Annotated in this window: 34 protein-coding genes; 13 read left to right on the forward strand and 21 right to left on the reverse strand. The window is 60.3% G+C overall.

The genetic code is table 11. From position 1 onward, the window contains the following. Positions 1 to 39: 39 nt before the first annotated feature. The 4 genes from ligA to CI807_RS29165 all read right to left on the reverse strand — a co-directional run bounded on the left by ligA (position 40) and on the right by CI807_RS29165 (position 7,759). Positions 40 to 2,397 carry an NAD-dependent DNA ligase LigA gene (ligA, locus tag CI807_RS29150; RefSeq protein ID WP_095017226.1) on the reverse strand — a complete coding sequence of 786 codons (2,358 nt, stop codon included), beginning with the start codon at positions 2,395 to 2,397 and terminating at the stop codon, positions 40 to 42. 88 nt (positions 2,398 to 2,485) lie between these two features. Continuing rightward, a complete protein-coding gene (zipA, locus tag CI807_RS29155; RefSeq protein WP_095017227.1) occupies positions 2,486 to 3,349 on the reverse strand; it encodes a cell division protein ZipA in 864 nt (287 codons plus the stop codon). A 259-nt stretch (positions 3,350 to 3,608) separates the two neighbouring features. Next, complete coding sequence (gene smc, locus CI807_RS29160; protein WP_095017228.1) at positions 3,609 to 7,097, reverse strand: chromosome segregation protein SMC; 3,489 nt, start codon at positions 7,095 to 7,097, stop codon at positions 3,609 to 3,611. A 2-nt stretch (positions 7,098 to 7,099) separates the two neighbouring features. Beyond that, on the reverse strand, positions 7,100 to 7,759 hold the full coding sequence (locus CI807_RS29165; RefSeq protein WP_095017229.1) for a GntR family transcriptional regulator: 660 nt from the start codon (positions 7,757 to 7,759) through the stop codon (positions 7,100 to 7,102). Between the two features lie 280 nt (positions 7,760 to 8,039). On the opposite strand from CI807_RS29165, the gene xdhA reads away from it, so the two are divergent. From xdhA to guaD, 4 genes are read left to right on the forward strand one after another with little or no spacing between them, the layout of a single operon-like run. Beyond that, positions 8,040 to 9,488: a xanthine dehydrogenase small subunit gene (gene xdhA / locus CI807_RS29170; protein ID WP_095017230.1), complete on the forward strand. Its 1,449-nt coding sequence runs from the start codon at positions 8,040 to 8,042 to the stop codon at positions 9,486 to 9,488. Then, positions 9,481 to 11,883, forward strand: coding sequence for a xanthine dehydrogenase molybdopterin binding subunit (gene xdhB, locus CI807_RS29175; RefSeq protein ID WP_095017231.1), 2,403 nt, complete (start codon positions 9,481 to 9,483; stop codon positions 11,881 to 11,883). The genes xdhA and xdhB overlap by 8 nt, the downstream gene beginning before the upstream one ends. A gap of 21 nt (positions 11,884 to 11,904) precedes the next feature. After that, positions 11,905 to 12,744, forward strand: coding sequence for a xanthine dehydrogenase accessory protein XdhC (gene xdhC / locus CI807_RS29180; protein WP_095017232.1), 840 nt, complete (start codon positions 11,905 to 11,907; stop codon positions 12,742 to 12,744). Positions 12,745 to 12,756: 12 nt separating this feature from the next. Then, positions 12,757 to 14,061, forward strand: a complete 1,305-nt coding sequence (gene guaD, locus CI807_RS29185; RefSeq protein ID WP_095017233.1) for a guanine deaminase — start codon at positions 12,757 to 12,759, stop codon at positions 14,059 to 14,061. 140 nt (positions 14,062 to 14,201) lie between these two features. Here the strand turns inward: guaD and CI807_RS29190 are convergent, their stop codons facing one another. Next, positions 14,202 to 14,966 (reverse strand): GntR family transcriptional regulator, encoded by a 765-nt coding sequence (locus tag CI807_RS29190; protein ID WP_015885332.1) that lies wholly within the window; start codon positions 14,964 to 14,966, stop codon positions 14,202 to 14,204. Positions 14,967 to 15,301: 335 nt separating this feature from the next. Between CI807_RS29190 and CI807_RS29195 the strand changes: the two genes are divergently transcribed. Then, positions 15,302 to 16,492, forward strand: coding sequence for a benzoate/H(+) symporter BenE family transporter (locus CI807_RS29195; RefSeq protein WP_095017234.1), 1,191 nt, complete (start codon positions 15,302 to 15,304; stop codon positions 16,490 to 16,492). Positions 16,493 to 16,529: 37 nt separating this feature from the next. On the opposite strand, the gene CI807_RS29200 is transcribed toward CI807_RS29195, so the two are convergent. Next, entirely contained in the window at positions 16,530 to 16,874 is a 345-nt protein-coding gene (locus tag CI807_RS29200; protein ID WP_033900540.1) for a YggL family protein, read from the reverse strand. 237 nt (positions 16,875 to 17,111) lie between these two features. Between CI807_RS29200 and dacB the strand changes: the two genes are divergently transcribed. Beyond that, positions 17,112 to 18,572 carry a D-alanyl-D-alanine carboxypeptidase/D-alanyl-D-alanine-endopeptidase gene (dacB, locus tag CI807_RS29205; RefSeq protein WP_016979276.1) on the forward strand — a complete coding sequence of 487 codons (1,461 nt, stop codon included), beginning with the start codon at positions 17,112 to 17,114 and terminating at the stop codon, positions 18,570 to 18,572. Position 18,573: 1 nt separating this feature from the next. On the opposite strand, the gene CI807_RS29210 is transcribed toward dacB, so the two are convergent. Next, positions 18,574 to 21,006: a GGDEF domain-containing protein gene (locus tag CI807_RS29210; protein ID WP_095017235.1), complete on the reverse strand. Its 2,433-nt coding sequence runs from the start codon at positions 21,004 to 21,006 to the stop codon at positions 18,574 to 18,576. A 183-nt stretch (positions 21,007 to 21,189) separates the two neighbouring features. Next, complete coding sequence (gene rlmKL / locus CI807_RS29215) at positions 21,190 to 23,454, reverse strand: bifunctional 23S rRNA (guanine(2069)-N(7))-methyltransferase RlmK/23S rRNA (guanine(2445)-N(2))-methyltransferase RlmL (protein ID WP_016979274.1); 2,265 nt, start codon at positions 23,452 to 23,454, stop codon at positions 21,190 to 21,192. A 532-nt stretch (positions 23,455 to 23,986) separates the two neighbouring features. Between rlmKL and rmf the strand changes: the two genes are divergently transcribed. Then, positions 23,987 to 24,202 (forward strand): ribosome modulation factor, encoded by a 216-nt coding sequence (gene rmf, locus CI807_RS29220; RefSeq protein ID WP_002553055.1) that lies wholly within the window; start codon positions 23,987 to 23,989, stop codon positions 24,200 to 24,202. Positions 24,203 to 24,400: 198 nt separating this feature from the next. Here the strand turns inward: rmf and CI807_RS29225 are convergent, their stop codons facing one another. The 5 genes from CI807_RS29225 to sctC form a co-directional block, all read right to left on the reverse strand. Continuing rightward, positions 24,401 to 25,426 carry a quinone-dependent dihydroorotate dehydrogenase gene (locus CI807_RS29225; RefSeq protein ID WP_095017236.1) on the reverse strand — a complete coding sequence of 342 codons (1,026 nt, stop codon included), beginning with the start codon at positions 25,424 to 25,426 and terminating at the stop codon, positions 24,401 to 24,403. 85 nt (positions 25,427 to 25,511) lie between these two features. Then, on the reverse strand, positions 25,512 to 25,973 hold the full coding sequence (locus CI807_RS29230; RefSeq protein ID WP_095017237.1) for a transglycosylase SLT domain-containing protein: 462 nt from the start codon (positions 25,971 to 25,973) through the stop codon (positions 25,512 to 25,514). After that, the gene (locus CI807_RS29235; RefSeq protein ID WP_095017639.1) at positions 25,966 to 26,382 is read right to left on the reverse strand and encodes a winged helix-turn-helix domain-containing protein; all 417 of its coding nucleotides are present in this window, start codon (positions 26,380 to 26,382) and stop codon (positions 25,966 to 25,968) included. Before CI807_RS29235 ends, CI807_RS29230 begins: the two co-directional genes overlap by 8 nt. Before the next feature lie 127 nt (positions 26,383 to 26,509). Continuing rightward, a complete protein-coding gene (locus CI807_RS29240) occupies positions 26,510 to 26,731 on the reverse strand; it encodes a FliM/FliN family flagellar motor switch protein (RefSeq protein ID WP_095017238.1) in 222 nt (73 codons plus the stop codon). 15 nt (positions 26,732 to 26,746) lie between these two features. Beyond that, a complete protein-coding gene (sctC, locus tag CI807_RS29245; protein ID WP_095017239.1) occupies positions 26,747 to 28,114 on the reverse strand; it encodes a type III secretion system outer membrane ring subunit SctC in 1,368 nt (455 codons plus the stop codon). Positions 28,115 to 28,449: 335 nt separating this feature from the next. On the opposite strand from sctC, the gene CI807_RS29250 reads away from it, so the two are divergent. The 5 genes from CI807_RS29250 (at position 28,450) to cobA (ending at position 34,074) form a co-directional block, all read left to right on the forward strand. Beyond that, positions 28,450 to 29,676 carry a CmpA/NrtA family ABC transporter substrate-binding protein gene (locus tag CI807_RS29250; protein ID WP_095017240.1) on the forward strand — a complete coding sequence of 409 codons (1,227 nt, stop codon included), beginning with the start codon at positions 28,450 to 28,452 and terminating at the stop codon, positions 29,674 to 29,676. A gap of 13 nt (positions 29,677 to 29,689) precedes the next feature. Beyond that, positions 29,690 to 30,265: an ANTAR domain-containing response regulator gene (locus CI807_RS29255; protein WP_010208501.1), complete on the forward strand. Its 576-nt coding sequence runs from the start codon at positions 29,690 to 29,692 to the stop codon at positions 30,263 to 30,265. Between the two features lie 157 nt (positions 30,266 to 30,422). Beyond that, complete coding sequence (locus CI807_RS29260; protein ID WP_016979267.1) at positions 30,423 to 31,634, forward strand: NarK/NasA family nitrate transporter; 1,212 nt, start codon at positions 30,423 to 30,425, stop codon at positions 31,632 to 31,634. Further along, positions 31,634 to 33,304, forward strand: a complete 1,671-nt coding sequence (locus CI807_RS29265; RefSeq protein WP_095017241.1) for a bifunctional protein-serine/threonine kinase/phosphatase — start codon at positions 31,634 to 31,636, stop codon at positions 33,302 to 33,304. The genes CI807_RS29260 and CI807_RS29265 overlap by 1 nt, the downstream gene beginning before the upstream one ends. 26 nt (positions 33,305 to 33,330) lie before the next feature. Then, complete coding sequence (gene cobA / locus CI807_RS29270; protein WP_095017242.1) at positions 33,331 to 34,074, forward strand: uroporphyrinogen-III C-methyltransferase; 744 nt, start codon at positions 33,331 to 33,333, stop codon at positions 34,072 to 34,074. Between the two features lie 60 nt (positions 34,075 to 34,134). On the opposite strand, the gene CI807_RS29275 is transcribed toward cobA, so the two are convergent. The 8 genes from CI807_RS29275 to ppsA form a co-directional block, all read right to left on the reverse strand. After that, positions 34,135 to 35,115, reverse strand: a complete 981-nt coding sequence (locus CI807_RS29275) for an OmpA family protein (RefSeq protein WP_010208496.1) — start codon at positions 35,113 to 35,115, stop codon at positions 34,135 to 34,137. Positions 35,116 to 35,222: 107 nt separating this feature from the next. Continuing rightward, on the reverse strand, positions 35,223 to 35,813 hold the full coding sequence (sigX, locus tag CI807_RS29280) for an RNA polymerase sigma factor SigX (RefSeq protein ID WP_010208495.1): 591 nt from the start codon (positions 35,811 to 35,813) through the stop codon (positions 35,223 to 35,225). Between the two features lie 87 nt (positions 35,814 to 35,900). Next, entirely contained in the window at positions 35,901 to 36,725 is an 825-nt protein-coding gene (locus tag CI807_RS29285; RefSeq protein ID WP_003175519.1) for a mechanosensitive ion channel domain-containing protein, read from the reverse strand. Between the two features lie 2 nt (positions 36,726 to 36,727). Then, positions 36,728 to 36,973, reverse strand: coding sequence for a hypothetical protein (locus CI807_RS29290; RefSeq protein ID WP_005790375.1), 246 nt, complete (start codon positions 36,971 to 36,973; stop codon positions 36,728 to 36,730). Between the two features lie 86 nt (positions 36,974 to 37,059). Further along, a complete protein-coding gene (locus CI807_RS29295; protein ID WP_033901206.1) occupies positions 37,060 to 38,055 on the reverse strand; it encodes a zinc transporter ZntB in 996 nt (331 codons plus the stop codon). Positions 38,056 to 38,068: 13 nt separating this feature from the next. After that, on the reverse strand, positions 38,069 to 38,560 hold the full coding sequence (rraA, locus tag CI807_RS29300) for a ribonuclease E activity regulator RraA (RefSeq protein ID WP_010208490.1): 492 nt from the start codon (positions 38,558 to 38,560) through the stop codon (positions 38,069 to 38,071). A gap of 188 nt (positions 38,561 to 38,748) precedes the next feature. Next, entirely contained in the window at positions 38,749 to 39,738 is a 990-nt protein-coding gene (locus tag CI807_RS29305) for an alpha/beta fold hydrolase (RefSeq protein ID WP_095017243.1), read from the reverse strand. A gap of 105 nt (positions 39,739 to 39,843) precedes the next feature. After that, positions 39,844 to 42,219, reverse strand: coding sequence for a phosphoenolpyruvate synthase (gene ppsA, locus CI807_RS29310; RefSeq protein WP_028617515.1), 2,376 nt, complete (start codon positions 42,217 to 42,219; stop codon positions 39,844 to 39,846). A gap of 178 nt (positions 42,220 to 42,397) precedes the next feature. Between ppsA and CI807_RS29315 the strand changes: the two genes are divergently transcribed. Continuing rightward, on the forward strand, positions 42,398 to 43,216 hold the full coding sequence (locus tag CI807_RS29315; RefSeq protein ID WP_003193298.1) for a pyruvate, water dikinase regulatory protein: 819 nt from the start codon (positions 42,398 to 42,400) through the stop codon (positions 43,214 to 43,216). Positions 43,217 to 43,270: the final 54 nt, after the last annotated feature.

The raw sequence follows: 43,270 nt of genomic DNA on the forward strand, positions 1-43,270 counted from the left end.
GTTTTTCGCGAGCAAGCTCGCTCCTACAGTGGGATCGGTTCAGACGGTGATGTTGTGCTTGGCGAGGAAGGCGACGAAAGCCTCTTCGTCCAATACCTTCAGGCCCAGCTCGCTGGCCTTGGCCAGCTTGGAACCCGCACCCGGCCCCGCCACCACGCAGTGGGTTTTCGCCGACACGGAACCCGCCACCTTGGCGCCGAGGCTTTCGAGTTTTTCCTTGGCCACGTCGCGGCTCATCAGCTCCAGGGAGCCAGTGAGCACCCAAGTATGCCCCGCCTCCGGCAAGCCTTCGACGACTTTCTTCTCGCTGTTCCAATGCATGCCGAAGTCTTTGAGCTGCTGCTCAATGGCCAGGGCGCGGCTGGCGTTGTCGGCGTTATCGAAGAACTCGCGCACAGCCTTGGCTTGTTTCTCGGGCAGGGCCTGGCGCATGTCCAGCCAGTCGGCCTTGATCACGCCTTCGAGGGTGACGAACTTGTCTGCCAGCTTCTGCGCAGCGCCCGGGCCGACGCTCGGTACGTGCAGCTTGTCGAGCAACCCGCCCAGGGTGGTGCTGGCGGCGAATTCAGCACTCAGGTCGCCCTGATCCTGCAGTTGCAGGCCGCACTCCTGCGGCGACAGCAGCGCGCCGATCACGTCCTGGTTATGGCTGTCTTCAAAGAAACTATGAATCTCATGCGCCACTTCCAGGCCCACGTCCGGCAAGTACGTCAACACTTCCGGCAAGGCCTTCTGCACGCGCTCCAGGGAGGCCAGGGAGCGCGCCAGCACCTTGGCGGTCTCCTCGCCGACGTCGGGAATGCCAAGGGCGTAGATAAAGCGCGCCAGGGTCGGGGATTTGCTGTTTTCGATGGCGGTGATCAGCTTCTTGCTGGAAATGTCGGCAAAGCCTTCCAGGTCGATGATCTGTTCGTACTTGAGCTTGTAGAGGTCGGCCGGTGAGCCGATGAGCTTTTCATCGACCAATTGCTCAATGGTCTTGTCACCCAGGCCATCAATGTCCATGGCGCGGCGCGAGACGAAATGGATGATCGCCTGCTTGAGCTGCGCGCCACAAGCCAGACGCCCGACGCACCGGTACACCGCGCCTTCGCTGACGGTTTCCTTGCCCTTGCTGCGCTTGACCAGTTGCGTGCGCTCCACGTGGGAACCACACACCGGGCAGCTCTCGGGGATCGGCACCGCACGGGCATTTTCCGGGCGGCGCTCAAGCACCACCGAAACTACTTGTGGGATCACATCCCCAGCGCGGCGGATAATCACGGTATCGCCGATCATCACGCCCAGGCGCGCCACTTCATCCATGTTGTGCAAGGTGGCGTTGGACACGGTGACACCCGCGACCTTGACCGGTTTAAGGCGCGCCACCGGCGTGACGGCGCCGGTACGGCCGACTTGGAACTCCACGTCGAGCAATTCAGTCAGCTCTTCCAAGGCAGGGAATTTGTGGGCGATGGCCCAGCGTGGTTCGCGGGCACGGAAACCCAGTTCACGCTGCGAGGCGATGCTGTTGACCTTGAACACCACGCCGTCGATCTCATACGGCAGGCTGTTACGGCGCTCGCCAATATCGCGGTAGTAGTCCAGGCAATCCTGGATGCCCTTGGCCAGCTTCAGCTCATGGCTGATGGGCATGCCCCATTTCTGCAACTGTTGCAGGTTGCCGATGTGGGTGTCGCTGATATCAGTGGTCACGCCGTAGCAGCAGAATTCCAAGGGTCGGCTGGCGGTGATCTTCGAATCCAACTGACGCAGGCTGCCAGCAGCGGCGTTGCGCGGGTTGGCGAAAGTCTTGCCGCCCACTTCCAGTTGCGAGGCGTTGAGCCGCTCGAAACCGGCCTTGGACATGAACACTTCGCCACGCACTTCCAGGGTCGCCGGCCAGCCGCTGCCGTGCAGTTTCAACGGGATATTGCGCACGGTGCGCACGTTGACGCTGATGTCTTCACCGGTGGTGCCGTCGCCACGGGTGGCGCCGCGTACCAGCTCACCGTCCTGATACAGCAGGCTGACCGCCAGGCCATCCAGCTTCGGTTCGCAGCTGTATTCCACCACCGCGCCACCGCCAAACAGATCGCCGGCCGGCAGGTCGAGGCCTTCGGTGACCCGACGATCGAATTCCAGCATGGTGGTTTCGTCAAAGGCGTTGCCGAGGCTGAGCATGGGGATCTCATGCTTGACCTGGGAGAACGCCGACAACGCCGCACTGCCGACCCGCTGCGTCGGGGAGTCGCGCGTGACCAGGTCTGGGTGCTCGGCTTCCAGTGCCTTGAGCTCATGGAACAGCCGGTCGTACTCGGCATCCGGAATGCTCGGCTCATCGAGGACGTGGTAGCGGTAATTGTGCTGATCCAGTTCAGCGCGCAGTTCGAGGATGCGGGTGTGGGCGGCGGTCATGGGTGTTCTCTCAGAAAGCAAAAGAGCAGCCGAAGCTGCTCAATATGTTAGTGCGCTTATTCTATCCGACAACGCCGAGGAGCAATCCTCAGCGTTTTTGTGTCAGGGCGCGACGCTCGAACTCGACGATGCGCTGACGGTAATGCTCGATGGTCTGGGCGGTCAGGACGCTACGTTGGTCGTCCTTGAGTTCACCGTTCAGTTCCTGGGACAGCTTGCGCGCTGCGGCGACCATCACGTCGAACGCCTGTTTCGGGTGACGCGGGCCTGGCAGGCCAAGGAAGAAGCTCACCGCCGGGGTGCTGAACAGGTCGATATCGTCCAGATCGAAGGTGCCCGGCTTGACCGCGTTGGCCATGGAGAACAGCACTTCGCCGTTACCGGCCATGCTTTCATGGCGGTGGAAGATATCCATCTCGCCAAAACGCAGGCCGCTTTCCAGAATATTTTGCAACAAAGCCGGGCCCTTGAAGCCGGCGGCATCGCGGCAGATCACGCTGATCACCAGCACTTCTTCGGCGGCAGGCTGGTCGTTCACGGATTGACGCGGGGCATTCTTACCAGCGTTTTCATCCGGGAAATCATCGTCGCGGCTGCTGAAGCTCGGGCCGTCATCAACGTCCAGGTCCAGGTCGGCCTGGCGCGGCTCGGCCACCACCGGCGCGGCGCGCTTGCCACGCTTGGAAGACGGCTCGCGGGCTTCACGCACCGGCGCGCTCATCGACGGCAAGTCGTGCTCGTCCAGTTGCGGTTCTTTATGGGTATCCAGCACACGGGGCGGCCCCAGCAGCTCGGTGGCGCCGTCGTCGTCAGGCAAGTTGGACAGGTTGCGGTCCAGACGGAATTTAAGCTTGCCCTTGCCACCGCGCATGCGGCGCCAGCCATCAAAAAGAATACCGGCAATGACAATAATGCCGATGACGATCAGCCACTCGCGCAGACCGATTTCCATGTAATCCCGTGCCTCTAATAAAAAATGCTGAAAAATAAGGGGTTTAGCAACGTGCAAACCGCTTTAAAACGTGGCGCCAACTCTATGTTCTGACTGACGTTTTGCCCACGCATACGAAAATTTGACATTAAACTAGCACGACCAAAGATAACTTTACACCGTCTGTCAAAATGCCTTGAACAAATATGTCCATTTGCCACTTCCGCCAGACCGGTAAAGCGTCTTACCGCGCGCTATAAAAATTCTGTCCCGGCATGGATCAAGACTCCACCATCGCCATCGCTTCTTCCACATCCACCGCGACCAAACGCGAACAGCCCGGTTCGTGCATCGTCACACCCATCAATTGATCCGCCATCTCCATGGCGATCTTGTTGTGGGTGATATAGATGAACTGCACGGTCTGGGACATCTCTTTAACCAACCGTGCGTACCGTCCAACGTTAGCGTCATCCAGCGGGGCGTCAACTTCGTCGAGCATGCAGAACGGCGCTGGGTTCAACTTGAAGATGGCAAATACCAGGGCCAATGCGGTCAGGGCTTTTTCGCCGCCGGACAACAAATGGATGGTGCTGTTCTTCTTGCCCGGAGGCCGCGCCATGATCGTCACCCCTGTATCGAGTAGATCTTCGCCCGTCAGTTCCAAGTAAGCGCTGCCACCGCCGAAAACTTTTGGGAATAAGGCCTGTAAACCGCCATTAATCTGATCAAAGGTATCTTTGAAGCGGTTACGGGTTTCCTTGTCGATCTTGCGGATCACGTTTTCCAGGGTGTCCAGGGCTTCGACCAGGTCGGCGTCCTGGGCATCCAGATAACGTTTACGCTCGGACTGTTGCTGATACTCGTCAATGGCCGCCAAGTTGATCGCGCCGAGGCGTTGAATACGCGCAGCAATCCGCTCAAGTTCTTCTTCGGCTTCTTTCTCGTTGGCCTGGGCGGTCAGGGTATTGAGCACGCCGTGCAAGTCGTAGCCGTCTTCCAGCAACTGGTCTTGCAGGGTTTTGCGGCGCACGGTCAGGGCTTGCCATTCCATGCGCTGTTGTTCGAGCTGGCCACGGATCAGCTGGGATTGCTGCTCGGCCTGGGTCCGACGTTTTTCGGCGTCGCGCAGTTCGCGGTCGGCGTCTTCCAGGGCGATCTGCGCGGTCTTGAGCTCTTCGTCGACGGTCATGCGCTTGTCGAGCAATTCTTCAAGCTTGAGGCGCAGCTCTTCCAGCGGGGCTTCGCCCTCTTCCAGGTTGAGGCTCAGTTGTTCGCGCTTTTCGGTGAGGCGCTCGGACTGCATCTCCAGGCGTTCAAGGGCCTGGGCCGTGGACGCGTGCTGGGCCTTGAGCGAACCCAGGCGCACCGCCAATTGGTGGGCATGGTCCTTGTGCTGACGAGCCTCCTGGCGCACGCGATCGAGGCGCTCGCGCAGGCTGTCGCGCTGGGCCAGCAGCAATTCGCGCTGCTCGGTGTCCAGCGCCATGCTGTCGAGGGCTTCCTGCAATTGCAGGCGTGCTTCGCCGATCTGTTCGTGTTCCAGGGCGCGTTGCTCGCCCATCTCGGCGACTTCTTCGTCGAGGCGGGTGCGGCGCAGGGTCAGTTGCTCGACCTTGGCTTTGCTGGCGGAAAGCTGGGCTTTCAGTTCGCCTTGCTGGCGCGCTTCGTCCTGCAGCAGGCGGCGCAGGTGTTCGCGGCCGGTCTCTTGCTGGCGCTGGGTGGCGCGCAGGGTTTGCAGTTCGGTTTCCAGGCTTTCCAGGGTGGCTTCGCGCTCTTCGCGTTCGGTGATCAGGTTGACGATTTCCTGGCCACGGGCCAATACGCCACTTTCGGCTTCACTGGCGCGTCGTACGCGCAGGAAATGGCGGCCGACCCAGTAGCCGTCGCGGCTGATCAGGCTTTCACCGGCGCCGAGCTGGCCGCGCTGGGCCAACGCCTGCTCCAATGATTCGACCGGTTTGACCTGGCCCAACCAGGGCGATAGATCAATCGCGGCCTCTACTTTATCCAGCAGGCTGCCCGGCACCCGCGTGCCGTCGGCGGCCGGGCTGAGCAGACGCAAATCGCCTTGGGCAAAACCGGCCAGATCGAAACCGCCAAAATCATCCACCAGCACGGCTTGAAGGTCGGCACCGAGGACCGTTTCAACCGCCAACTCCCAACCTGCCTCTACCTTCAAGCCTTCGGCCAATCGTGGGCGTTCGGCCAGATGCTGATTACGCAGCCATTCCGCCGTACCGGTGCCCGGATCCAACGCGGCTTGTTGCAAAGCTTCCAGGGAAGCAAGCCGACCATTGAGCCGCTGCAAATCACCCTGGGCCTGCTGCTGCGCTTGGGTCGCCTGTTGCAGCTGCTGACGCAATTGCTCCAGGCGCTCCACTTGTTGTTCTTCACTGGCTTCCAGCTCCTCCAGCGTCATTTCGCTTTCGGCCAGTTGCTCGCTCAGCTCCATGATCGCCGCGTCTTCCGGGTCGGCGGACAGCAATGCGCGCTCTTCCTGCATCCGGCGCTGGCGCTCGGCCAAACGCTCCATGCTGGTTTCAAGCTGCTGGATGCGCGATTGCTGCACCTCGGCCTGGCGGCGTGGCTCGGCGGATTGCAGGTTGAAGGTGTCCCACTGCTCCTGCCAGCCGTGCATGGTGGTTTCAGATTCTTCCAGGGCCGCGGCGGCTTCTTCAGCGGCGGCGCTGGTGATTTCCTGCTCGGGGGTGAGCATGTCCAGCTCTTCGCCGAGGGTCAGCAGCAAGGTGCGGTCGTGGCCCAGGTGGGATTCGGTTTCCAGGCGCGCGCGTTCGGCTTCCTTTAAATCGTCCTGCAATTGGCGCAGGCGCTGCTGGCCGTGCTGGATGCTCTGCTCGACGCGGGCAATGTCGCCTCCCACCGAGTAGAACCGGCCCTGCACCAGATTGAAGCGTTCGGACAGGTCATGGTGACCGTCACGCAGGCGTTCGATGCTGGCGTCGGCGTTGCGCTGCTCGGCCACCAGGGCTTCAAAGCTGATTTCCTGGGTGCCGATGATCGCTTCACGCTGGCCGACCTGATCATTCAGCGCCTGCCAGCGCAGGGCCGAGAGTTGCGCCTTGAGCTGGCGTTCTTCGCCCTTGTATTCCTGATACTTCTCAGCGGCCTGGGCCTGGCGGTGCAGGCGTTCAAGTTGACGCTCGAGCTCTTCGCGCAGGTCAGTCAAGCGGGCGAGGTTTTCATGGGTGCGGCGAATACGGTTTTCAGTCTCGCGGCGGCGCTCCTTGTACTTGGAGATGCCGGCCGCTTCCTCGATGAAGTTACGCAAGTCTTCAGGCTTGGCTTCGATCAGCTTGGAGATCATGCCCTGCTCGATGATCGAGTAGCTGCGCGGGCCCAGGCCTGTGCCGAGGAAGATATCGGTGATGTCCCGACGGCGACACTTGGTGCCGTTGAGGAAATAGCTGTTCTGGCTGTCGCGGGTCACTTTGCGGCGAATGGAGATTTCGGCATAGGCCGCGTACTCGCCAATCAACGTGCCGTCGGAGTTATCGAACACCAGTTCGATGCTGGCCTGGCTCACCGGCTTGCGGCTGGTGGAGCCGTTGAAGATGACGTCGGTCATCGACTCGCCACGCAGGTTCTTTGCCGAGCTCTCGCCCATCACCCAACGGACGGCGTCGATGATGTTCGACTTGCCGCAACCATTGGGCCCGACCACCGCCGCCATATTACTGGGGAAGTTCACCGTGGTCGGGTCGACGAAGGATTTGAACCCCGCCAGTTTGATGCACTTGAGCCGCACGTTTAGGCGTCCGCCAACGCAGCGATGACCAGCGAGCAACTGCGCTCGCCGTAGGCCGACAGCACTTGGCGGATCTGCAGCAGGTCACGGGCCAGTACGGCGGCGAGCAGTTGCTCGAACAGCGCCAGGTACTCGCTCATGGACGCCTTGCGTTGATCCAGCGCCAGGTAGTAGGCGCGGTTCATCGCTGGTTGCAGGTTCTCGACGGTTTCCTGCAGGTACGGGTTGTTGGCGAAGGGATAGGCGGCGCGCATCACATTGAAGCTTTCTTCGACAAAGGCGCGGATGTCCTGACGCTCGAAATTGGTGACCAGACGCTGCTGGATCTGCACGAACGGCGCCATGTCGGCCTGGGTCTGCCAGCCTTGGGCAACCGCGTTGCCGAGCAGGATATACAGCTCGCCCATCAAGGTGCACAGGCTCTGCACCTTGTGCGCCGTGAGTTCGGTGACGTGGGCGCCACGGCGCGGCAGGATCGCGATCAAGTGACGGCGTTCGAGGATCAGCAAGGCTTCGCGCACGGAACCACGGCTGACATTGAGTGCCAGCGTGACCTTTTGCTCCTGGATCCGCTCCCCAGGCTTGAGATCGCCGCGGATGATGCGTTCGGCGAGGTGGTGAGCAATTTGCTCGGCGAGACTGTCCGGCGCCTTGAACGTCATGTTTTCCCTTCAAAATCTTCTATCGGTACAAGCGCGGCAGTGTAGCGCATTGGCTGGCTGATGGCGCTACGCCCACCTTTCAGAATTTGGCACGGAATAAGCAATGATGAACACCCACAAGCCCCCAAAAACGCCGGTTCCAGAAGACTGGACCATAATTGAAAGTGTTGCGACTGCATTTTCTTGACCTTCTGGTCAGAAAATCGTTGACCGAAAAGTCAGACATGACTAGATTCGGCGCAAAGCGGTTAACAACAATAATGAGTCTGCGAGGCCTTCCGTGATCCAGTTTTTACTTAACCAGGAACTCCGTAGCGAGCACGCCCTGGACCCCAACCTGACGGTGCTCAACTATCTGCGTGAGCATCTGGGCAAATCCGGTACCAAGGAAGGCTGCGCCAGCGGCGATTGCGGTGCGTGCACCGTGGTGGTCGGCGAACTGCACACCGATGATCTGGGCGCCGAGCAGATTCGCTATCGCAGTCTCAATTCGTGCCTGACCTTTGTGTCGTCGTTGCACGGCAAACAACTGATCAGCGTCGAAGACCTCAAGCACCAGGGCCAACTGCACAGCGTCCAGCAAGCCATGGTCGAATGCCACGGCTCGCAATGCGGCTTTTGCACCCCAGGCTTCGTGATGTCGTTGTTCGCCCTGCAAAAGAACAGTGACGCGCCCGACAGCCAAAAAGCCCACGAAGCCCTGGCCGGCAACCTGTGCCGCTGCACCGGTTATCGCCCGATCCTTGCGGCCGCCGAACAGGCCTGCTGCAACAAACCCCAGGATCAGTTCGACAGCCGGCAGGCCGGGACCATTGCCCGCCTCAAAGCCATTGCGCCGACGCAAACCGGTGAACTCAACAGCGGCGACAAACGCTGCCTCGTGCCGCTGACCGTCGCCGACCTGGCCGACCTTTATGACGCCTACCCGCAAGCCCGCTTGTTGGCCGGCGGCACCGACCTGGCGTTGGAAGTCACCCAGTTCCACCGCACGCTGCCGGTGATGATCTACGTCGGCAACATTGAAGAAATGAAGCGCATCGACGACTTCGACGACCGCCTGGAAATCGGCGCCGCCACCGCCCTCTCCGACTGCTACACCGCGCTGCACCACGAATACCCGGATTTCGGCGAACTGCTGCACCGCTTTGCTTCCCTACAGATCCGCAACCAAGGCACCCTGGGCGGCAACATCGGCAACGCCTCGCCAATCGGTGATTCGCCGCCACTGCTGATCGCCTTGGGCGCGCAGATCGTTTTGTGCAAAGGCGAAACCCGCCGCACCTTGGCGCTGGAAGATTACTTCATCGACTACCGCGTCACCGCGCGCCAGGACAGCGAGTTCATCGAGAAGATCATCGTACCCAAAGGCCACGCGCTGTTCCGCGCCTACAAAGTTTCCAAGCGCCTGGACGATGATATTTCCGCCGTCTGCGCCGCGTTCAACCTGAAGATCGAAAACGGGGTGATCAACGAGGCCCGCGTCGCGTTCGGCGGCATGGCCGCCACGCCAAAACGCGCCAAGAGCTGCGAAGCCGCGTTGGTTGGCGCCACCTGGAATTCCGCTACTGTCGAGAAAGCCTGCGCCGCCCTGGCCGAGGATTTCACGCCCCTGTCGGACTTCCGCGCCAGCAAGGAATACCGCCTGCTCAGCGCGCAGAACCTGCTGCGCAAATACTTCATTGAGCTGCAAACGCCGCACATCGAGACTCGGGTGACCGCTTATGTCTAACCATCACGCCGTCGTTAAAACCCAGGCTGAACTGGCCGAACTGTTCGCCCAGGACCTGACCTCCGGGGTTGGTCGCAGCGTCAAGCATGACAGCGCCGCAAAGCACGTTTCCGGTGAAGCGCAGTACATCGATGACCGCCTGGAATTCCCTAACCAGCTGCATCTGTATGCGCGCATGTCCGACCGTGCCCACGCCCGCATCATCAGCATCGACACCGCGCCCTGCTATGCCTTTGAAGGCGTGCGCATTGTCATCACCCACGAAGACGTGCCGGGGCTGAAAGACATCGGCCCCTTGATGCCAGGCGATCCATTGCTGGCGATCGACACCGTGCAGTTCGTCGGTCAGGTCGTGCTGGCCGTCGCAGCCCGCGACCTGGAAACCGCACGCAAAGCCGCGATGGCCGCCGTGATCGAATATGAAGACCTGGAACCGGTGCTGGATGTGGTTGAGGCCTTTCGCAAGAAACACTTTGTGCTCGACAGCCACACCCACCAGCGCGGCGATTCGGCCAGCGCCTTGGCCACGGCGAAAAACCGTATACAGGGCACGCTGCATATCGGCGGCCAGGAACACTTCTACCTGGAAACCCAGATTTCCTCGGTAATGCCCACCGAAGACGGGGGCATGATCGTCTACTGCTCCACGCAGAACCCCACCGAAGTGCAGAAACTGGTGGCCGAAGTGCTGGACGTGTCGATGAACAAGATCGTCGTGGACATGCGCCGCATGGGCGGCGGTTTCGGCGGCAAGGAAACCCAGGCCGCAAGCCCCGCATGCCTGTGCGCGGTGGTTGCACGCCTCACCGGCCAGCCGACCAAGATGCGCCTGCCGCGCGTCGAAGACATGTTGATGACCGGCAAGCGCCACCCCTTCTATATCGAATATGACGTGGGCTTCGACGACACGGGGCGCCTGCACGGGATCAACCTGGAGTTGGCGGGTAACTGCGGCTGCTCGCCGGACCTGTCCAACTCGATTGTCGACCGCGCCATGTTCCACTCCGACAACTCGTATTACCTGGGCGACGCCACCGTCAACGGCCATCGCTGCAAGACCAACACCGCGTCCAACACCGCTTATCGCGGTTTCGGCGGGCCACAAGGCATGGTCGCCATCGAGGAAGTGATGGACGCCATCGCCCGCCACCTGGCCCTCGATCCGCTGGCGGTGCGCAAGGTCAATTACTACGGCAAGACCGAGCGCAACGTCACCCACTACTACCAGACCGTCGAGCACAACATGCTCGAAGAGATGACTGCCGAACTAGAAGCCAGCAGCCAATACGCCGAGCGCCGCGAGGCGATCCGCCTGTACAACGCCCACAGCCCGATCCTGAAAAAAGGCCTGGCATTGACCCCTGTGAAATTTGGCATTTCGTTTACCGCCAGCTTCCTCAACCAGGCCGGTGCGCTGATCCATATCTACACCGATGGCAGCATCCACCTGAACCACGGCGGCACCGAGATGGGCCAAGGCTTGAACACCAAGGTCGCGCAGGTGGTGGCCGAAGTGTTCCAGGTGGAAATCGACCGCGTACAGATCACCGCCACCAACACTGACAAGGTGCCCAACACCTCGCCGACCGCCGCTTCCAGCGGTGCCGACTTGAACGGCAAGGCCGCGCAAAACGCCGCCGAAACCATCAAGCAACGCCTGGTGGAATTCGCCGCACGCAAATACGACGTGAGCGAAGCGGACGTGGAATTCCACAACGGCCATGTGCGCGTGCGTGACCAGATCCTCACCTTCGAGGCGCTGATCCAACAGGCGTATTTCGCCCAGGTTTCGCTCTCCAGCACCGGCTTCTACAAGACCCCGAAAATCTTCTATGACCGCAGCCAGTCGCGCGGTCGGCCGTTCTACTACTTCGCGTTCGGTGCGGCCTGTTGCGAAGTGATCGTCGACACCCTGACCGGCGAATATAAGATGCTACGCACCGACATCCTCCACGACGTCGGCGCCTCGCTTAACCCGGCCATCGACATTGGCCAGGTCGAAGGCGGGTTTATCCAGGGCATGGGCTGGCTGACCATGGAGGAGCTGGTGTGGAACAACAAGGGCAAGCTGATGACCAACGGCCCGGCCAGCTACAAGATCCCGGCCGTGGCGGACATGCCGCTGGACCTGCGGGTGAAGCTGGTGGAAAACCGCAAGAACCCGGAAGACACGGTGTTCCACTCCAAGGCCGTGGGCGAACCGCCGTTCATGCTCGGGATTGCTTCGTGGTGCGCGATCAAGGACGCGGTGGCGAGTTTGGGTGATTACCGCCATCAGCCCAAGATCGATGCGCCGGCGACACCGGAGCGGGTGTTGTGGGGCTGCGAACAAATGCGGCAGTTGCAAACAACCCCACCCCCTGTAGGAGCTGGCTTGCCAGCGATGACGGCCTGACAGACACCACAAGAGGTGACTATGAACAACTGGATCAGCGCCCTCGCCGACCTGCAAAACCGGGGTGAACCCTGCGTGCTGGTGACTATCATCGAAGAGCTCGGCTCCACGCCGCGCAACGCCGGTTCGAAGATGGTGATCAGCGCCGCTCAGACCTTCGACACCATCGGCGGCGGGCACCTGGAATACAAGGCGATGCAGATCGCCCGCGACATGCTCGTACACGGTCAGCAGAACACCCATCTGGAGCGCTTCAGCCTGGGCGCCAGCCTGGGCCAGTGCTGCGGTGGCGTGACCGTGCTGCTGTTCGAACCCATGGGCCAGGTGCAGGCGCAGATCGCGGTGTTTGGCGCCGGCCACGTCGGCCGTGCGCTGGTGCCGTTGCTGGCTAGCTTGCCGTGCCGGGTGCGCTGGATCGATTCGCGGGATCAGGAGTTTCCAGAACATATCCCACAGGGCGTGCGTAAAATCGTCAGCGAAGAGCCAGTCGACGAAATTGCCGACCTGCCGACGGGCAGTTACTGCATCGTCATGACCCATAATCACGCGCTGGACCTGGAACTCACCGCCGCCCTGCTCAAGCGTAATGACTTCGCCTACTTCGGCCTGATCGGCTCGAAGACCAAACGGGTCAAGTTCGAACACCGCCTGCGTGATCGCGGTTTCGATACCGCGCAGTTGCAACGCATGCGCTGCCCCATGGGCCTCACCGAGGTGAAGGGCAAGTTGCCGGTGGAAATCGCCATCTCCATCGCCGGCGAAATCATCGCCACCTATAACGCCAATTTCGGCCAGCACACCGCCAGCGCCGAACCTATTGCCAAACTGCTGCCGGCTTCACGTCGCAGCCAAGCCCTTTGAATTGAGATCACCATGCCTTTGACTCGCAAAGCCTACCGTGCCGCCCTTCTGCACAGCATCGCCGACCCTGCTGAAGTGGGGATCGAAGCCTCCTACGAATATTTCGAAGACGGCCTGCTGGTGATCGAAAACGGTCAGATCAGTGCTGTTGGTCATGCCAGCGATTTGCTGCCAACCCTGCCTGCCGACATCGAAATCACCCATTACCAGGACGCGCTGATCACGCCCGGCCTGATCGACACCCACATCCACCTGCCGCAAACCGGCATGGTCGGCGCCTATGGCGAGCAGTTGCTGGACTGGCTCAACACTTACACCTTCCCGTGCGAGAGCCAGTTCGCCGACAAGGCCCACGCCGAAGAAGTCGCGGATATTTTCATCAAGGAACTGCTGCGCAACGGCACCACCACCGCGCTGGTGTTTGGCAGCGTACATCCGCAATCGGTGAATGCGTTCTTCGAGGCCGCCGAGAAACTCGACCTGCGCATGATCGCCGGCAAGGTGATGATGGACCGCAATGCGCCAGACTACCTGACCGACACCGCTGAATCCGGCTACCAGGAAAGCAAGGCGCTGATCGAACGCTGGCACGGCAAGGGCCGCCTGCACTACGCGGTCACCCCCCGTTTTGCACCGACCAGCACGCCCGAGCAACTGGCGCTGGCTGGGCAACTGTTGGGGGAATACCCGGACCTGTACATGCAGACTCACATCAGTGAGAACAAGCAGGAAGTCGAGTGGGTGAAGGAACTGTTCCCGGAGCGCAAAGGCTATCTGGATGTGTACGACCACTACAAACTACTGGGCGAGCGCTCGGTGTTTGCCCATGGCGTGCACCTGTGTGATGACGAGTGTGCACGTTTGGCGCAGACCGGTTCGGCGGTCGCGTTTTGCCCGACCTCGAACCTCTTCCTCGGCAGCGGTTTGTTCAACCTGCCGATGGCTGAGAAGCACAAACTGAATGTGGGCTTGGGCACGGACGTGGGCGGCGGCACCAGTTTCTCGCTGCTGCAAACCCTGAACGAAGCCTACAAGGTCATGCAATTGCAGGGCGCGCGGTTGAGCCCGTTCAAATCGCTTTACCTGGCAACGCTGGGCGGCGCGCGTGCATTGCGCTTGGAAGACAAGATCGGCACGTTGCAACCGGGCACCGATGCGGACTTCCTGGTACTGGACTACAACGCGACGCCGCTGCTGAGCTATCGCCTGAAGCAGGCGAAGAACATTGCCGAGACGTTGTTTGTGCTGATGACGCTGGGGGATGACCGGACGGTGTTGCAGACCTATGCGGCCGGGCAGCTGGTGCACCAGCGCTAATTTCAGCCACACAACAAAACCAAATGTGGGAGCGGGCTTGCTCGCGAATGCGCAGTGTCAGTCAACCGATGTATTGACTGATCCACCGCATTCGCGAGCAAGCCCGCTCCCACATTTTTGTCCCCGGTGAATCAGGGAAATTACAGCTTTATTGAGGAACGACCCGGCTTCTTGGTCTGCAACAAATGCGAGAACACCGCATGCAGATCATCCGACGCGCTCTCTTCATCGAGGTTGAGCTTGCTGTCGATGTGGTCCATGTGATGCATCATCAGGTTCACCGCCAACGCCGCGTCCCGCGCTTCGATCGCATCGATCAATTGGGTGTGCTCGTCGTAGGAACAGTGCGAGCGGTTGCCGCTTTCGTACTGGGCGATGATCAATGAGGTCTGGGACACCAGGCTGCGCTGGAAGCTGATCAGCGGCGCGTTCTTCGCCGCTTCGGCCAGCTTGAGGTGGAATTCGCCGGAGAGGCGGATACCGGCGCCACGATCGCCACGGGAGAAGCTGTCGCGCTCGTCGTTGACCATCTGGCGCAGCTCGGCCAGTTGTTCGGCCGTGGCGTGTTGCACGGCCAACTCGGTAATCGCCCGCTCCACCAGACGCCGTGCGAGGAACACCTGGCGGGCTTCTTCGACGCTCGGGCTGGCCACTACCGCACCACGATTGGGCCGCAGCAGTACCACGCCTTCATGGGCCAGGCGCGACAGGGCGCGGCGAATGATGGTGCGGCTCACGCCGAAGATTTCGCCCAGTGCCTCTTCACTCAATTTGGTGCCGGGTGCCAGGCGTTGTTCGAGGATCGCCTCGAAGATATGCGCGTAGACGATATCGTCCTGGGTTCCGCTGCGACCGGCCTTGCCGGCTCGCGGTTGTTTTTTGAGAGGTTGCAACTGTTCGTTCATGGGCACTCGGGTTTGGAGAACGGCGGCGAATTAACGGTAATACGGCAACAGCGGGTCGCTGGCAAGTATCACCTAAAAACAGGGCACATTGTACACAACCGGATGCGCCAACACACTGTACGGCTGTTTGCGGCGTCGGCTGTATTGCAATGAGTCGTTACGTTTGAGTTTAGGCTTGAATCCAAGATTTCCCATGAACGACATCCCACTGTAAGAGCGAGCTTGCTCGCGAAGAACCTGCGAGCGCCACGACCATCCCGTATGCCCGCGTCAACATTGACGTTTTTCGCGAGCAAGCTCGCTCCTACAGTAGTCTAGCCAAGGAACACCTCTTGATGACTGACGCCGCCCAAGCGCCTCTGCGCCCATTGGCCGACACCTCTCCCTCGGCGATTGTCGCCGGTTTCATCGCCATGATGACCGGCTACACCAGCTCCCTGGTCCTGATGTTCCAGGCCGGGCAAGCCGCCGGTTTGACCACGGCGCAGATTTCTTCATGGATCTGGGCGATTTCCATCGGCATGGCGGTGTGCAGCATCGGCCTGTCGCTGCGCTATCGCACGCCGATCACCATTGCCTGGTCGACGCCGGGCGCCGCACTGCTGATCACCAGCCTGGGCGGTGTGAGTTATGGCGAGGCCATCGGTGCCTACATCACCTGCGCCGTCCTTGTGACGATTTGCGGGTTGACCGGCAGCTTTGAAAAACTGGTCAAGCGCATCCCGGCCTCGCTGGCGGCCGCTTTGCTGGCAGGGATTCTGTTCAAGATCGGCAGCGAGATCTTCGTCGCCGCGCAACATCGCACCGGGCTGGTACTGGGGATGTTCTTCACTTACCTGGTGATCAAGCGCCTGTCGCCGCGTTATGCGGTGCTGGCGGCATTGGTGATCGGCACCGTATTGTCCGGATTGATGGGGTTGCTGGACTTCAGTGGTTTTCACCTGGAAGTGGCGACGCCGGTGTGGACCACGCCGCACTTCTCGCTGGCGGCGACCATCAGCATCGGCATCCCGCTGTTTGTGGTGGCGATGACGTCGCAGAACATGCCCGGCGTCGCCGTGCTCAGGGCCGACGGTTACAACGTGCCCGCCTCGCCGCTGATCACCGCCACCGGCCTGGCCTCACTGGTGCTGTCGCCCTTCGGCTCCCACGGCATCAACCTGGCAGCGATCAGCGCGGCCATCTGCACCGGGCCCCATGCTCATGAAGACCGTAACAAACGCTACACCGCCGCCGTGTGGTGCGGAGTGTTCTACGGGATTGCCGGGGTGTTCGGCGCGACCTTGGCGGCGTTGTTCGCAGCCTTGCCCAAGGAACTGGTGCTGTCGATTGCGGCGTTGGCGCTATTTGGCTCGATCATCAATGGCTTGAGCATCGCCATGAATGAACCGAAGGAACGGGAAGCGGCACTGATCACCTTTATGGTTACCGCGTCTGGCTTGACGCTGTTTTCCATCGGGTCGGCGTTCTGGGGGATTGTGGCGGGAGTGTTGACGTTGCTGATTCTGAATTGGCGCAAGGCATAAAAAAACGGCGACCCTGAGGTCGCCGTTTTTTTCAGTATCACTTAGCCGCGTTGATCGGCTTTTCCGGATACCACACGTCCAGCAGTGGGCTGACTTCAGCGCTTTTCAGTTCGCTGCGGCCTTTGAGCCAGCTTTCAACCGCTACGCGCTGTTCTTCGTTGACCGAGCCACGCTTCTGCAGGCAAACCAGACCGAAGTCATCGCCGCCAACATAGCCCAGACCATTGGCTTCCATGGCTTCTTTGATGAATGCTTCGAGGAAAGCGTCGGTAGCTTCTTCACTCAGGTCTTCTTTGAAGTCCAGGTTCAGTTCGAAACCCAGCTCTTGAAATTCATCAACGCACAGTTTTTTGCGCAGACGCTGGGAACGGTTAGTCGCCATTGGAACAATCCTCATAAGTAATAACGGGCGGCACTTTAGCAGTTTAAGGCGGCGATTGCCCGACTCTCTGGGACAGGCGGCACTTTGCGTGTAAAAAAACGCCGAATTCCAGCTATCGTTCAGCTACAAGTGGATCCACCTTGGGGCATAATGCCGACACTTTCATGACCATTGAGGGATTTTTCTTATTTACCCCTCGCCTTTTTCACCCTCCTCAGCAGTAGGGTTTTACTTCTTATGATCAAATCTTTGCGTTCAGTGTTTTTCGCCGGTCTTATTCTGCCACTGGCCTTTTCCGTCTCCGCCGCCCCCGTCAACAACACCCTGCCGCCGAATGTTCAACAGGCGCTGGCCAAAGCCAAGCTGCAAAACACTGCGTTGTCCTTGGTAATGATCCCCCTGAACGGTCCGGGCACGCCGACTGTCTTCAACGCCGACGTCTCCGTAAACCCGGCCTCGACCATGAAGCTAGTCACCACATATGCAGCCCTGGAAATGCTCGGCCCCAACCACCAGTGGAAAACCGAGTTCTACACCGACGGCACCCTCAGCGGTGGCGTGTTGCACGGCAACCTGTACCTCAAGGGCGGCGGCGATCCCAAGCTGAACATGGAAAAACTCTGGCTGCTGATGCGCGACCTGCGCGCCAACGGCGTGCAGCAAGTCACCGGCGACCTGGTGCTGGACCGTGGTTTCTTCAATCAGCCGCTGTTGCCGGAATTCAATGACGACGGCAACGACGAGAACAAACCGTTCCTGGTCAAGCCGGACGCGCTGCTGGTCAACCTCAAGGCCCTGCGTTTTGTGACGCGCAATGACTCCGGCCGCGTGCTGGTGTCGGTCGAACCGCCAATTGCGAGCATTCGCATCGACAACCAGGTCAAGGTCTCCAACGCCAAGCAGTGCACCGGTGATGTGCGCTACAACCCGGTCACCGCCGCCGATGGCAGCGTGACGGTCACGGTCAGCGGCCAATTGGCCGATGGCTGCAGCTCGCAGACTTACCTGTCGTTGCTCGACCACGCCACCTACACCGCCGGCGCCGTGCGCGCGATCTGGCAGGAACTGGGCGGCACTATCCAGGGCCGTGATATCCAGGCGCCAGTGCCCAAGGATGCCAAGGTACTCGCCCGGGCCTTCTCGCCGGACCTGGCGGAAATCATTCGCGACATCAACAAATACAGTAACAACACCATGGCCCAGCAGTTGTTCCTGAGCCTGGGCGCGCAGTTCCGCAACGACGCCGACGGCGACGATGCCAAGGCAGCCCAACGTGTGGTGCGCCAGTGGCTGGCGAAGAAAGGCATCACCGCGCCGCACCTGGTGATGGAGAACGGCTCTGGCCTGTCGCGTGCCGAACGGGTCAGCGCCCGCGAAATGGCGGCCATGCTGCAAGCCGCGTGGAAAAGCCCTTACGCCGCAGAATATATCAGCTCGATGCCGATTGCCGGCACCGACGGCACCATGCGCAAACGCCTGAAGACCACTGCCATGCGCGGCGAAGCCCACGTCAAGACCGGTACTTTGAACACCGTACGTGCCATCGCCGGGTTCAGCCGCGACAACAACGGCAATACCTGGGCCGTGGTGGCGATCCTCAACGATCCGAAGCCATGGGGCGCTTCGTCGGTGCTGGATCAGGTGTTGCTGGATTTGTATCGTCAGCCGAAGGCAGTGGCGGCCGCTCCGGTACTCTGATTTATTGAACGGGACCGCTGCGCGCTCCAGCGGGAGCAAGCTCCCTCGCCACGACTTCCACCCGATCCCTGCCCGCCTGCTTGGCCACATACACGGCCGAGTCGGCGCGTAGCAGCAACCCGTCAATGCCTTCATCCACCCGCCAGCTGGCCACGCCAAAGCTGGCGGTGACGATGCCCACCGGTTCCATCGGCGCACTGCGCAGCGACGTCCACAATTCCATCGCCAGGCTGTAGGCCTGTTCGCCATCGGTGTGCGGGCACAGCACCATGAATTCCTCGCCGCCCAGGCGACAGAACACATCGGTGCGGCGCAGGCGCTGGCTGATGCGTTTGCACAGTTCCTGCAGCACCCCATCGCCCACGGCGTGCCCGTGCTGGTCGTTGATGCGTTTGAAGTGATCGATATCCAGCATGATCACCGACAAGTTACCCGAGGTGCGATTGAGCCTCACCATTTCGGCCTTGAGGCGATCCTGGAAATAGCGGCGGTTATGAATCCCGGTCAAAGAGTCGGTGATGGACAGCGCACGCAGTTCTTCTTCCACCCGTTTCAGATCGGAAATATCCGACACGTAGCCATGCCACAGCGTACCACCTGCGGGTAACTCTTCCGGGGTCGCCTCGCCACGAATCCAACGCAGGCCGCGTTGCGGCAACAGCACGCGGTATTCCTCGCGCCAATGGCTCAACTGCAATGCTGACAAGCGAATCGAAGCGCGCACCCGTTCCGCATCCAACGGGTGGATGCGCTCGAACACTCGATTCGCATCCTGCTGCAACACCTTGGGTTCGATTTCATAGATGTCGCGCATGCCGTCGCTGGCGTAGATGAATTTCCAGTTGTCCTGGGGCTCCAGGGTGAACTGGAAGATCCCGCCGGGCACATGGGCGCTGAGTTTCTTGAGCAGGCGGTCGCGGGCTGCCAAGGCCTCGTAGGCACGTTTCTGTTCGGTGATGTCTAGGTAAATCGCCAAGTGGCCGATCCACAAACCATGGTCGTCCAGCAACACCGTGGCCAGCATGTTCACGGTCAATTGAGTGCCGTTTTCGCGGATCAAGCTCCATTCGCGGGCTTCGTGCAGGGTGTCCGGGCTTTCCACCAGCATCGCCTGGCTGGCGGGAATACGCTTGCCCAACGCCACACTCAGGCTGGCCGCGCGCGCCTCCAGCTCAGGCGCCAGGTGCAGGCTTTCCAAGGTGTGCGTACCCACTACGTGATCGGCCTTGAAGCCCAACATCTGCTCGGCGCCGGCGTTGAAGGTATTGATCACACCGCGCAGGTCAGTGGCAATGATCGCCACTTGGGTCGCGGCATTCAGCACGCTGCGCAATTGGCCATGGGCACCGCGCAATTCCTGTTCACGCAGACGCAACTGGGCCGTGCGCTGCTCCACCAGCTTCACGGCGCGCTGACGCTGGCTTACCAGCACATAGAGCAAGGCACTGAGCAGCAGGCTGAGCAGGCCGCCCATGGTCAGGATGGTGGTCAGCGAGGAATGGTTGGCCTGGTCGAACACCTGGCTGGGGCGCAGTTTCAGGGCGTACACATGGTCACCCAGCGTGAGGCGGCGCGCGCCGACCAAGTCGCTGCTGCCTACCTCATTGCTGGACTCGAAGAGCACGCGTTTCTGCAGATCGGACGTGTCGATGATCTGCATCACCAAGTTGTCCCGGTCCGGCTTGGGCAAGCCGTCGGCTACCAGCTGGCGCATGCTGATTACGGCCATTACATAGCCGTAGGGCTCGTTCTGGGATTGATCAGAGGTGGGCAAATGGCTGACCGGCGCGACCAGTAAAACCCCGGTGGCATAGGCCGGCTCCACCCCCACCAATTGCATGGGCTGGGACACCGCCAGCTTGCCGGTCTTTTGCGCACGTTCAAGGGTTGAACGGCGCAGGGGCTGGGCCAGAAGGTCAAAACCGAGGGGGGCGCCCAGCAAGCTTTGGGTCTGGCTGTACAGCACCGGCACGTATTCGTCACGCTCGGGCGCCGGGGCCAGTTCGCCAGCCGAATTCAATTCACGGATGAAAAAGGGTGCACCGCGTTGGCTGGACACCTCTTGTTCGAACTGGCTGCGCTGTTCGCGATACACCCGTGGCGCCCAGGAGTAAGCGCGAGCGCGCAATAACAAGGGCTGGGCAAAACCGTCGAATTCTTCGCGAGAGACATCATCGGAGTTGACGAAGAAGCGCCGCAGGCTGTTCAGCCGTTGCTCCTGGTCTTCGAAACGCTCCTGCAGGCGGGTGTAGCGCTCATTGACCAGCAACTGAAAGCGCTGGCGCACCTGTTGCTGATAGAGGTCGGCAGCCGCCCAGGCGACAATCGCCGTCAAGGCAAACCCAGCCAACAACACCACCAATGCCACCAGCCAAGCCGACGCCTGCTCACTGATAAAGCCTAGGATTTTCGGGCGAACGGCTTGCAACGGCATAGGCAACACTCACAACGCCAGCGTGCGGGGGGTGTCACTTTGGCTAGGCCTTAAGTTATAGCCATCGACCCGGTATTTGACCAGCCAAAAGAACTGTAGGAGCGAGCTTGCTCGCGAAGAACGTCAACGATAACGCAGCGCTCTCAAGTTTTTCGCGAGCAAGCTCGCTCCTACAAGGGGCGATCAGCGTGCGGTGATTTTCCACGCCCGATGGATCTTCGCGTTGCGCGCAAAATCCGGGTCGATAGTCTTGTCGCTGATTTCCTCGACCGCATAACGTTCGCTGAGGTTGTCCTCCAGCGCGAACTTGCGGAAGTTGTTCGAGAAGTACAGCACGCCGCCCGGTGCCAGGCGCGCCATGGCCAGGTCGAGCAACTGCACGTGGTCGCGCTGTACGTCGAAGATGCCTTCCATGCGCTTGGAGTTGGAGAAGGTTGGCGGGTCGATGAAGATCAGGTCGAACTCATCGCGGCTGGCCTCCAGCCACGCCATCACGTCACCCTGCTCCAGACGGTTCTTGTCGGAGAAACCGTTGAGGGAGAAGTTGCGACGCGCCCAGTCCAGGTAAGTCTTCGACAAATCAACGCTGGTAGTGCTGCGCGCGCCGCCCTTGGCTGCATGCACGCTCGCGGTGGCGGTGTAGCAATACAGGTTCAGGAAGCGCTTGCCGGCGGCTTCTTTCTGGATGCGCATACGCATCGGACGGTGATCGAGGAACAGGCCGGTGTCCAGGTAGTCGGTGAGGTTGACCAGCAGCTTCACGCCGCCTTCGCTGACTTCGGTGAACTTGCCCTGGGCGCTCTGACGCTCGTACTGCTTGGTGCCGCTCTGACGCTCGCGACGCTTGACCACCACGCGGCTCTTGTCGATGTTCAGCGCCTGGGGAATCGCCGCCAGCGCATCGAACATGCGTGCGGAGGCTTTTTCCGGGTCGATGGATTTCGGCGCGGCGTACTCCTGCACGTGGACCCAGTCGTGGTACAGGTCGATGGCCATGGAGTATTCCGGCATGTCGGCATCGTACACGCGGTAGCAATCCACGCCTTCGCGCTTGGCCCACTTGCCCAGCAGCTTGAGGTTCTTCTGCAGGCGGTTGGCGAACATCTGCCCGCCTTCGCTCAGGCGCGCCTGCTCGACTACCGGGGCCGGAGCAGGTTTGATCGGGTTGCCGTTCTTGTTGTACTGGCGCTCTTGCGGCTCGGCCGGGGCTTGATCGTAAGCGGCTTGCTCACGCTCAGCCTGGCGCTGTTCCGGGGTGCGACGCTCGCCGGTGACGAACTGGTCTGGATTGACCTTGATCAGCAGCAGCTTGCACGGCAACGCGCCGTTCCAGAACGAATACTGTTTGTGGCTGCGGATGCCCATGCGCTTGCCCAGGTCCGGCGCGCCGGTGAACACCGCCGCTTCCCAGCCCATGCAGGCCTGGCGCAGACGCTCGCCGAGGTTCTGGTAGAGGTACAACAGGCTGGCTTCGTCACCCAGACGCTCGCCGTAGGGCGGATTGCAGATGACCAGGCCTTTCTGGTTCTGGTCCGGACGCGGCTCGAAGGTGCCGACTTCGCCCTGGTACACCTTGATCCAGTGGCTCAGGCCTGCGCGTTCGATGTTGTTGCGCGCGGGTTGGATCAACCGTGGGTCGGCTTCGTAGCCTCGGATCCACAGTGGCGGCTTGTTCATGCCGATGGCGGCACGTTCAGCAGCTTCTGCGTGCAGCTTCTTCCACAGCGCCGGGACGTGACCCAGCCAGGTGGTGAAGCCCCACAGTTCACGATTCAGGTTGGGCGCCATGTCGGCGGCGATCATCGCGCCTTCCACCAGGAAGGTGCCCACGCCGCACATCGGGTCGCTCAGCGCGCCGCCTTCAGCGGCAATGCGTGGCCAGCCGGCACGGATCAGGATCGCGGCGGCCAGGTTTTCCTTCAACGGTGCCGCGCCTTGCTGCAAGCGGTAACCGCGCTGGTGCAGGCTGTGGCCCGACAAGTCGAGGGACAGGATGGCTTCGCCACGGTCCAGGCGCAGGTGGATGCGCAGGTCCGGGTTGATCTTGTCGATGGATGGGCGTTCGCCGGTCGGCGTGCGCAGCTTGTCGACGATCGCATCCTTGACCTTCAGCGCGCCGAAGTGGGTGTTGTCGATGCCCGAGCCGTGACCGCTGAACTCAACGGCCAGGGTGCCGTCCGGCACCATGTGGTCGGCCCACTCGATGTCCAGCACGCCGTGGTAGAGGTCTTCGGCGTCCTTCATCGGGAAGCGCTTGAGCACCAGCAGCACGCGGTTGGCCAGGCGCGACCAGAGGCAGAGGCGGTAGGCGGTTTCCATGTCGGCCATGCCGCGCACGGCCGAGGTGTGCTCGCGGGCTTCCTCAAGGCCAAGCCCGACGGCTTCCTCGATCAGCAGGCCTTCGAGGCCCTTGGGGCAGGTGAGGAAGAGTTCAAAACGGTCCGACATGGGGCATTCCAGGCTTTTCAGCAATAAATGAACGGGCGACGCATCGCCGGCTCGGTTTTCAATCAAGCACTTTTCTTGAAGAGTGCTCGCGTGGCACGAATGTGCCGTCCCACCCCGTCCGACAGGCGCTTGGGCCTTTATTGACGGGGCAGATAAACAATTAGCTGTAACAAAAAGAAATATTCCGACCCTTCGTCGAATAATAACCGACTGCAACGGGCGGGCATTCTCACTAAAGGATTAAACCCATCCTCTTTGCAGGGTGCATCATAGCTGGGTTTGCCATACAAATGGGGCGAAAAGCCATCCCAGCTTATGGCTATAGCATCGTTATCGTTACGTGCTTATGACAAAACGATCATTGAATCCATGTGACCTATTGGTTAGAACTCAACACAGGTTGGCGCCGTAACGACGCCGACACATAGGCTCGCCACGCCGGCAGCGAGCCCACCAACGGCAGAAAAACTCTGCCCGGCCTCGGACGAGGCCGAAGGATATCAAGACAGTCAACAAGTGAGGGAAACACCCTATGAGAAGACTTAAGCGTGATCCGTTGGAAAGAGCATTTTTACGCGGATATCAATATGGCGTTCATGGCAAATCCCGTGAGCTTTGCCCATTTACTCTACCGTCGGTACGCCAAGCCTGGATCAACGGCTGGCGAGAAGGACGCGGCGACAACTGGGACGGTATGACTGGCACTGCGGGCATCCACAGACTCAACGAACTTCACGCCGTCGGCTAATCAAGGGCAACTTATTCCGACACCACCTTTGAATATGTAACGACTTACCATGCACGCCCCATCCGGGCGGCGGGCTTCGGCCCAGGGGGCTCCTTAATGGAGCCCTTTTTAATGGGCCTGTAGGAGTCGGCTTGCCGGCGATGAGGCCTTCGGAATCGGCGTTGATCTTGGATACGCCATCGTCGGCAAGCCAGATTCCTACTGTTTTGGTAATGCTGCGATAGCGTCCACCGACTGGCGGATCAGCGCCGGGCCCTTATAGATAAAGCCGGAGTACAACTGGACCAGGCTGGCACCCGCGGCGATCTTCTCGGCTGCGTGCTTGCCTTCTGTGATGCCACCGGCGGCGATGATCGGCAAGCGTCCAGCCAGTTCGGCGGCCAGCACCTTGACGATATGGGTGCTCTGCTCACGCACCGGCGCGCCCGACAGGCCACCCGCCTCGTCACCATAGGCCAAGCCTTCGACACCTACGCGGCTGAGGGTGGTGTTGGTCGCGATCACCGCGTCCATGCCAGCGTCCACCAGGGCTTGGGCGACCAATACGGTTTCTTCGTCACTCATGTCCGGGGCAATCTTGATCGCCAGCGGCACGCGCTTGCCGTGACGCACGGCCAGATCTTCCTGGCGCTGGCGCAGCGCTTCAAGCAGTTGCTTGAGGGAGTCACCGAACTGCAGGCTGCGCAGGCCCGGGGTGTTGGGCGAGCTGACGTTGACCGTCACGTAGCTGGCGTGGGCGTAGACCTTGTCCAGGCAGATCAGGTAATCGTCGACGGCACGCTCGACCGGCGTATCGAAGTTCTTGCCGATATTGATACCAAGGATGCCCTTGTACTTCGCCGCCTGAACCCGCGACAGCAGATGATCAACGCCCAGGTTGTTGAAGCCCATGCGGTTAATGATCGCCTCGGCTTCCGGCAGGCGGAAGATGCGCGGCTTGGGGTTGCCCGGCTGTGGTCGTGGGGTCACGGTGCCGATTTCGACGAAACCGAAACCCAGCTGTGCAAAGCCATCGATGGCCGCACCGTTTTTATCCAGGCCAGCCGCCAACCCGACCGGATTGGGGAAGTCGAGCCCCATTACCGACACCGGCATTTTTGCCGGAGCCTTGCATACCAGGCCATTGAGCCCCAGGCGTCCACCGGCACCGATCAGGTCCAGGGACAGATCGTGGGAAGTTTCCGGGGAAAGTTTGAACAACAACTGGCGGGCCAGGGTATACATGGGCGGGCTAGACTCGGTGGCGGCGAAAGGTGGCGGCGATTATAGCCGGGGTGACGGGGCACGCGCGAGGCGTGAACCTCAATCGTCAGTACCGGTGCGCGACCAACTGCTGGTAATACGCCCAGATTTTCTGTGCATATTGCAGGCGCAACGCCTCACGCTCGGGCCCGGAGCCTGTCCCTACGTTGTAGGAACCCACTGCCGTCCAGTTGTAGCCAAAGCGCTGGATGAACTCGGCCAGGATCGACGCTCCCACCTCAATTGACAGACAGGGCTCATTGATCAAGCGATCCTCGGTAATACCCTGCTTGAGCAAGCGTGGCAGGTGAATGCTGTTGATCTGCATCAGGCCGATGTCCCGCGTGCCATTACGGTTGGCGCGATTTATCGCTTGCGCACGATTACCCGACTCCACGACGGCGATCGCCTGCAGCAACTCCGGCTCGATGCTGTATTGACTCGCAGCCTCCTCCCAGCAGTAGGCCAATGCTTGATTGCTGACCATCAAGGCACCCAGCAGCCAACCCTTGCTCCAGAACCTAGCCACGTTTCAACACCCCCTGGCTGACTCGGCCGCAGGCGGAACACACCTGCTCTGCACGACCCGACACGGCACTCACCGGACAGGTGAAACGATACCCCCGACCGTAGATCGTCTTGATAAACCCCTTATCGGCACCAAGGTACTTGCGCAGCGAGTAAATGCAGCGGGTCAAGGACTCCTCGGCCACTTCCTCTTGGGGCCAGGCCAGTTCCAACAAGCGATCCTTGGTCATCAACGCACCACCGGAGACCAGCAACAGCCGTAACACCCGCCATTCCTTAGGCGGCAACTGGACGTCCGAACCCTCCCCCGTCAGGCGACCATGGTCATGCAAAGTCCAATGCGCAAAAAGCAGGGAAGTCGTCGTCCCTCCATCATCCATGACGCTACCCCGACCTGCGACTACTGACATTGACGTCCTCATTTCAATCACTGGCTCATGTGCCCACGTCATGACTATAAAAACCTGCCTCACTGCTCGCCCGAGGAAAAAACCCATACATCAGGCGCTTTTTTACATCGCGACGTAGGACATTTCGCTACCCTCCTCCAGGCAACCACGTCTGATACACCTCATGCAGCTCAACCCCTAGCCGGTCTTCCAATTGCACCAACTCGCCCAACGCCAACAATTGCCCATTTACCCGGACCTCCACGCAATGGATGATCTCCGGCATCAATGGCAACACCTTCCCGGGCGCAAAGGCAGCCAGCCGCCTGCGGCTGATCAGTTGTTCCTGTAGAAGAATTTCCAGATGCATGGGTTAACACCTTGGTTACGGTGAGACATCGCGCTGCGGTCTTACAAACGCACGCTGAACATGTTGGTACTGCGCAGGCGTCAAGGGAGGCGGCTGGCCCGTCTCTTCAAGCCCCTTCGATTCGCTGCCCACCGGCCTGGCCTGGATGACAAACAAGCGCACTTGGGCCGAGCGACCAGCGCCCCGCCCTTCCGACTCCCGTTGAAACGTGCCCAACCATAGGCGCCTACCCGGCGGCAAACGCACCACACTGTTGACGCCGACTCGCCCAACCGCTGTGTTTTTCCCGCGCGGCTCCGCCACACTCATTCGGCGGTCTTCTTCGACATCAAGGCGCATCTCGATCTGGTTAGCCTCGGCAAAACGCGGCAGCACACTCACCTGTGTGCCATAACGCACCGGTTTCCAGTCAGCGCGGTCATCTGTGCGGGCTGGCAGATAGAACGTATGGCTGTCCTGGAACACCGCAGGCAGGTTCTCCTGGGTGAGTATCACCGGCAAGGTGGTTACCTTCGCTCGTCGACGGCGTTCCAATGCACCGATTTTTGCCATGAGGCGGCTGTCGTCTAAAGGGGCCAAGACACGCGAGGCCGACGCCTGGGTTTCCCCATCCCAGTCCAGACCCAGCTTTTTCAGTTCGTCGCGCTCAACATCCACCAGCCACAGCGAAACCTCGATCTCTCGCTTGGGGATGTCGAGTTCCGCCACCAGTTTCTGGATGAAGTTCACCTGGGCCGGCTTGCCCTTGATCAACAGGCTGTTGCTATCCGGATAAGCGATCACGCCAAGGCTCTTGTCCGAGAGCGCCCCCTTGTACTCACTGGCCAGCAGGGTTTCGATCATCGACGCCATCCCCGGCACGGTGACCGGCTTGCCACCCGTGCCGTACTGTCGGTCCACCACATCGGCGTTAAGCACCTGGACGACTGCAAAGGACTGCGCGCCCACTCGCAGATCCCCCCTTTGCCGGTCCATCAACTGGGCCAGGCGCAGCACATGGTCGACGTAATTCGGTGGGCCGGATACATAGAACGTGCGCGTTCCACTTTCACGCAGGGGATGGCGTGACTCATCAAGGCCCGATCGGCGCATCAGGCTACGCAGCCTGTCGACGGAAATATGCCGCAAGGTGACCGCAGAGCTTTTTGCCTCGCCAGCGTCATAGACATACAACGCCTGTCCATCGCTGTACCAGATCAACCCTTGTTCACATGCAAGCGCCTCCAGGGCCTGCTGTGGCGTTTCGAAATCCAGGCTGGCACTGAGGCGTTTACGGGCGACCTCGCGACTGACGACAATGGGTAGCCCAAGTGGCTCCGACAGGGCGGTGAGCACGGTATACAGGCTTTCGTCCTTTGCCTGATAAAGCGTCCCCCAGGCCATTGCACTTACCAGCAACAGCGCAGAAAACAACAACCCACGGCAGTACCGGCGGCAGGAAGTCGTTGCGAGAAAGTCGGCGTGCACCGTGGAGAGTTCCTGGACGATTGGGCATTGAAGGTGCGGCCATACTGAGAGCCCGTCCGCTTTCAATCATGATGGAAAGTTGATGACCCTCCAGACCCACCCAGCCGTGGCATGTGCCTTGCTATGAACTCTGTATCAGAGCACGCGCCAGCGGCGGCGCGAGCTTACGGACAAAGGCGTCGTTACCCGCGTTGGCTTACATCGCCATCTGAGGGAACGACGTTTTTTTTTGAAAGAAAAGGTAGGTGTTGATGAACGATTCGGTTGGCAACAGCCCGACGAACGACCCGCTGGCCTGGGTCAACGGCAGTGATGCACCGGAAAAAAGCAGCCTCGACCTGGGCTTCATGGCCTTGAGCGATTGCGCCTCGATGGTGGTGGCGGCCACCCAGGGCTTCGCTCAACCTTATGGCCTGACCTTGAACCTCAAGCGTCAATCGTCCTGGGCCAACCTGCGCGACAAACTGGTCAGTGGTGAACTGGACGCCGCCCATAGCCTGTACGGCCTGATCTACGCCGTGCACCTAGGCATCGGCGGTGTTGCACCCACCGATATGGCGGTGCTGATGGGGCTCAACCAGAACGGCCAGAGCATCAACCTGTCCCACGGTTTGCAACAACTGGGGGTGATCACTCCTGAGGCACTCGATCGCCACGTGCACCAAAGCCGAACAAAACTGACCTTCGCCCAGACTTTTCCCACAGGCACCCATGCGATGTGGCTGTATTACTGGCTGGCAAGCCAGGGCATTCATCCATTACAGGATGTGGACAGCGTAGTGGTGCCCCCCCCGCAAATGGTTGCGCACCTGCAAGCCGGGCGTATCGACGGGTTTTGCGTGGGCGAGCCCTGGTGCGCCAGCGCGGTCAAACAGAACCAAGGGTTTACCCTGGCGACGACCCAGGCGATCTGGCCGGATCATCCGGAAAAGGTGCTCGGCTGCACCCAGGCGTTCGTGGATCAAAACCCGAACACGGCACGCGTGCTGGTGAGGGCAATCCTGGAAGCCAGTCGGTTTATCGAAGAAAGCCGCGAAAACCGCCGCTCCACCGCGCAATTGCTCAGTGGCGGCGACTACCTCGATGCCCCGCTCGACTGCATCGAGCCGCGCCTGCTGGGGACCTATGAAGACGGCCTGGGCAATCAGTGGCAGGATCCCCACGCTCTGCGCTTCTTCGCCGGTGGCGAAGTAAACCTGCCGTACCTCTCCGATGGCATGTGGTTCATGACCCAGTTCCGGCGCTGGGGCCTGCTGCGCGAAGACCCCGACTACCTCGGCGTTGCGCGTCAGGTGCAGCAACTGGCGCTGTATCGCCAGGCAGCCGATGGACTGGGGATCGCCACGAACGACCAGGACATGCGCAGCAGCCAACTGATCGACGGCAAAGTCTGGGACGGTTCCGACCCCGCCGGTTATGCCCGCAGCTTCCGGCTGCATGCGCTGGCCGATCCGACCCACCGCCAAGCCTCGCGCTGACAGGAGGACCTCCATGCTGCGAATCCTGCTGATCAACGACACCCCACGCAAGGTAGGCCGACTCAGGACTGCGCTGATCGAAGCCGGTTTTGACGTGATCGACGAGTCCGGCCTGACCATTGACCTGCCCGCACGCGTCGAAACGGTGCGCCCGGATGTGATCCTGATCGATACCGAGTCACCGGGGCGCGATGTGATGGAGCAAGTGGTGCTGGTCAGCCGTGACCAACCCCGGCCCATCGTGATGTTCACTGACGAACACGACCCGAACGTGATGCGCCAGGCGATCAAGTCCGGCGTCAGCGCCTACATCGTCGAAGGCATCCAGGCCCAGCGGCTGCAGCCGATCCTTGATGTGGCCATGGCCCGCTTCGAAAGCGACCAGGCCTTGCGCGCGCAGCTCCAGGCGCGGGACCAGCAACTGGCCGAGCGCAAGCGCATCGAGTTGGCCAAGGGCATGTTGATGAAAATGAAGGACTGCAACGAGGAAGAGGCCTACACCCTGATGCGCCGCCAGGCCATGAGCCGCCAGCAGAAGCTGATCCAGGTGGCGGAGCAGATTATCGCCATGAGTGAGCTGCTTGGATGATTTGGCGCAGCTCTTGCTAAGCATTCATCACAGGTAGCCAACGGCGGTTGCCCCACCCCGACAAAGACGTCGCACACCCGGTTTGCCCTCGCGAACCCGGTGGCGGCGTTTTTTCGTTTTGGCCTTCTTGCAAGACTCCCAACCGTTGAGGTGCGTGATGAAATCAAGCTTCTGGAAATCCGGGCACACCCCGACCCTGTTTGCCGCGTTCCTGTATTTCGACCTGAGCTTTATGGTCTGGTACCTGTTGGGCCCCTTGGCGATACAGATTGCCGCCGACCTGCACCTGACTACTCAGCAGCGTGGCCTGATGGTCGCAACACCGATCCTCGCCGGTGCGATTTTGCGCTTTTTGATGGGCATGCTGGCGGACAAACTGTCGCCCAAGACTGCCGGCCTGATTGGCCAGGTGATTGTGATTTGCGCCCTGTTCGGCGCCTGGAAACTCGGGATTCATAGCTACGAACAAGCGCTGTTGCTGGGCGTGTTCCTTGGTATGGCCGGCGCCTCGTTTGCCGTTGCACTGCCACTGGCCTCCCAGTGGTACCCGGCGGAACACCAGGGCAAGGCCATGGGCATCGCCGGTGCGGGGAACTCCGGCACCGTGTTCGCCGCGTTGCTGGCACCGGTTTTGGCGGCCGCCTTTGGCTGGAGCAACGTGTTCGGCTTCGCGCTGATCCCCCTGGTGCTGACCCTGATCGTCTTTGCCTGGCTGGCACGCAATGCCCCGGAACGCCCGAAGGCCAAGTCCATGGCCGACTACTTCAAGGCCCTGGGTGACCGGGACAGCTGGTGGTTCATGTTTTTCTACAGCGTGACCTTCGGCGGCTTTATCGGCCTGGCAAGCGCCCTGCCCGGCTATTTCAATGACCAATACGGCCTGAGTCCGGTGACAGCCGGCTACTACACCGCCGCCTGCGTGTTCGGCGGCAGCCTGATGCGCCCGCTGGGCGGCGCGTTGGCGGACCGTTTCGGCGGGATTCGCACCTTGCTGGGCATGTACAGCGTAGCGGCGATCTGCATCGCGGCGGTGGGTTTCAACCTGCCGAGTTCCTACGCAGCGCTGGCGCTTTTCGTCTGCACCATGCTGGGTCTCGGCGCAGGAAATGGCGCAGTGTTCCAACTGGTGCCGCAGCGTTTCCGCCGTGAGATCGGCGTGATGACCGGCCTGATCGGAATGGCTGGCGGTATCGGCGGCTTTGCCTTGGCAGCCGGCATGGGCGCGATCAAACAAAGTACCGGCAGCTATCAGATGGCGTTGTGGTTGTTCGCCAGCCTGGGCGTATTGGCCTGGTTCGGCCTGCACGGCGTGAAGCGTCGCTGGAGAACCACCTGGGGCTCGGCTGCCGTGACGGCTGCGCGGGTCTGATGAGCCTGCAACTGAGCGTCGCCCAGGCCAGTGCCATTGGCCCTCGGGCGGAAAACCAGGACGCGTTGCGGGTGGTCACACCCGTGGCCGAACTGGCGGCGAGCAAGGGCTACCTGTGCGCCATCGCCGACGGCGTGAGCCAGTGCGCCGACGGCGGCCTGGCTGCGCGCTCGACCTTGCAGGCACTGGCTCTGGATTACTACGCCACGCCGCAAACCTGGGGCGTGGCGCAGGCCCTGGAGCGTTTGTTGCTCGCGCAGAATCGCTGGCTGCAAGCCAATGGCGGTGGTCAGCCGCTACTCACCACTCTGAGTGCACTGGTGTTTCGCGGCCAGCGCTTTACCCTGGCGCATGTCGGCGATTGCCGGGCGTATCGTTGGCTCGACGGCCAATTGCAGCGCATCACCGAAGATCACGTTTGGGAGCAACCGGGCATGCAGCATGTGCTCAAGCGCGCCCTTGGCCTGGATCAACACCTGGTGGTGGATTTTCTGGATGGCCAGTTGCGTGAAGGCGAATGTTTCCTGCTGCTCAGTGATGGTGTGTGGGCAACCCTGGGCGATCACAGCATCCAGGCGATTCTGCGCGAGCAGACGGATATGGAATTGGCCGTCAACACCCTGGTGAATGCCGCACACCTGGCCGGCAGCCAGGACAATGCCAGCGCGCTGCTCGTGCGTGTCGACACCCTTGGCGCAGCCACCCTCGGTGATGCGCTGGTGCAGTTGCAGCAATGGCCACTACCACCGCCGTTGAAAGCCGGGCAGCATTTTGAAGGCTGGCAGGTGGAAAGCGTGTTGGCGCAAAGCCGTCAGTCACTGCTTTACCGGGTGCGCGATGCCCAGCAGCAACCATGGCTGCTGAAAACCCTGCCGCTGAGCCGCGACGATGATCACGATGCCGGCCAGGCCTTGCTGTCGGAGGAATGGTTTCTGCGCCGGGTTGCGGGGCGGGCATTCCCTGAAGTGCATGCCGGCAGCGGGCGCCAGCATTTGTACTACGTGATGCGTGAATATTCCGGCCAGACCCTGGCCGGACTGTTCCAACATCAAGGCCCCTTGCCCTTGGCGCAGTGGCAGTCGATTGCCGAGCGTTTGCTGCGGGCCGTGGGCATGCTGCATCGGCGGCAGATCCTGCACCGCGATATCAAACCGGAAAACCTGCTGCTGGGGGACGACGGCGAATTACGGGTGTTGGATTTCGGCCTGGCGTATTGCCCAGGCCTGTCGGAGGACAGCGCGCATGCGCTGCCGGGCACGCCCAGCTTTATTGCACCTGAAGCCTTTAACGGCGAGCGTCCTACGGCCCAACAGGATTTATACAGCGTCGGCGTCACCCTGTATTACCTGCTGACCGGACATTACCCCTACGGCGAAATCGAGGCCTTCCAACGGCCCCGGTTCACTCAGCCTGTCAGCGCCAGTCGCTACCGTCCCGACCTGCCGGATTGGCTGCCCCTCAGCCTGGAGAAGGCAGTCGCGGCCCAACCTGCACATCGTTACGAGACCGCCGAAGAATGGTTGCGGGTGCTGGAACAGGCTGACCGCCAGGAACTGAGCATCCGCCCCAAGCCTTTGCTGGAGCGCGAGCCGATTAAGGTCTGGCGCACCCTGGCGCTGCTGTCGATGCTGATCAATTTGGTACTGCTGTATTCACTTTTTCACCGCTGACGTCATCCCTGGACGAGGAACACTCTATGAATGCAAAAGTCTGGCTGGTGGGCGCGGGTCCGGGTGACCCAGAGCTGTTGACCCTCAAGGCGGTACGCGCCCTGTGTGAGGCCGATGTGGTACTGATTGATGACTTGGTCAACCCGGCAGTGTTGGAACATTGCACGGACGCGCGGGTGGTCACCGTGGGTAAACGCGGCGGCTGCCGGTCGACCCCGCAGGATTTTATCCACCGCCTGATGCTGCGCTATGCGCGCCAGGGCAAATGCGTGGTCCGGCTCAAAGGCGGCGACCCGTGCATTTTCGGACGCGGCGGCGAAGAGGCGACGTGGTTACGGGAACGGGGCGTCGAGGTGGAGTTGGTCAACGGCATTACCGCAGGGCTGGCGGGCGCGACGAATTGCGCGGTGCCATTGACGTTGCGTGGGGTCAGTCGCGGCGTAACGCTGGTCACGGCGCATACCCAGGACGACAGTAGCCTGAATTGGCGTGCGCTGGCAGAAGGTGGGACAACCCTGGTGGTGTACATGGGCGTGGCGAAACTGGAGGAAATCCGCCAGCAACTGCTCGACGGTGGAATGGCAGCGGATATGCCGGTGGCGATGATCGAGAATGCATCGTTGCCCCAGCAAAGGGAATGCCGCAGCGAACTGGTGCACATGCATCAAGATGCGCTGGCATTTGCCTTGAAGAGCCCGGCCATCCTGGTGATCGGCCGCGTCGCGGCCCCGGGGCAAGTCGCTTGCCTCGCTCAAGCCGTCAGCGCCTGAGGCAAATTCCAGGCAAAAAAAAGCCCGGCCTAAGCCGGGCTTTTTTCTACCACTCAGTAATTACTGAGCTTGAGCTTCAACCGACGCTTCTACGCGACGGTTAACAGCACGACCAGCTTCAGTTGCGTTGTCAGCAACTGGGCGGGATTCGCCGTAACCTACTGCGGTGATACGGCTAGGAGCAACGCCGTCTTTAACCAGGACTTGCTTAACAGCGTCAGCACGACGCTGGGACAGCTTCTGGTTGTAAGCGTCTGGACCGACGGAGTCAGTGTGACCAGCAACTTCTACGTTGGTAGCTGGGTACTGAGCCATGAAGTCGGCCAGGTTTTTCACGTCGCCGTAGCTGTTAGGCTTAACAACCGACTTGTCGAAGTCGAACTTAACGTCCAGCTCAACACGTACAACCTGAGCAACTGGAGCTTCTGGCTCTGGAGTTGGCTCTGGAGCTGGTGCTGGGGTAGGAGCTGGAGCAACTGCGCCAGCGTTACCGCCGAAGTTCACGCCCAGGCCGACCAGTGCGGAGTAGTCCCACTTGCCGTTGTCCAGACCGTAGTCAGCTTCAACACCGGCACGAGCGTACAGGTTGTTGGTGAAGTAGTACTTCACGCCAGTACCAACGGTAGCGAAGGTAGTCTGGTCGCGACCGCTGTGGCCGTCAGCTTGAACGTTGGTACGGCTCTGGTGGCCGAAACCGCCTTCTACGTATGGACGCAGGCTGTCTACGCCAGCTTGACCGAAGTGATACTGGGCAACCAGGCTGCCGGTATCGCCTTTGATCTTCTGGTTACCAGTACCGTCGTTCGAACGGGTGTGGTTGGTTTTGTCGTAGGACAGGTTCAAGGACAGGTCGTCGGTCAGGAAGTAACCGATGCGAGCGCCAGGATTGAAGCCGTCTTCGATGTGCTTGACGCTATCGTTGTACTGCTTCTTGTAGAACAGCTCGCCTTCAACTGCGCCTTGGCCTTGTGCCAGAACGCCGAAAGAAGTAGCGGCAATAAGAGAACCAATGGCCAAGCCCAAGGTGTTTTTCAGTTTCATCCGTTAAATCCCCATCTGGTGATTGTAAAGCAGTCCCACAAACCGGGGGACAACTCGGCGACAAGTCTAACAGAACTTGCCTACACGTAAGAGATATTTGCCACGCACTAAGTTTCAGTCTCGCCCGCAAATTTCTCACGTAATTTATCAAGAGCACGTTTGTAACGCATTTTTGTAGCACTCAAACCCATGTGCATGATGTCAGCGATTTCCTGAAATTCCAGCTCTGCGACAAATCGTAGCACCAGAATTTCCCGGTCAATCGGGTTCACATACACCAACCAGCGATCAAGTCCGCCCTTCTCCTCGGGTGCCGGCGCCTTCTCTTCAGACGCTTCCTCAAGGGGGTCCAGACTCAACGCGTCCATCAAGCGACGCTTTCGCCGTTCCTTACGATACTGCGTGATGCACTCGTTGTACGTGATGCTATATAGCCATGTCTTGAACTTCGATTTGCCCTCGAAGTTCTTCAGGCCATACAGCACCTTGAGCATCACTTCCTGACAGACATCATCCGCATCTCTATCGTTCCCTAAATACCTTGAACAAACGTTGAACAGAGTGCGTTGATATCTGCGCATCAATTCTTCATACGCGCGAGTTACGTGAAACAGCTCCGTGTGCGAGCGCGCGACCAACTCCTCATCAGAGAGCTCACGGGGGTCATAGCGCGTGGACAGCGTTTGGGCTTTATTCAAAACAAGTCGTGCCGACAGTCAGGTCAATGTCCGCCACAGCCCGGTCAGCCGGGTTTGCGGCGGCGTACATTAGCAGGGTTTGCCGGATTAGCGGCTACTGACCTGCTGCTCCAGGAGAATCCGATTGGACAACGACACCAGGTCGCCGTCATCGGTCAGCACCGTCGTCTTGACTGTGCCGATCTCCTCGATTTGCCCTTCGACCTCGCCCACACGCACCTGTTGCCCCACTTGATACAACTCACGCACATAGATTCCCGCGAGAATCTGACCGGCAATTTCCCGGCTTCCCAAGCCCATGGCCAGCGCAACGGCCAGACCAACGGTAATCAAAACGATCACAATCACATGGTTGAGCAGGTCAGTCTTGACCTCCAACTGGCTGATCGCGACCGAAATACTGATGATGATCACCAAGCCCTGGGCAATTCGCCCCAGGCCCGCAGCATAGTCCAGCCCCACGCCTTCAGCGGCGCCGCGCACCAGCCCATTGGCCAGTTGCGCCAGCAAAACGCCTACCAGCAGCACCAGCGCGCCGCCGAAAACCTTCGGCAAATACAGCGCCAGCATGTCGAGCGTAGCTGAAACTCGCTCAAGTCCAAGGGATTGAGCCGCAGAAACCAGAAAAATCAGCAAAACAAACCAATAAACGATCTTGCCGATCAAGGTGGAGATCGGCACTTGCAGGCCGGCACGACCCAGCAGCTTGGTCAGGCCGGTGCCTGCCATCAGGCGATCGAGGCCCAGTTTTGCGAGCAGTTTGGACAGCAGGGTGTCGAGCAGCTTGGCTACGACAAAGCCCAGCAATACCAGGACCAGAGCACCAAACAGGTTGGGAATGAAGTTCGCCACCTTGGTCCACAATGCGGTCATCGCGGTGACCAGGCTCTGGGTCCAGAGATCAAGTTCCATATTCAATCAGCCTTATCAGCAGTGCGAGCAAGAGGTTTACGACGGGAAACCGGCGATACGTGGGCCGAACCGTTGTTCAGGGCCATCATCAACGCAGGCAGCCAGCGGCCGAGCAGACCGAACAGGTCACCCGCACCGACCTGGCGGTTGGCGGTTTTCAACACGCGGCCCAGGCAGGCATCGTCGTCGCGGTTGGACGGCGAAGCATTGAGCATGTCACGCAAAGACTGTTCGAACGGATCGTGCATAAAGACCTCTCGCAAGTGATTTAAAAGACGAGGGTAAAATTCTTGAGGTCACATAGGACCGTACGTACGTTCAGGTCATATTCAGCTCAAACCCAGCGCAATCGTCGAAAAAGCCACCATTGTCCCAGTGCAACCGAGACCATCAACAGGCACGCCACCATGAATCCATAGGGGCTGGCGGAGAACGGAATACCGCCCACATTGATCCCCAGCAGACCGGTCAAAAAACTCATCGGCAGGAAGATCCCGGTGATGATCCCGAAGCGGTACATGGTGCGGTTCATGCGCACGCTCAAACGCCGGTCTTCGGCCTCCAGCACAAGCCCCACGCGCTCCCGGGTCAATTCGAGTTCTTCCAGGTAGCGGGTCAGGCTGTTGTTCAATTCGTTCCAGTAGTCGGCATCGTCGTCACAGAACCACGGCAATTTGATCCGCGTGAGCTGGGCAAAAATATCCCGCTGCGGCGCCAAAAATCGCTTCAGGCCAGCCGCTCGTCGGCGGATCTGCAGGATGCTGCCATGTTCCGGGGTATACCGTTCGTCGGTATCGAGTTTTTCTTCCTCGGCGTCGACGATTTCAGACAGGTCGGAGACCAGATCCTGCACTTTATTGGTCAGGTACTGCGCCATATAAAGAATGAGTTCCGACGCGGTCTTAGGCCCCTTGCCGTCCGCCAGTTGCACCAACAGTTCGTCAGTGGCGCGCAATGGGCGCAGGCGTAGGGAAATCACGCGACTGGCGGCAGCAAAGATGCGTACCGAGACCATGTCTTCCGGCTCCGCACCGGGGTTGAGATTGACCCCGCGCAGAAACAGCAGCAATTCCGAATCCGGCAGCGGCAACAAGCGCGGGCGGGTGTTTTCCTCCAGCAACAGGTCACAGGCAAACTCGCTCAAACCGCTGGATTTGCGCAGCCACGTCTGGGTTTGCGGATGGCTGCGATCCCAATGCAGCCACAGGCTCTCCTGGGGCTGCAGTTGCAAGTCGTCGAGCTCTGTCCGGGCAATCGAACGCGCACCGCCTTTACCGTCCAGCACCAGGGCATGCACCAGGCCCCATTGCGCGTTTTCTTCCTCGAACATCCTTACTCCTGTCTTATTCGGGCATTTTCAGCGGGCTGGGGGAAACGATCACGCCATTGTTATCGGCGTAGATGTATTCACCCGGACGAAAGGTCACACCCGCGAAGGTGACGACCACATTCAGGTCGCCAATACCGCGTTTGTCGGTCTTCATCGGATGGCTGGCCAAGGCCTGTACACCCAGGTCGGTCTGGGCAATGACGTCGACATCACGGATGCAACCGTAGATCACCAGCCCTTCCCAACCGTTTTTTGCCGCTTTCTCGGCGATCATGTCGCCCAGCAGCGCGCGACGCAGGGAGCCGCCACCGTCGACCACCAGCACCTTGCCGGCGCCCGGCTGATCGGCTTGTTCCTTGACCAGGGAGTTATCTTCGAAGCATTTAATTGTGACGATCTCGCCGCCGAAGGAGTCTCGCCCGCCGAAGTTGCTGAACATTGGTTCGAGCACCTGCACCAGGTCCGGATAGGCGTCGCACAGATCGGGAGTCACGTAATGGTTCATTGAAAAATTCCTTTCCGTCAAAGAGGTGTCTTTCGAAAGAAGCGCCAGCCAGAGCAGGTGCGAAACATCCCATCCGCCTCGCCGCAACGCAATAGCCACTGCGCGACTGAATATGACCAGAAGCGTTTAACGCGTCATATCTTAGCCGCAACCACACTCGAGCGAAACGCCCTTGGCAGAGCGCTGCGTCAAACCGTGGCCAACACCTGCGCCTGCGCACCGGGCAACGGTGTGAGCGGATCTTTCAACCACTGCGCCACCAATGGCCACACTTCGGCCTGGGCGGCTTTGCTCACCAGCATCTCCACATGCCCGAAATCCCCGGTAAAGCCTTGCTGTCGGCCCAGACACAGGTACTGACGGTGCTCGGAACCGACTTGCTCGAACAGCTTGCGACAGGCCCAGTCGGGGTCTTGATGATCCCCGGCTGCACTGACCGCCAACAGCGGCACATCGACTTCAGCCAGGCCTTTCCACCAATCGTTCTTGCCCTCGCCAAAGCGGCCAAACAGGCCATTCCAGCGCATCGCTTCGATCATGACGCCCGGCGGTTCGTCCTCGGGGCCACGCTTCAGGCGCGAGCCGGACACTTCGCCAAAGCGCTTCAACAGCAAGCGACCGGTCCATTCCACCGGTGGCAGTTTCAACGGCCAATGGGTGCGACTGACCTGGCAGCCAAACAGCGCCACCGACGCCACGGCCGGCGCACCCAAGTGCTGCCCACCCAGGGCCGCCGCCAAGCTGGTGCCGCCCAGGGAATGGCCGATCCAGTGGGGAATCTGCCCGCTTTGCTCACGCACGAACGCGCCGATGGCAGGCAAATCGTAACGCGCATAGTCAGCGACACGGTTGCGGGCGTAGTCCTGATTGCGCTTGGACAGACCATGGCCGCGCATTTCCGGGATCCAGACATCAAACCCCTCGCGCGCCAGGTAAGCGCCCAGGCCGATCCCCTTGGGCGAATACCAGAAGCGCCGGTTGGAAAAGCTGCCGTGCAATAAAATAACTGGAATGCCCCGGTTTTCCGGGACGTCGGCCAGGCCCAAACGGGTAACCGCCAGCTCGACGGTGCCGTCGGGGCTGTTACCGGGTTTGAGGCGATATACGTCTTCACTCAGGTCGCCACGACGTTCAGCGCTGATCAGGGCGACGGGAAATAGGTTGCTGCTGCTTTGCATAATGCTCTTGCACAAAAAAGGGCGACGTCCGTAAGGATTCCGCCCTGTACAGATAAGAATGCCGGTCACCCTCAACGGGAGACCGGCACTTTTGACGTGACAACCTTAAGCGGACGCTTGGCCTTCCGCCAGGAAGAACCAGGTTTCCAGCACGGAATCGGGGTTCAGCGAGACGCTTTCGATGCCCTGTTCCATCAGCCATTTGGCCAGGTCAGGGTGGTCGGAAGGGCCTTGGCCGCAGATACCGATGTACTTGCCGGCCTTGTTGCAGGCCTGGATGGCGTTGGCCAGCAGCTTCTTGACCGCAGGATTTCGCTCGTCGAACAGGTGCGCGATGATCCCGGAGTCACGGTCCAGGCCCAAGGTCAACTGGGTCAGGTCGTTGGAGCCGATGGAGAAGCCGTCGAAGAACTCCAGGAACTCTTCGGCCAGGATGGCGTTGGACGGCAGCTCGCACATCATGATCACGCGCAGGCCGTTCTCACCACGGGACAGGCCGTTTTCAGCCAGCAAGTCCACCACCTGGCTCGCTTCGCCCAGGGTGCGCACGAACGGCACCATGATCTCGACGTTGGTCAGGCCCATCTCGTTGCGCACGCGCTTGAGGGCGCGGCATTCGAGTTCGAAGCAGTCACGGAACGCTTCGCTGATGTAACGCGAGGCGCCACGGAAGCCCAGCATCGGGTTTTCTTCTTCCGGCTCGTAGAGCTTGCCGCCGATCAGGTTGGCGTATTCGTTGGACTTGAAGTCCGACAGACGCACGATGACCTTTTTCGGGTAGAACGCCGCCGCCAGGGTGCTGATGCCTTCCACCAGTTTCTCGACGTAGAAGCCCACCGGGTCGTTGTAGCCGGCGATACGCTTGTCGACGCTTTCCTTGATGTCCAGCGGCAAGCCGTCGTAGTTCAGCAGGGCCTTGGGGTGCACGCCGATCATGCGGTTGATGATGAACTCCAGGCGGGCCAGGCCCACACCGGCGTTCGGCAACTGCGCAAAGTCAAAGGCGCGGTCCGGGTTACCGACGTTCATCATGATCTTGAACGGCAGGTCCGGCATGGCGTCGATGGAGTTCTGCTTGATATCGAAGCCCAGCTCGCCTTCAAAGATGAAACCGGTGTCGCCCTCGGCGCAGGAAACAGTGACGCCTTGGCCGTCTTTCAACAGCTGGGTCGCGTTGCCGCAGCCTACGACCGCAGGAATCCCCAGTTCACGGGCGATGATCGCCGCGTGGCAGGTACGCCCGCCACGGTTGGTGACAATGGCGCTGGCGCGTTTCATCACCGGTTCCCAGTCCGGGTCGGTCATGTCGGAGACCAGTACGTCACCTGGCTGGACTTTGTCCATTTCGGACACGTCCTTGATGATCCGCACCTTGCCGGCGCCGATGCGCTGGCCGATGGCGCGGCCTTCCACCAGCACGGTGCCGGTTTCTTTGAGCAGGTAGCGTTCCATGACATTGGCCGAGGTACGGCTCTTCACGGTTTCCGGACGGGCCTGCACGATGTACAGCTTGCCGTCGTCACCGTCTTTGGCCCACTCGATGTCCATCGGGCACTTGTAGTGCTTTTCGATGATCATCGCTTGTTTGGCCAATTCGCTGACTTCAGCGTCGGTCAGGCAGAAACGCGCGCGTTCGGCCTTGTCGACTTCAACGGTTTTTACCGAGCGACCGGCCTTGGCCTCGTCGCCGTAGATCATCTTGATGGCCTTGCTGCCCAGGTTGCGGCGCAGGATGGCCGGGCGGCCGGCTTCAAGGGTGTGCTTGTGTACGTAGAATTCGTCGGGGTTGACCGCGCCTTGTACGACGGTTTCGCCCAGACCGTAGGCGCCGGTGATAAACACCACGTCACGGAAGCCCGATTCGGTATCGAGGGTGAACATCACACCAGCAGTGCCGGTTTCCGAACGCACCATGCGCTGCACACCGGCAGACAGGGCCACCAGCTTGTGGTCGAAACCTTGGTGCACACGGTAGGAAATGGCGCGGTCGTTGAACAGCGAGGCGAACACTTCCTTGGCCGCACGGATCACGTTTTCCACGCCGCGGATGTTCAGGAAGGTCTCTTGCTGGCCGGCGAAGGAAGCGTCCGGCAAGTCTTCGGCGGTGGCCGAGGAGCGCACGGCAACGGCGACGTCCGGGTTACCGGCCGACAGCGCGGCGAAGGCGGTGCGGATTTCTTCGTTGAGCTTCTCGGGGAACTCGGCTTCCATGATCCATTGGCGGATCTGGGCGCCGGTCTTGGCCAGGGCATTGACGTCGTCGACGTCCAGGGCGTCCAGCGCGGCGTGGATCTGAGCGTTGAGGCCGCTCAGTTCGAGGAAATCGCGGTAAGCCTGGGCCGTGGTGGCGAAACCACCGGGCACCGAGACACCAGCGCCTGCAAGATTACTGATCATCTCGCCGAGGGATGCGTTCTTGCCCCCCACGTGCTCTACATCATGGACGCCGAGCTTATCGAGGGAAACTACGTACTCTACCAAGGTGATCTCTCCACTAACTGTGTTGGAAAAGCTCAGGACGCCGGCTGCTCAGTAGGAGCGAGTGCCAGCGCTTGTGGCCTGGACCTGGAAAATAAGTGAGAATGCGGCCCACTGCGGGACGGCAAAATCGCGCCTATCATATCCAAGATTCGCCATCAGCTTAAGGCCCAGGGCTCAAATGAAACGATCTGCTTTCTTTATCTCCGACGGCACCGGCATCACAGCCGAAACATTGGGTCAAAGCCTGCTCGCGCAGTTCGAAAACATTACCTTCGCCAAATTCACGCGGCCGTACATCGACAGCGTGGATAAAGCGCGGGCCATGGTACAACAAATCAATCTGGCGGCCGAAAAAGACGGTTTTCGTCCGATCATTTTCGACACCATCGTCAATCAAGACATTCGTGAGATTCTCGCAACGTCGAATGGTTTCATGATCGACATCTTCTCGACGTTCCTGGCGCCACTGGAACAAGAGTTGAGTGAACATTCGTCGTACTCGGTAGGAAAGTCCCATTCCATTGGCCATAACTCCAACTATATGGAGCGTATCGAGGCGGTGAACTTCGCCCTCGACAACGACGACGGCGCCCGCACCCATTACTACGACAAGGCCGACCTGATCCTGGTGGGCGTATCCCGCTGCGGCAAAACGCCCACCTGTCTGTACATGGCCATGCAATTCGGCATCCGCGCGGCCAACTATCCGCTGACCGAGGACGACATGGAGCATTTGACGCTGCCGGCCGCCCTGCGGGCGCATTCGCACAAGCTGTTCGGGCTGACCATTGATCCGGATCGGCTGACCGCGATCCGCAATGAACGCAAGCCCAATAGCCGCTATTCCAGCTATGCGCAGTGCGAGTTCGAAGTGCGCGAAGTAGAAAATCTGTTCCGTCGCGAGAATATTGCGCACATCAATTCCACGCATTTTTCGGTGGAAGAGATTTCGGCGAAGATTCTGGTGGAGAAAGGCGTGGAGCGGCGCTTCAAATAACACTTGATACTCTGTGTCACTGTGGCGAGCGGGCTTGCCCCGCGTTGGGCTGCG

Source organism: Pseudomonas sp. NS1(2017) (genome assembly GCF_002269425.1).
Taxonomy (GTDB): Bacteria; Pseudomonadota; Gammaproteobacteria; order Pseudomonadales; family Pseudomonadaceae; genus Aquipseudomonas; species Aquipseudomonas reactans.

Coding starts and splice junctions, on each gene's coding strand:
- CI807_RS29190 (WP_015885332.1), bottom strand. CDS start 14,966: ATGAACGAACAGTTGCAACCTCTCAAAAAACAACCGCGAGCCGGCAAG.
- CI807_RS29290 (WP_005790375.1), bottom strand. CDS start 36,973: ATGCACGATCCGTTCGAACAGTCTTTGCGTGACATGCTCAATGCTTCG.
- CI807_RS29225 (WP_095017236.1), bottom strand. CDS start 25,426: ATGTATACCCTGGCCCGCCAGTTGTTGTTCAAACTTTCCCCGGAAACT.
- CI807_RS29275 (WP_010208496.1), bottom strand. CDS start 35,115: ATGAAACTGAAAAACACCTTGGGCTTGGCCATTGGTTCTCTTATTGCC.
- rraA (WP_010208490.1), bottom strand. CDS start 38,560: ATGAACCATTACGTGACTCCCGATCTGTGCGACGCCTATCCGGACCTG.
- CI807_RS29235 (WP_095017639.1), bottom strand. CDS start 26,382: ATGTCAGTAGTCGCAGGTCGGGGTAGCGTCATGGATGATGGAGGGACG.
- CI807_RS29315 (WP_003193298.1), top strand. CDS start 42,398: ATGAAACGATCTGCTTTCTTTATCTCCGACGGCACCGGCATCACAGCC.
- CI807_RS29250 (WP_095017240.1), top strand. CDS start 28,450: ATGAACGATTCGGTTGGCAACAGCCCGACGAACGACCCGCTGGCCTGG.
- CI807_RS29210 (WP_095017235.1), bottom strand. CDS start 21,006: ATGCCGTTGCAAGCCGTTCGCCCGAAAATCCTAGGCTTTATCAGTGAG.
- CI807_RS29165 (WP_095017229.1), bottom strand. CDS start 7,759: ATGACGTTCAAGGCGCCGGACAGTCTCGCCGAGCAAATTGCTCACCAC.
- rmf (WP_002553055.1), top strand. CDS start 23,987: ATGAGAAGACTTAAGCGTGATCCGTTGGAAAGAGCATTTTTACGCGGA.
- ligA (WP_095017226.1), bottom strand. CDS start 2,397: ATGACCGCCGCCCACACCCGCATCCTCGAACTGCGCGCTGAACTGGAT.
- guaD (WP_095017233.1), top strand. CDS start 12,757: ATGCCTTTGACTCGCAAAGCCTACCGTGCCGCCCTTCTGCACAGCATC.
- CI807_RS29200 (WP_033900540.1), bottom strand. CDS start 16,874: ATGGCGACTAACCGTTCCCAGCGTCTGCGCAAAAAACTGTGCGTTGAT.
- xdhB (WP_095017231.1), top strand. CDS start 9,481: ATGTCTAACCATCACGCCGTCGTTAAAACCCAGGCTGAACTGGCCGAA.
- CI807_RS29305 (WP_095017243.1), bottom strand. CDS start 39,738: ATGCAAAGCAGCAGCAACCTATTTCCCGTCGCCCTGATCAGCGCTGAA.
- CI807_RS29295 (WP_033901206.1), bottom strand. CDS start 38,055: ATGTTCGAGGAAGAAAACGCGCAATGGGGCCTGGTGCATGCCCTGGTG.
- sctC (WP_095017239.1), bottom strand. CDS start 28,114: ATGGCCTGGGGGACGCTTTATCAGGCAAAGGACGAAAGCCTGTATACC.
- CI807_RS29260 (WP_016979267.1), top strand. CDS start 30,423: ATGAAATCAAGCTTCTGGAAATCCGGGCACACCCCGACCCTGTTTGCC.
- cobA (WP_095017242.1), top strand. CDS start 33,331: ATGAATGCAAAAGTCTGGCTGGTGGGCGCGGGTCCGGGTGACCCAGAG.
- CI807_RS29255 (WP_010208501.1), top strand. CDS start 29,690: ATGCTGCGAATCCTGCTGATCAACGACACCCCACGCAAGGTAGGCCGA.
- zipA (WP_095017227.1), bottom strand. CDS start 3,349: ATGGAAATCGGTCTGCGCGAGTGGCTGATCGTCATCGGCATTATTGTC.
- dacB (WP_016979276.1), top strand. CDS start 17,112: ATGATCAAATCTTTGCGTTCAGTGTTTTTCGCCGGTCTTATTCTGCCA.
- xdhC (WP_095017232.1), top strand. CDS start 11,905: ATGAACAACTGGATCAGCGCCCTCGCCGACCTGCAAAACCGGGGTGAA.
- CI807_RS29265 (WP_095017241.1), top strand. CDS start 31,634: ATGAGCCTGCAACTGAGCGTCGCCCAGGCCAGTGCCATTGGCCCTCGG.
- CI807_RS29195 (WP_095017234.1), top strand. CDS start 15,302: ATGACTGACGCCGCCCAAGCGCCTCTGCGCCCATTGGCCGACACCTCT.
- CI807_RS29285 (WP_003175519.1), bottom strand. CDS start 36,725: ATGGAACTTGATCTCTGGACCCAGAGCCTGGTCACCGCGATGACCGCA.
- CI807_RS29240 (WP_095017238.1), bottom strand. CDS start 26,731: ATGCATCTGGAAATTCTTCTACAGGAACAACTGATCAGCCGCAGGCGG.
- rlmKL (WP_016979274.1), bottom strand. CDS start 23,454: ATGTCGGACCGTTTTGAACTCTTCCTCACCTGCCCCAAGGGCCTCGAA.